Here is a 57,671-nt window from a genome sequence, read left to right as displayed (position 1 = left end):
AGACGGCTCCGGCGACGCCAGCATGCTGCGTGTGGAGGCTGACGCCGGCATCAAGCCCGGCGACTGCCAGATCGTGACCCAAACCGGAAATATTGACGTCGGTCTTGCCGCGCAAAGCCGTGCCCTGCGCAACGACTTGCAGCAACGGCTAAGCGCGATCGAGATCGCTGGCGCCAATTGGCAACGTGCCTCATGACGGAGGAACGGTTATCGATTCGCTTCGCGTCGCAATTGCCGCGGCTCCGTGACGCCGTCAAGCAGATCGACACGCGACCGATCAGGGGCCGCCTCACCAAGGCAGTCGGAACGCTTGTCCATGCGGTCGTACCAAACGTACGCATCGGGGAATTGTGCACCATCGCTGACGCACAGGCCGGGCATTCTATCACTGCCGAAGTCATTGGCTTCACCAGCACGGGCGCGCTGCTCACGCCAATCGGCGAATTGCATGGGCTGTCAATGCGCAGCGAGGTGATACCAACCGGCCGAAGCATGACGACCCCAGTAGGCGATGCACTCCTTGGACGCGTCATCGACAGCCTCGGGCGCGCGCTCGACGGCGGGACGCCGATCAATCGCCGCGAAAGTGCGCGTTCCCTGCATGGTCCCGCTCCCAATCCGCTGTCACGGCAGTTGATCGATCGTACGTTCCACGTCGGATTGCGCGCCATCGACGGTCTGCTCAGTTGTGGCGAAGGCCAACGGATCGGTATCTACGGCGAACCAGGAAGCGGCAAGTCCTGGCTGCTCGCCCAGATCGTCAAGAATGCGGATGCTGATGTCGTGGTCATCGGCTTGATCGGCGAACGTGGTCGCGAGGTGCGGGAGTTCATCACGCGGCAACTCGGCGACGACGGACTGAAGCGGGCGGTGCTCGTCGTCGCCACGTCGGACCGGTCCCCGATCGAACGGCTCAAGGCGGCCTATGCCGCGACCGCCATTGCCGAGCACTTCCGCGACAGCGGCCGTCGCGTTCTCTTATTGATCGACAGCCTCACGCGCTTTGCACGCGCGGCCCGCGAAATCGGCCTCGCCGCGGGCGAGCCGCCCGCCCGGCGCGGTTTCCCGCCATCGATCTTCGCCACCCTGCCGCAACTGATCGAACGCGCTGGCATGGGTGAGCGCGGCTCGATAACCGCCTTCTACACAGTCCTCGTCGAAGGCGACGGCACCGGCGACCCGATCGCGGAGGAGACGCGCGGTATTCTTGACGGCCACATTGTGTTGTCGCGTGCGCTCGCGAGTTCAGGCCATTTTCCCGCCATCGACATCCTCGCAAGCCGCAGCCGGCTGATGGAAGCAGTGATCTCCCGCCAACATGGCGTCGATGCCGGAAGGTTGCGTACGCTGCTCGCCCGCTACGCCGAGATCGAGTTTCTGATTCAGGTCGGCGAATACAAGCAAGGCGCGGACAAAATTGCCGATGAAGCCGTGGCCAAGATCAATGATATCAGATCCTTCCTGCGGCAGCCGGCCGACGAACGGACAAGCTTCGAGGAAACCAGACGGTGGATGACGCGCCTCGCCTCGTGAGCATGACCAACGTGAACGTGCTTTCGCGCATCCGTACGATTCGCGAACAGCATGCCTTCCGTCTCATGCAGGCCGATGCCGTGGCGCGCGATAGAGCGCGCAAGGCAGTTCAGGTGGCGGCAGCCTCGCTTGCTCGCGCGCAGGACGATCGGATCCGCGGCGAACAGCAATATTATCGCGATCTCGCATGCAACGCGAGCGTTGCAGTCGACGCGCTGTATCGCGGCCAGGATCAACTGGACCGACTGGCCGAAGCGGTGACGGATGCAAACCGTCTGGCTGAGGCGGCGAGCGCGACGCTTCTGCATTGCGAGCAGGCCCTGCTCCGATCCACCGCCGAGTATCGCGCGCGATCTCGCGAGGTAAGGAAATTACACCTGCTGCAGGAGAAGCTTGAGAACGCCATCCGCGCTCATTTCGAGTTGACTGACGAGCTGGATACGGAAGAACAGAGCAGCATCCGGTATTCGAACAAACCCAGCGCCTGGAGCGAACGGCAATGATGGACTCCCATGGCGCGCTTGCATTCCATCCCCAGCGCCTCCCCGATGTCACGCCATGGCAGCCGCGTATGTTGTGCGAACCGTCGGACTTGGCTGTGCTGAACGCGTGCTCGATCCGCCGTGCACCGTTTCACGGGTCGATCGACGGTCTGCCGGTCGAGATCGACCTTTCCCCCACCTACGTGATCGAGCCCCTGACCGCCAACCATGATTGGTTCGAAGTGAGCTGCAGTTGGGGCGACGCCCACGCGAGAGCGACGCTTGCCTGCGAGACGGTGCGCCGTCTCCTCGACCGCCTCCAACCCGGGCTTTCCGACGATCCGCCAGGCGAGCCAACCTTGTCTATGCTGCTCGAGCTTGCTTTCGCCTCCCTGTTGGAGAAGATCGAGACTGCGACCGGAATGTCACTGCGGATTCGGTCATGCCACCGCGCATCGTGCGATTTCGCGCCTGATCCGTCATGGCGCCGACTTCTCTTCCACGGAGTTCTGAACGGCGCTCCTTTCGAGCTTGGACTCGAACTGGACGGTCCTGCCCTCGAATACTTCGTGAAGCTGCTCCAGCAGGCGGCCCCGGCGCCATTGCCGCTTGCGAAGACGATCGTGCCGGTGGTGGCGGTCCTCTGCGCGGGTGCAGTGCGTCTACCGCTCCGCACACTGCAAGACCTGCACCATGGTGACGTGCTGCTACCCGATGAGTTTCCATTCGAGCGCGGTGAGGCCGCGCTCACGTTTGGGCATCGATATCGGGCGATCGCACGCCTGGACGAGACCGGGGCCTACGTACGATCCATGCTTCAGCACCACAACCCCGTTCAGGAGATCAATGCGATGGAGGGCAAGACTGCGCCCGGCGCCGTCGAGACGGACAGTCTTGGCGACCTTGAGATTCAGCTAACCTTCGAGCTAGGCCGTCAGACGGTCGAGCTTGAGCAACTCCGCACGATAGCGCCTGGCTATGTTTTTGCGCTCGGGCGATCGCCGAATGATCCTGTCGACATTGTCGCCAATGGGCGCCGCATTGGGCGTGGCGAGATCGTGCGTGTCGGCGACGGTCTCGGCGTTCGCCTCATTCGCCTGTTCGACCATGGCTGACATACAGCCCGGTATCCTCGCGCTCATCGCAATCACCTTCGGGCTCGGGTTGCTGGTGTTCGTCGTTGTCACGACGACCTCGTTCCTGAAGATATCAGTCGTGCTGTTCCTCGTCCGTAACGCGCTTGGCGTCCAGCAGGTACCTCCGAACATCGTTTTGTATGGCGCGGCGTTGATTCTTACCGTCTATATCAGCTCGCCAATCATCGAGCAGGTATACATACAACTCAATGATCCGACCCTGCAGTACAAAACCTTCGACGACTGGGGCATCGCGGTCAAGCGCGCCCAGGAGCCGGTGCGCGACTATCTGAAGCGCTTTACCAGGCCGGAGGAGCGGCAGTTCTTTCTTTCCGCAACTGAACGTGTATGGCCGGTGGATATGCGCAATCGCGCCACGGAGGATGAACTATCGATTCTTGCCCCGTCCTTTCTACTCGCCGAGCTCAAGCGAGCGTTCGAGATCGGCTTCCTGCTCTACCTTCCATTCATCACCATCGATCTCGTGGTAACGACCATCTTGATGGCGATGGGTATGTCGCTGGTCTCGCCGACAGTGATTTCGGTTCCGTTCAAGCTGTTTCTGTTCATCGCGATCGACGGCTGGTCGCGGCTGATACACGGGCTGGTCTTGAGTTACGCGCAATAGCCAAGGGACGCTATCCATGGAAGAAGCCGGCATTTTGACGCACATGAGCACGTCGCTCAGCCTGTTTCTCGTGCTGACGCTGCCGCCGCTGCTGGCAGCGCTGCTCGCCGGACTGATCGTCGGCATCCTGCAGGCCGCTACGCAAATTCAGGATCAGACGTTGCCGCAGACCGTCAAGCTCCTCGTCGTTGTTGCCGTTCTCGGCCTGCTTTCGCCGCTGCTCGCCGGCCCGCTGATCGATCATGCCCGGCGCCTGTTCACGGAATTCCCGGCACTTACCACCCGCTCGTGACGGACGGGTCGGCCGCGATGACCTCGCTGTTTTCATCGGCGGATTTTCAGCAATTCATCGATGGCGCGTTGGCTGCGTTGCTAGGGCTTGGTATCGCCGCCATGCGAACTCTCGGCGTCGCACTGGTGTTTCCCGTGTTCACCAAGGCGGAACTCGGCGGCATCCTTCGCATAGGCTTTGCGCTCGCCCTCGGCCTTCCCGTGATGTGGCACGCGACCGAGAGCATCGCCGCCCTCGGATCGCACCAGAGCGCCCGGCTCGTACTGATCGCAATGAAGGAGTTGATGGTTGGCAGCCTCATCGGCTTCTTGTTCGGCGTACCTTTCTGGGCCGTTCAGGCAGTGGGCGAACTGATTGACCAGCAGCGAGGCGTGACCAACGAGGACGCCACCGATCCTGCAACGCGCTCGCAGGCGTCGTCGCTGAGCGTTTTTCTCGGCATCAGCGCCATTGCCGTGTTCGTCGCTGCAGACGGCATGCGCATCCTGACCGGCACCCTCTATGACAGCTATGCCATCTGGCCGTTGATGAGCTTTATGCCGAAGCTCACCCTCGACAGCGCCCTGTCGATTGCCAAGACGCTTGATCACATCCTGTCATACGCCCTGCTGGTCGGGGGCCCGGTCATAGCGCTGTTCCTGCTACTGGATCTGTCGGTGATGCTGATCAGTCGCTCCGCCCCGCAACTGAACGCCTACGATCTGCCGCCTACCCTGAAAAACGTCGTGTTCGTGGTATTCATCGGTATCTATGCGACATACCTCATGGATTATATGCGCGGCGAGCTTGCAGGAGCGCACGGCATCAAAAGCCAGATCGAACGGTTCTTGCAATGAGCGATGATACCAGCGAGCAGAAATCGCTCCCGGCTTCGCCGAAGAAGCTTCAGGACGCGCGCGAGAAAGGCCAGATCTCCCACAGCCACGACTTCGTCAGCGCGGTAGGCGCCGTCGCCGCAATCGCATATTTGTGGTCATTTGCCGGTAATATCGTCGCCCTTTGGCGAGAAGCCCTGCTGCTCGCCATCGATGTGCAAAATCAACCGTTCCAGGTGGCGCTGCCGCAACTGGGCGCGGCACTGCTCGCGCTGTGGTGGCGCACGGTCCTGCCGCTGCTGGCAATCGCGGTCGCTGCGGCGATGCTCGCGAATCTCACCATCAATCGCGGATTTCTGTTCTCGCTTGCGCCGATGACCCCCAGTCTGGAACACATCAATCCCGTAGCCGGATTCAAGCGCATCTTCGGCCTCAAAAGCTGGATCGAGCTTGCGAAGACTATCGTGAAAGGCGTTTTGCTTGGATCTACCCTGATCATCGTCGTGGCGGGCACGCTGAACACGCTCGTTCGATTGCCGATCTGCGGCGAAGGCTGCATCGGCTTCGTGTTTGGCAGCATGGCCCAATTGCTGCTCGGCATCGGCATTGCTTTCCTCCTGGCGACCGGCCTGGTCGACATTGTGCTCCAGCGCTGGCTGTTCCTGCGCGAGATGCGCATGACGATTACCGAGAGCAAGCGCGAACGGCAGGATCAGGAAGGCAATCCGCTGGTGCGCAGCACGCGCCGGCGTCAACGGGAGGAGCAGGCTCGCGAACCTCCGATGGGTCCACGCCGTGCCACCCTGTTCGTGCGGGGCGGAGGCACGGTGGTCGGCCTTCGCTATATCAGGGGTGAAACGCCTGTGCCGATCGTGGTCAGCCGCGCAAGAGGCGCAGCCGCCCAATCGCTCCTGGATGTTGCAGCATCCGCCGGCATTCCCGTTGTTGCGGAAGCGGCGCTTGCTCGCAGCCTGCGGCGCAAACCGCGGCTTGGTAGCGCGATCGCAAGCCAACAGTTCGAACGAGTCGCGCGCGCCATGCTGGCCGCCGGTCTCGTCTAGCCCTCACTACTGGGCGGGCGCGGCGCCGGCGCCGCCCACCGGTGTCGCGGGATTGGAAGGCGGCACGCTGATCACCGTCGCTGCGCGCCCGCCCGCTTGTGGCGTGAGCGGGGCATTGCCGCTAAAGGCGCGATAGCGCGTCACCGGAATGGCCGCGCGCTCGCCGTCTGATGAAGGCACGGCTGTGCTGACGAGCAGATCCTTCGGGTCATTGACGGTGGCGGCCAGGTTCGCCAGATTCGAGCAGCCGAGCGTCGGCTCGAAGTGATTGTCGTTCGGCGAGGCCGTGATCTCCAGCGAAGGGCATCCCGGCGGAATGGCGGTGTAGCGCACCGCGACGACGCGGACCGCGAAACGGAAACGCTCGTCGGCCGGCTCGTTGATCTCCTTCACCTTGAACGGCGTGACCCCCATCCGCATCGCGCTCCGCGCCACAGCGTAGCGGGCGCGTGGATTGCTACCGATCACGTGCACGTGGATAGCGTCGAGCCGGCCATTGCTCGCGGTATAGATGAAGTCTTCCAGACGGCGCCTGTCCGCCGACGTCAATGCGCCGCCTGAGCCGCTGGAAAGCAGAAGCACATGCGGCGCGGGTTCGACCAGGGCAGCCGGCGGCGTTTCGACAAAGGCGTAACAGGCGCTAAGCAGCGGCGCGAACATGCCAACAGTCAGAAATGTGAGGGTCGCGCGCATCCGGGTTCCCTTTGTCATTCGAGAATGAATCCGTCTTGAAGTGGCCGCGTCACTTTCGCTTTGGGCGCCTGTCGCCCCGGCGGCGGCGACGCAACCCTGTTCAGAAGAACACGGTCGACGTCGCTGGGCGGCGCCACGCGATCGGTCGGCGCCTGCATTTGCGTCGTGCTTGCGGCCGGCCGCACGATGTAGGGCGTGACGATGATGACGAGCTCGGTCTCATCCTTCTGGAAATTGCTCGAGCGGAACAGCGCGCCGAGCACCGGGATGTCACCAAGCCATGGGAATGCCGAGATATTATTGCTGAAGCTCCTTCGGATCAGGCCGCCGATCGCAAAGCTCTGCCCGCTCGCAAGTTCAACGACCGTATCGGCCCGCCGCGTCGAAAGAGCCGGTATTGTGAAGCCATTGATCTGCACCTGGCCGTGGGTGGAAATGTCGCTCACTTCCGGTTTCACCCGCACGCTGATCATTTCGCCGGCGAGAACCGTCGGGATAAACTCGAGGCTGACGCCGAAACGCTTGAATTCGACACTGAAACGGTCCAGGCCCTGGGCGACTGGTATCGGAAATTCACCACCGGCGAGAAAGCTTGCGGGTTCGCCGGAAACCGCTGTGAGGTTTGGCTCCGCCAGAATGGAGACCAGGCCTTCGGCGGCGAGCGCGTCGAGCACAGCGGAGATGTTCGTGCCGCCCGCGTTAAATCCAACAAATGCGGAGCCGGCCCCGGTCGGCGATCGAATGACCTGTCCCGCCGGACCGATGGCGGATCGCCCGTTCACGAAACCGAAACGGAAACTTCCCGTCTCTGCCGTCGCATTGAGATTTAGGCCGAACTCCTTGGCGACGTTCCTTGCGACTTCCGCCACCCTGACCTTAAGATTCACCTGCAGTGCGCCGGCAACACGCAGCTTGTTGGTAATGATAGCGCCCGGGCCCAGGAACTGCGCCGTGATGGACTTTGCGCTTTCCGCCAGCGTGGCATTCGGCAACGTGCCGCTCAGTACAGCGCCGTTGGGCGTGTACGATACCTGGATCGCATAATCGCCGATCTCACTCCGAAGCATTTCGCGCAAATCCTTGATCGGCTGGGTGACAATGACTTCGTATTCGGCGATCGCCTGCTGATTGTCGTCGAGTGCGAAAAAGCTGGTTCGGCCGGCCTTCTTTCCAAAGACAAAGGCTGCATCGTTGGACGGTGCCTGAATATCGGCGATTGCGGGATCGGCAACGAACATCGTCTTGGCCGGCTGCGAAAGCCGTATCGTCTGCCCACGCGACACATCCAGACGAATCTGGCCGCGATCGGACACAGGAATCTGGCCGCGATCTGAGACCGGGGCGGCAGCTACGTCTTGCACCGCCGGCTTGCGTAACGGAACTATGCGCACGTTTGGCTGTTCGGCCGCTAACGTCTCGCTGCCGGAAGCGCCCAGAAGAACGAAGAGCGATAATGTCCAGGCTCTTGATGGTCGAAGACGCTTCAGCACTTGTCGCGGCCTTTTTGAGAATCACGCTTCACTAGGCGTTGTGAGCGCGACTGCAACTCCTGGTGCTCGGATGAGCTTCAGGTCCCAGCGTGCGTTCCGGAACTCCGATCTGAATGACTGAATACGGAATTTTGGATTGCACGTTCTGATCTTAATGACGCGTCGATGTGCCGTCATCACACGGCACGCTTCGGAAGCGCTAAACGGAACAACGTGTGGTCGACACAACACACGTTCATCAAACTGCCGCTCGACCGCCATGCTTCCGCCACCCGGACTAAACGATTCTGTTACATCAGGCGCGAGACACCTCAGAGCTTTTGTCGCTCGCAGGTTTGGCGTCGGCGACTGTCGATCGCACGAGTTCGAGAATGTAACCGATGCCGCGGTCCGTTCTGATCGAAACCGTTGCTCCCGATTTTGAAAGGTGGGTCCTGAGCCGGTAAATGCCGACTTCAAGCGCGTTGGATGATACTTCGTTGTCGTAGCTGAACAGGCTCTCTTCCAGCGCTGACTTTGGCACGACACGTCCGAACCGGCGCATCAGCACTTCGAGCAGGCAGATCTCGCGCCGGGGCACTTTCACCGATGTGCCGTTCACCCACACCTGCCGTCCTGCGGGATCGAACTCGACATTGCCCGCACGCATCACCGGCCCGAACGCGAGGGTGGGCCGCCGCAGCACAGCGCGCAATCGCGCGATCAGCTCCTCCATATTGACGGGCTTCAAAATGTAGTCGTCGGCACCTGCGTTCAGACCCTCGACGCGATCGTCGACGCTGTCCATTTCGGCCGTCAAGATCAGCGCAGGTACAAGCCATCCCGACCGCCGCCGGTGGCGGAGCCAATGCAGCCCATCGCCATCCGGCAATTTGCGATCCAACAGGATCGCATCATAGGTTACAACCGCGACGGACTCGGATGCATCCTCCAGGGTGCCGACCGAGTCCGGAGTGAAGCCATTGAATTTCAAGATATCGGAAATTACGGCGGCGACCTTCGGCTCATCCTCGACCAGGAGCACCCGCATCTCTCGCCCTCCCACCGCACCTGCGCGTCGCTTTCGATTCGACGACCAAGCACCCGGTTACATCTGAAACACGCCGGGCTTGGACTCCGGTGCGTATGTTGCTTTGTATGAGCTGGTTCCCGAGTGCACGGACACATCATTCAGGAGCGTTGAACCCTTTTTAGGTGACGCTCTAATGAAGACTTCTGGGCGAGGCCGGTTTGGCATGCTCGCACTGGGTGGCTGTCATGCGGACAGATCAAACAAATTATGATCTGCTTCTTGTGGAATCTCCAATTTCGCTCGCGGAAGATCGAGACAGATTCTGGTTCCGGTTCCGGGAATGCTTCGCGCGCTGACGTCGCCGCCTGACTGCCGGACAAAGTGTCTGACCATGCTAAGGCCCAAGCCAACTCCCCTGCTTGCGCTCTTTGTGGTGAAGAACGGCTCAAAGATGTGCTCCACGATCTCGGCCGACATACCGATACCCGTGTCACTCACGGTGATGCGCACGAACTCGCGCGGCGGCTGCGGAGGTTCGTGACCTTCTTGATCGGCCGTATGACGAATATTCTCCACACAAATGCCCAGCTGCCCTCCGTTAGGCATCGCATCGCGCGCATTGATCGCCAGATTGACAATCGCGGCCTCGAGCTGCGGCCGATCAACACAAACAGGCCAGCAGCCCTTGTCATAATCCGTGCGGATGCGAATATTGGCGCCGAGCGCGCATGTCAGCAGGTCCATGATCGATTCAACTGTTTCGACGACGTCAACGACGTCGGTCTCGATCGCGCGGCGGCGCGCGAAGGCAAGCAGGCGACTGGTCAGTTCGGCACAGGTCTGCGCCCCTTCGAGCGCAGAGTGGAGTCGGCGGCTTGCGCCGCTGTTATCGCGAATAAGTACATGTAGCAGATCGAGATTGCCGATCACCACGCTCAGCATGTTCCTGAAGTCGTGGACAATGCCTCCAGTCAGGCGTCCTACGGCCTCCAGCTTGCTCGCGTGGAGCAGATCTGTCTCAAGGGACTTCCTGTCGCTAACATCGAGCCAGAATCCAAAGAGCTCGCGGCGGCCATCGTTGTGAACCGCGCTCAGGACGGCATGGTCGAGGATATGCTTTTCCGTTCCGTCCGCGCAGCGCCAGCGGTACTCCACGCTCGCCGAGCCCGTATTCTCGATGTTCGCGAACGCCTGGATCACCCGCCCATGTTCTTCGGGATTGAGCCTGGCCTCCCACAGATTGGACTGTCTCCGGAAATCCGAGCTTGAGAAGCCCGATAGACGCCGGATACTATCGTCGGTGAAGCGCAGCCGTCGCAAGCCGGGGCCACCGCTTGCCGTGTAGAGCGCAATTGGCAACGACTGCAAAACGAGTGACTGATGCTCCTCGCGATGGCGCAGCCGTTGCTCGGCCGCTAGCTTTTCCTTCTGAATGCGCAAATTCTCCAAAAGTAGCCGCTTTCGCTGCTCGGCAAGCCGGCGAATTTCCTCGGTCTTCCGATAAAGATCGATGAGGATGTCGATCTTCGCGCGGAGGAGCTTCGGATTGATCGGCGTGAATATGTAATCGATGGCGCCCGCTGAACGGCTGCTCGCGATCTGCAATTCGTCGGCACCACAAGCCGCGATAAAGACGATCGGAACTTGCGAGGTGCGTTGATCTGCCCTCATGCGTGCGGTTATTTGCAGCGCTTCGAGATCAGAAGCCCGCATATAAAGAACAATAACCGCAAAATCATCCTGGCGCACATGGCTCAGCGCTTCCCATCCGGATCGCGCCTGAACGACCTCACGGTCCGGAGCCGCCAAGATGGCATCGAGCTCCATCAAATTGCGCAGATCATCGTCCGCAATCAGAATTTTTGGTCTCGCAGCCAGATCGCTTGCTTGACGCAAGATCTGCGGCGCTGAAGTTTCGATCAACATTCGGCGCAGCTCCCACCGGAAACAATGCAGATCCGCTCAGCCGAATGCGGGGTTGCGAAGACAGGATCGAATGTAAGTGCGGCGGTACGGACAATCACGATGACAGCAAACTTCAGAAAGCGACGTTGTCGCTCGAGCAATCTGTCTTTCAATCGTGGAGAGACTAAGATCATTCGTCGCCAGGCAAGTAAGTATTTTTAACGCTCAAGCCTGAGTTGCACGGGTGTGGAGTAATCGCGGGATACGTCCTTTGGTTCCCGCGTTTGATGCATTGGAGCGAGCGAATACGCGCCTGAAATTGTGTGACAAATGTATTTCGCGAGTCCCCGCATCATCGGGGCGGTTGGTCAGCTTCGCGTCATAAATGACTGGCAGTATCTCATGCTGGCCGACAGGCGACTTCTTCGTCTTTTGTCACAACACGAGAGCGGGAGTCTCGTTGCACAATCAGAGCGAGAATCACTTCAATACCGAGCAAAGTGCGGATGCCGAATTGAGCGTAGCAGCGTCGGCCGTGCGTTTTTGCTTTGCCGCCTCCGAAAATTACTTTAAGGCCGACAATTGATCAGTGCCTTGGAGCTAAGGCATTTTCATTGCGTTTCGAGCGCTTGGGCGCGTGGCACGTTTGGCCGCGACGATGTTTCGATCCGGCAGTAAGACATAGTTGCATCGGCTGGATTTAACGGGTGGCGCCTCCAGGCTGGCCTTCCCGCAAATGTGCGTTCTGCCGCATCGGCTACGTCGTCAGCGGCGGCGCCGGCCGCACCTCGACAGAATGCCCTCGCAATTCGGTCGTCGAGACGCGACGCTGCGGCGACATCATCGCTGTCCGGAAGCGCGACGGCGTTCGGCGATGACCTGTCTCGCTTCGTCTGCCGTCATCTCCCCCGCGCCCAGAACCTGATAGGCACTGTTCGGATCCTGGCTCCTCTGCTCGCTCGGTGCGCTACGCTCACGCGATTCATCCGGGTTGGCCGGCGTGTCGCCATCACCGCCGCCGAAGCCGAGCACTTCGACGATGATGACGGAGGGCCGCTCGGAGGTTCGCGATTGTGTGACGTCCTTCACGGCATCGGTCGCCGCCTTCTGGCTCGCGTCGCCCTCGAGCTTCAAGGGAGGCGCCGAACTCTCTTTCACCGGCAAACCTTTGACTTCACCAGAGACCTGGAAATTATTGGCGTTCAGCACAAAGAGAGCCGCAATATTGAGATTGCCGCTCACCCGCACGCCGGCATCGCCGGCATTCACCGTGCCCTCTGGCGCGATCAGATGGACGTCGCCCTCCTCCACGCCGGTGAAGCCAACGATGGTGCCGATGCCACTGCCGGAAATGTCGGCTTTCTCCAGAATGCGCGTCACCGCGTCGATATCGGTCTGGACCTCCGGCGCCGACGGCACGCGGGCGGTCTTGGCGCCGCGGCCGGCGTCGATATCACCCACCGTTGACCAGATGATCTCGTCGCCACCGCCAAAGGTGAGAATGCGCGAGCGGTTCACAACGACATTGTTACGGGCGAAGATATTGATGTCGCCATGGCCCAACGTCACCAGGCCGTAACCCGACGGGGCTTCCTTGCCCAACGCCGCCACCTGCAAGCCGCCGCCGGGGGTGAGCACTTCAACATTGCCCCCCGCCATGGTGCGGAACAGGGCGTTGCCGATCGCAACATCACCCTTCCAGTCATTGCCCGGGAACAACGTCCGGATCGCCGTGTAACCGCGATTGTAGCCGCCGTTGCGCGGCAGACCGTCCGTGCCCGCCTCGTTCTGATCCTTACCGGCTTCGCGTAACTCCTGCATGTAGACCTGCCGTACGAAGCGTTCACGGGTCAGCATTGGCAGGCTCTGGAACCTGGCCCAGGCATCCTGCGGCGTCAGGGTCTCGCCCGTCACGTCGTTGACGAAGGAGACAAGACCAGAGCGGATTTTATGCGACTGTCCGGACTTGCGGAGTTCGTAAGCGTCGGTGAAGTAGATTGGCACGATTGCGCCGTCCGCCAGGGTTGTCTTCAGATAGTCCGGCATCGCCGCGACGTTCGACGGATCGAGATAGGCCGCCAGAAACGCGTCATAGGACGGCTGTTTGCCTTTCAAACCCGCCATCACGGTTATGGCCGCGCTCTCATCTGGCAGACCGAAGATCTGAGAGAAATTCACCGGCCGGTTGTTCGTATCGTAGGCGCGATTGCCAACTGTCATGATATGCAATTCGGGCGCATAGACGTCGCGGCCGGCGCTCACCACAACGGCACCGGGCCCTTGCGCGTAAATCGAACCATAGATCGGCCCGCCGACGATGTCGTTACCGGCCTCGACGAGCGATACGTCGGTCGGATGGATGTTGCGCAAATTGTAATTGATGTTGCGGATGTCGGTGCCGGCGCGGAACCAGGTCTGCTCGTTCGCCGTAATGGCGGCCGTGGCGATCGAGACGCCCGAGCTATAGGTGGTGCCGATGATCGAGCCGTTTAAGGCATAGATGCGGCTTGGCTCGTAGTCGTTCTCGTTCGGCAGATGCGCGGGATTGCTCAGATTATAGAGGTGCAGAGCGTGCGGTGTGAAGCCCGGCCCTCCGATGGGATTCGTCAAAACGCTATGCATCCCGCTGAGGTTGACGTGCACGAGGGTGTTTCCGGCGACCGGCTCGAAAGGTGAAGGGATCATCGCGGGCGTGGCGCGGCTCATGAGGATCGAGCCAACAAGAACGTCGTCCGCGGCGACGATCCGCAGCTCCGGACTGCTGCCCGGCAGCGTGTAAAGCGTCGGCACCAAGCCCGTCGTCGTGTTGTACTGCGACTCGTTGATCACCGAGCCGTTCAACGCAGCGATACGCAGCTTCGACGGATAGATGTTGCCAGCGAAGTTGTTCAAGGCGATTAGAGCTGCAGAGCTGGTAGAATCCGCGTCCTTCGAGAGATAGGTTGTCTGGCCCACCAGACTGACGTCGCCGCCGGTCGAGGTGAGACTGAGCGCCGTGCGGTCGGTCTGACCGCTCATGAAGCTGAATTCGTATTCATCACCCCTGCCGACCATCAGCGGGTCGAGGAATGTCTGCAGCCGCAAATCGCCGGCGGTGCGCACGTCCAGCGTGGCATCGCCGAGCGAGAGGATCGGTGCGATCGGATAAGTCGTCACCTGCGCGCCGCCCCTCACCTTGACCTCGCGTCCGACCGCGAATTCGCCGGCCTCGATCGTGCCGGCACCGCGTCCGAGGTAGTAGTAGCCGGCGCGCACGGCACCACCCGCCCCGACCGTCATGGCGCCGCCGTTGCGCAGCTCGAGGATTTTCTGTTCGGTGGCGGTGCGTCCGCCGCGCACGCGGCCGTTGGTCGGCACCGCAACCGTCAGGTTGTTGAGATCGCCGCCGGCGCTGATGTCCACATTGCCGCCGCCCAGGGCGGCGACACCGCGCTGGAAGTTAGTATAGTCGATCCACCAGGAGCTTTGTTCGGGGGGACGATCCGGCAGGCCGCTCTGCCAGACCGGCCCGAAAAGGTAGGACGAATTGACCGTCCCCTGCCGCTTCAGCCACTCGGTATAGTGCTGCATCTGCGAGCGATTGGTCGGCAGGGTAACATCGATGTTGCCGCCCGCGGCGACGTGAACATGGCCACCGCCCACGCCGTAGCTGGCGGTTGCCGGCGCGGTCGTGAAATCGCTAAAGACCGTGAGATCGCGCCGGCCGGCGGTGTAGATCGACGCGCCGCCCTTCAATTGGATATCGCCGCTTGCCGCTATGTTGATGTCGCCCGTTCCTGTGCGCACCATGGTGGCAGCGCTGGCGGTCGTCTGGACCGGCGGGACAGGCGGCGTCGGCAGCGTGTACGTGGCGAGGATAGCGGTCAGATTGGGAACGATCTTCTGATTGTAGAATAACTTGAAGTTCGCCACCGACATGACGAAGCTGTAGCCGGTCGACGAGGATTGGATGATCTTGTAGCCCTTCGCCGGGTCCGACGAATTCCGCACCAGTGATTTCTCGGCGATAAACTCGGCGAAGAGCTGGTCAAGCAGCGCGCGCGCTGGGAACGCATCGAGCCTGCCGACCGCGACGACCGCAGTCGCATTGTCGTTTACCCCGCTATAGCTCGTGATCGGGGTCAACCAGTTTTCCGGAGTGGTTGTGCCGGAGCTGGTATTCGGCGCCGACGAGGGGCTGAAGCCGGTATTGAGATCGATCACCACCGAGTTACGAGTCTGCTGGGCGGGATTCGCTGTGTAGGTAAAGCTCGGCTGTTCCTGCAGCAGGATGCTGCCGGACGTGCCGGCCATGCGCTGCAGAGGATCGGCAGCCTGACCGGACGCCGTCGCGCCGGCGACCAGCGTGTAGGACCACGAGGCCGGCGCAACCGTCTGACCGCCGCCCTGGCTAACGCCCGGGAACAGGTCTGCGTACTTCACGGCATCGCCCGCCCCGCCTGCCATCGTTCCTTTGGCCGCTGCTGAGTTGGCAGCGGCGCTATAGGGCACGTGCAGCAACGAGGCGCGGATATCCTGCAAGACAGTCGGGATAAAGGCGGTCTGCGTCGAGCCGAAGCTCAAACCCAGATAGCGGGTGGGCAAAGCTGTCGTGCTGGTGTAAGCGCTCCAGCTCGTCAGGGCCGAGTTACCGCCGCCGCTGTTGAAGCCGCCGTTGAGCAACAGGTTGTAGTCGGCAATATAGGAATTGGCCTTCGCCACGTAATCGGCATCGAGCGGATCAGCGAAATTGAAGAAGCCGTCGCTGATGCTGCCATTGAGGACGAGATTGCCGCCGGCGCGCAAAGTCAGCACGCCCGGTTCGCCGAAGATGCTGCCGCCGGTGCGGTAGATCATCGTGGTGTGATTGGCCAACAGGTCGCCCTGGCGGCCTGCCACCACGTACGGCTTGTTGAGGATCGGATCGATGGCCATAACGCCGGCAGCGATCGCGCCAGCTTGGTCGACAACGCCCGCAGCCAAGTTCCAGCTCGACTTCAACACGATGTCGCCGGTGTGGTTCAATTCCATGCCAGCGCGGGCATGGAAATTGGCCTGTCCCGCCAGGCCGCCGAGTGCGCCGTAAGCAGCCGAGATGTCGAAGTCGCGCACGAACTCCACCAGCGTGCCGGCGCCGTAGTCCGCCAGGACGTTCAGCTTGCCCGCGGCCGTTGCGGCAAGATCAAGCTCGGCCTGACCGCTGCCGTTGATGATGACACCGACATAATTGGAATTGCCCGCGAGTTGAGCGAGATCGAAGCGCTTGTAGCCCTCGAGTACGATCTCGCGCGCGCCAGCGATCGTGCCTGTGAAGGAGACGTTGACGGTGTCGGCGCCATGCTGCTCGATCACCGGCGCGCGCAAGGTGACTTTGCCACCCTCACCGCCCGCGACGTCGATCACACCGCCCTGGATATTCAGCGCTCCGCCGGAAATGCCGAGCGTCACCCGGCCGGAGCCAAGATGATCCACCGTATCGGTCGCACCCGCCCGCAGCACGGCGGCGTTGGTCATAACGAGGCCTTGGCCGCCGTAGAGCGCGATCGTGCCGCCATAGCGCGCGCGGGCGTCGATCGTGCCGGCAAGGGTGACAATGCCCTGATCAGCGGAGAGCGAGAACTCTTCGACCACAGTTGTGCCATCGACGGTCACGTCACCGGAGCGCACGCGGAAGGCGCGTGATTTCGAAAAGCCCGACTCGTTCAAGCGCTGACTGAGCGCTGCAAAATTCGGCAACGTGGCTATGTCGAGCGAGAAGGATGCGCCGCGCTGGCCGGCGGCGGCCGTTGCCTTGATCGTGCCATCCAGAACCACTTGGCTGCCGTCCGATGCGAGCGCGAGCGTACCCGCCCCACCGCCAACCGGTCGCCCGTCGGCGTCGCGCGCCGAGCCGAGATCGAGCGTCGCGCCTGCATTGAGCAGCACCGAACCACCGACCGCGCTCAGAGAAATGCGCCCGGCATCGGCATATTCGGCGACGTCGAAGAACTGCTTGCCGAAGCCGCCGACATCGATAAGCGAGCCCCGCGCGAGAACGACGTCACCATTGGTGGAGGCAAGGTCCACCGCGCCGCCAAGCGCGTCAATGCGACCGTCAAAGGCGACGGAGCGGCCGGTCAAGCTCCAGCGCGCGCCGAGGCTGTCGAGGTCGCGCGGGCCGCTGGAACCGCTCGCCGCAACCGCGATCGCACCGGTCGTCGTCACAGATTGACTGGCGCCGCCGCGGCCAGTGAGCACCGGTGTCGAGAAGGTCAGCGTCGCTGCTCCCGCGTCGAGCCGACCGTTGCCCTCGCCAACGATGCGCGTCGTGCCTGTCAGCATGACAGTGTCGAAGCCGCGCAGCGCTTTCGCACCCTCGCCGAAGGCCAACTCCGCTGCCCTGAGACTTAGGGTACTGTGGCCGGCTCCGGCCGGCTCGCTGAACGCGGCAGCCGTATTCTCCAGGACGAGCCGGTTGCCGAGGACGGTGATCGGATTGCTGCCGTAGCCAACCAACGCGGCAGAATCGAACGTCACCGCGTTGAGGCCGGACAAATCGACGCCGCGATGGAAGTCGATGCTGGAATAGCTGCGCAGTGTCAGATGCTGCGTGTTGGCGAGCGCGGCCAGTGCGGCGGCATCGATCACTAGGCCAGTGCCGCCGCCGAATCCGATGCGGCCCGATGCGAGCGACAGGGCCGCGCCCGACAGCGTCGCCTGGGTGACGGCGGTGCTCCTGGTGGCATCGATCAGCAAAGCCTTGCCACCGTCTATCACGGCGCCGGCGCCGATGGTGACCTGCCCGCCGACAGTGGTGTCGACGTTGGTGCGGCGGACCAGCACGGCATCGCCGTTGGAGACGCGGATCAGGGCGCCCCAGTCCCGTGCCGGCACCACAAAGTCATCGCTCGTGTTGGACGTGCCATTATTGTTGATGGATTGCGGCACCTGCGGCGCCATCACGAGATCACCCGCGCCGGTCGGCGCATCGCCGCGCGCGGCGATGACGCTGCCGGCGCCGACCTCGATCGTCTCGCTTGCGGCCAGGATGATTTCCGATCCTGTTAACGCCGAGTCGCTGCTGTTGCGCACAATAATATTGTCGGCTGTCACATCCACTCGCAGGCCGCCGGTGTCACCGCTGCGGATGCCGCCGACGAGCAGGCTGCCCGCGCCAAAGCCGGACAGATTGACCGCATCGATAACCAGATAGCCGTCGGCACGCAGCGCGCCGGCGTCCTGCCCTGTGCCCAGAATCGCGATCTTCTGTGCGGCAATATCGACAAGGCCGCCGCGCCCGCCGGCTGCGGCCTGCGAGCGCAACTGGCCGTTCAAGATCAGATCCTGCGTCGCCTTGAACACCACCGAGCCGCCGTCGATCGGTAGGCGCGGGGTAACAATATTCTGGCCGGTGAGCCGATACTGAGTCAGCTTGAAGGCATCGGAGGCGAAGAATGTATTGGCAAAGGCTTCGTTGTACTCGCTGTACTTGCGGACGACATCGCCCGACATCACGCGCCAGGACGACGGCAACTGATCATGACTGCCGTCATGCGCATTGCCGCGATAGCCGGCCATGATCATGGAGCCGTCGGTCAAGCCAACAGCCCTCGGAATCGGCACGCCCTGTGAGCCGCTCACCATCTGCACGGCATAGGCGCCCGGCAGCAACGCGTAGCGTGCCGGCAGCAGCGTGTACCAGCCGGCGGGGATGCGACTGCCGCCATCGAGCCAGATACGATCGCCGCTGCGCAGCGTCGCATCCGGCACGCCGATTGAATCGTTCAGCGCCGGTACAATTGCATAGAGGCCCGGCCTCGACAGCACGTTGTGCGAACCTCCCGGCCCGGGCACGTGCTCCGAAGCGTGCAAGTCGCCGCCACCACGAATATCGACCACTGATCCGGCCGCGAGATCGACATTTGGCGCATCGAGGGTGATGCGTTTCTCGGGCAGGCTGGCAATGACCGTTGCCTGTCCTCCATCAGTTGTAACGATGGTCCAGTTCTCATTATTGCTGAGATTTCCATAGGGTAGAATGAGGCTATCGCCACTGACCGACGTGACGCTGCCGGCGCCGAGTGTCAGCTTCTGGCTGGCCTTGACTGTGATCTGCCCGAAAGGCGCGCGGAGGGTGCCGCCCTGCTCGATCACCGGCGCCTCGAGTGTCAAGGAGCCGCCGACCGACAAGGCGAGACCGGCCTCACCGTTCTGCTGGACAACGATCTTGTCGGAGGCTCTGATCGTCGCGCTGGTCTGCGAAGTCGGATAGACCTGCCCGGCTTTCAACACCAACGTGCCGTCGACGTCGAGCGATGCTCCAAGGCCGAGCCGGAGCGGCGTGAGCCGGATATCGGATGCCTCCAGCACCGACTGTTCGAAGCCGCGAACGGATGCGCTGTCGATGTCGATGAGCGAGGCGGCGAGCGTCAGCTTGCCCGCGCGCGTCGGGTCGCTCGATGACACACCGCGCCACGAAATGTATGGAGCCGATAAGCGTGAACTGGTGCCGTTGCCGTTGACCAGCGCGCCGAGGATCGAGATCGAGCTTCCGACCGTGAGGTCCACGCTCTCCAATCGAATAGTCGAAGAGGAAGAGAGAGTGAGGTCGGCGAATCCGGCAGATTGGAGAAGTGACGGACGCACGACCAATCCAGGCTGCGCCGCCGCCGTGTCGGACAAAATCAAGGACGCCGACAGCGTTCCCGAGGACAGCGTTAGGGCACCGCCGCGTGCACCGCTACCTCCGGCATGACCGCGCAAGGTCCCCTCCATCAGGCCCTGCCCTGACATCGAGATGCTGCCGCCATTGCTGGCGAGCGCGACCGACCTTGTTGCACGCGAACCAAACGTGCCGGAAACCGGCAGGTCGATTTCACCGCTGGCGCCCGAGACATCGATAAGCGAGCCGGCATGCAACGTAACGGCCCCGCCGACGTTTACCGAACCGCCGCCGAGCACGACGCCATCGCGCAGTCCGAAGGCACCCGTCTGGATAACCGGCACGCCATTTGCGACGAGTGCGCCGGTAGCGGTGACCGCAACGGCTCCTGCTGAAACGTTGATCGTCCCAGCGAGCGCCTGAAGCCTGCCCGAGATCTCGATCACGCCGCCAACGTTGGTCGACGCCGCCAATGTGATGCGGCCACCGATATCGGTTTGGACAATGGCCCCGGCACCGATCGAAATATTGTTGCCGGCGAGCGAGAGCGATGTCGGCTTGAGATCGACGCGCTGTGAGAGTGGCAGGACCACGAGCGGCCCCATCTCGGCAAGCTTCATGTCGGCGAGCTTTGTGCCCGAGCCGAAGCGGGCGGCGTCTGTCAGGTCCACACTGCGCGCGGGTTGAGAGACTGCGACCCCTGCCGGAACGATAATGCTGCCGCCCGCCCCGATCTGCAGGGAACTGAAGCCGCGCTCGGTGAACAGCGTCTCGGGCAGACGGAAGGTGTCGGCCGCCGCCGGCACATCGCCCCCGATCTGCAGGTTCCCGGTCGTCGAAAACGCCAGGGAGCCGCCGGAGCCGGCTGAATAGCCGCGCAGGTCAGCTTTGGCGAATTCAGCCATATCGATCGTGTTGAGCTGGATCGTGCCGCCGTCGCCGGCTTGCGTCTGCAGCTTGCGGTTCCGATTCTTCATCCAACCGCCGCCCGAGACATCGAGCACCGCGCCCACATCGAACCGCGCGTTCATGAGCGTGATGGTGCCGCCGTCGACCTGCGGCGCGAGTGCGGCCATGCCGTTGGTCAGTTCGTTGACCCAATGGCCGCTGACGTCAATGGCTCCGGTGGTGCCGAATTTCACGCTCTCCGCGTGGAGCAGGTTGACCGTGCCGCCGGCTGTGCGGATCGTGCCATCGATGTGGAAGTTCTGGCTGTAACTGTCGACTGAATTGGCGAGCACCGAGAACGTGCTGCGCGGCGTCAGATTGAGGGTCGTACCCCGCGTGAGAGTGAAATCGTCGGAGACATAAAGCTCGATGTTGCGTAGCTCGGATGCCGCCAACACACCGGAGTCGAGATACGTGGTGCGCTCCGGAAGGTAACTCGCGTTCGGAGGGGGAGCATACCAGGACGCATCGAGCGCCGTCGTCGCGGTGAAATCCTTCGGCAACATGACTGGATTGCCGGTGATGATGAGCTTGTCGAGTAGCCACTGCCTGTCGCTGTCGTCCTTGCCGCCGAAGGTCAGCGAGCCCGCCTTGGAGTATTCGCCCGTGGCGCCCTGGCGCTCGCCGACGACAACCCCACCCCAGTAGCTGCCTTCAAGCGCAATGCCTTCAGCGGCGTAGAACTGAATCGAGCCGGCATCGCGGCCCTCCGTGTAACCGCGCTCGTAGCGAGCGCCCGTCTTGCCGAGCAGGCTCGTCCAGGTCTCCGTGATGCCCCAGCGGTCGTGCGAGCGGGTGAAGCCGCCGGCGAAAGCCACATAGGCCTGATCGGGTCTGGCGTCTGCGATGTCGTAGATGCGCCCATCGGCGCCAATCAGCTTGGTGGTTTTGACCAAGCCATCTGCGTAACGCACCGACCCGCCCGACACATCGAGGATAGAACCGGCCCGTGTGATGATGGAGCCAGACGACGAGATGAAGATCGAACCGCCGACCGTCGACAATTCGCCCAAATCGGTCTTGCCGACGCCGATCCAGGCCGATACATCCGCCAGCGGCGTTCCGACCCATGAGCCCGCAGCACCTCCCCAGCTTACGCCAGCCATGGGACCATCGGTGAAAGCACCGCTTTCGCGCCGGTCGACCACGATCTTCTGACCACGCAGCCACGAGTCGCGATAAAGGACCGAGTCACGCAATTCATTGATGCGCAACTCGGCCTCGACGAAATTGCGATCCATTGCGATCGCGATGTCCTTCAAGCCGGCGACGCTGAGATAAGCCTCCTCGCCGATATAGATCCGGCTGCCATCACGAACCGGCGTTTCACCGCTGACGGGCTCATCGGAAAATTGCGCCGCACTGCTCGCGACCACACTGATTGTGCCGGCGGGAACGATGACGTTGGCCTGCGATTGGATGTCGATGAGATTGCCACGCAGTTCGACGCGGCCCGGCTTGTAACGCGTGGAAAGCGCCGACAGCTCGATTTCGCTCGCGTCCGAGAGGTCCGGCATGGCCGACGTGACGCTGCCGGGCATCAGGCGCACGTTGCCGGTCTGCCAATACAGAAGCGCCGGATCGAAGCTCCCGCTCGAGGCCATCATGCCGTTACTGTAGGCTAGCAGCCGGATGGAGCCGTCGCGGTTGTTGAGCGCCGTCGAGGCCGAGAGCAAGCCATTCTGGACAATGTCGCGCGCCATCACGGTAATGTTGCCGTGATTGGCTTCGACGATGCCGTTGTTCACGATCTGGTAGCCGACCGTCGCCGCGCGCTCATACATCCAGGGAAGTATGACGTCGCGAACGCTATCGCCGTAAGGCTGCTCCGAGTTGAGAGGCACTCGCTTAAGCGCACCCATTAGATGGTCGTAGTTGAACAGCCATGGCATGGGCGCTGTGACGGCGACGTCGAGACCGCGCACGGCGGCCGGGACATCGGACTGGGTGCTTACATTGGTTCTCAGATAGATCTGCTCGCCGGCGGCCATGATCACCTGGCCGTCCTGTGCGCTGACCAGCCCGCTATTGATGACCTTGGGCGCGAACAGCATCACCTTGCCGCCGCTCGCCGCCGCAACTTCGGCGCCGGCCTCAACGAGGACGCTGCCAGGCGCGCTAGCCGGCATGAAAGGTGCGGGCTGGCTAGGATCATTGGCTGGTTTGGTCGAATCGGCAAGGTTCGGGTTGTAATCTCCGAACTGCGGCAAATGCATGTAGCCGGCGAGACCCCTGCTGACAACGATGGACGTATTGATGCCGGCCAGGAACTGCTGGTTCGACAGGCTGAGCGAGGAAGCAACCAAGGTGTTGACGTTGACCTGGCTCGCGCCGCCGAAAATGATGCCATTCTGGTTGATCACGTAGACCTGTCCCTCGGCCTTGATGGAGCCGAGGATCTGGCTCGGTGCGGCGCCAGGATTCGTCACGCGGTTCAGCGCGATCCAGTTCTTGGCGTCAGCACCGCCGGCGCGCTGGTCGAAATAAAGATCGGTCTCGCGGCCGACGTTGAATTCCTTCCAGGTCAGGATCGCCTTCTGCTCGTTCTGCTTGACCGTGACCTGAGTGCGGCCGGCATTTGTGGACTCAGTCGGCAAATTGGCGCCCTGCCATAATCCTGCACCGCCGTTGGTCGCGCCTGGCGTCGCGCCCGGCATCACCACCAGACCACCCGGTCGCAAGCCGTTTTGCACCGTGCTTGGCGCGGTCAGTGCGAGATTACGAGCCGCCTGCTGCGCCGCCTGCATGGCCTGAATCGCCTGCGTCGCCCGCTTGAGTGAATTGCTCGCCTGCTGTGCCGCCCGCGAGGCCTCCTGCGACGCTGACTGCGCCGCCGAGATCGCGGCCTGCGATGGCGCAGCCCCTTGGCCACCCAGCGAACGTCCGTGGGCCACCGTATCAGCCATCAACAGCGCTGCCGCACTGACGCTCGCGAGCAAGGCGGCGTGACGGAAAAAGCCGGTGCGGGCGGAATGGACGGAAGAACGGCTATTGGACATCACGGGCTCTCGCGCGACAACGAAGGGGCTGTGATCGCCTTCACCGTTCTGGTGCCGCGATCTCTGCTTAGATGCTTCTCGAAGGCCGAGACCGAACAGGATTGCGAATTTTCTTTAGCCCCGGTGTGGCCGCCTTTTCCGCTACGAGAATTACCCGAGTAGCACGATGCCACCGGGCAGCGCGGTGACGGATGCGCCGAAGATCTGTTGAATCTGCGCAACCACGCCATCGACATTTGCGATCGGGAATCGCGCATTGAACAAACGGCGCCCGAGCGCGGCACTGGTCACGATGATCCGTCCGCGCCGGTAGCGATTGATTTCGGCGATCGCATCCGCGAGCGGCGTCAAGCGGAACACCAACATGCCGTCCTTCCACGCGGTTACAGCGGCAGCATCTATCTTCGCCACGACACCAAGATTGCCAGAGGCGTAGACGACCTGCTCCCCACGCCGGAGGTTGGCCGAGCGACCGCCGAACGCCACCACAATCTCGCCCGCCACACAGGTCGCGCAAACGACATCGCTCTCATAACGTATGTTGAAGGCCGCCGTAGTTGCCGTGACGCGGCAATCTCCGGCGATCACCTCGATCGCAGAGCGCACGTCGGATCGTGTGGCGATAGCCGCTTCGCCGCCGATCAGTTCGATACGTTCGATGCCATCATCCGCCGACCCCCTCACAGCAACGCTGGTGCGGGTATTCAGCTCAATCGACGGACCTCCTGCGAGCACAAATTTACGCTGCTCGCCGGGCGCGGTCCGATAGTCCGCGGCAAGCTCGGACAAGGACGGCCACAGTCCGAGCGGCGGCCGCGCGCCGGCGTAGATCGCGGCAGACAGCGACGCAGCGAGCGCACCGCCGACAAATGCACGGCGTCCAATGCGCGGCCTCTGCGCCGGCACTTGGGCGACCGCCATGCGCTTGCTCGCCGGTTCGACCGCTGCCCAGAGCCGGCAAGCTCGCGCAAAGGCCTCAGCATATCCGGCCTGCGCCGACCATGCCTTGAAGGCCTCGAGATCGGCGGGACCGGCGTTGCCGGCGGCGAAACGCACCAGCCAATCATGCGCTTCCCGGTCGACCCGCGTCAGGAAAGCCGCAGGATGTTCGGAAATACCTGCCGCCATCGCACGCCCGGTATCGGCCGGATCCAGCATCGAAGTGCCAGCCATCAGCCTGGATCCTCCTCTTCAGCCTGAGATCCCTGCGGTGACCGGGGACCGAATCTTTTGATGACATTTCGGTCGACACGCAATGCGCAATGGGCGAGTGCATGTTTGAGCTCGATCTCGACAAGGCGTTGCGAGACGCCGAGACGCTCGGCGATAGCCCAAAGCTGGATACCGTCCAGCCGCGAGGCAAGCAGGATTTCCCGTCGGCGCGGTGTCAGCTCCGATAACGCTTTTGCAAGCATCGCGACCTCGGAACTTGCGATCGCGGCGCACTCGGGATCAGGTGCATCATCGCTGATGCCGATCGCCATCTTGGCATCCGTGAGCGTGACGAAACTTCGCTCCACCTTCAAACGTTTCAGAGCGACATTTGCCGCCATTTGCAGCAGGTAGTTCCTTGGACTGCGCACGATGCCGGCCGGCACCGCGGTTTCGAGCCGCAACCAGGTTTCATGCAGCGCGTCGCTGGCCAGCTCGACGGATCCGAACCGGCGCGCTAGCCGCGCCCGCAAATCATCATAGCCCAGCACGAAGAAGCGCCGCAGCGTTGCGCGGTTCAAATCGCTCATCGGTGGCGCATCCTGCGCATCTAGCGCACCGCCGTTGCCGCGACGTCGACGCAGCCGGCCCGCTCGCCTTTGCTGCGCGCGAGCACCGCCATGACGACCGGTTGCGGCAGTTCCGCCGGCGGCACTATTCCAATCGAAATCCCGCGCAGCGCCGTCGCGAACGCGGCTTCCTCCTTGCCGGCATTTGGCGGATCGAGCAATTGCACGCGCTGTATCGCTCCCGTGGAGGCGACCCACAGCTGCAGCAGGAGGTCAACGTCGCCCGGCCTGGTTTCAGCGCGCGCACACAATACCTGCGACACCCTTCCCTGGATCGCCGCGAAATAGGTTTGGTGACGCGCGCTAGTGAGGCGCGGGGCAGGCTTGATGGTGAAGCTATTGGGACCGGTCGCGCGCGCCACCAGACCGCTGCCAGCCAGCAATTCCTGCAGTGCAACCTCCGGCGCAAGCCGCCCCTCGACAGCGCTGGAGCGACGGCCGACAGCGAGAGCGCCATCGTAGTAAAGTTCTAGACCGCTTGCGATGCTGAAGGTATCGAGCGCAGTCGCGAGCGGCTGGGCGGTAATTGCGAACTGTATCGGACTCCGTTCCTGTGAAGCTGCATCATGCGCCGGCAGCATTAGTCCGAGGCCTACTGCCAGCGTGCAACACAACCGAGCACTACGGCTTTGCGCGGCGACAACCGCATCCCGTGTCAAAGCACACCCTCATCTTCACAAGACTATCGAAGTCTCGATGAAAACCTTACGGAGCGTGTGTTACACTCACGTGTCAGGCGCTGGATATTGAACGCGGCTACGGAGGCTCTCCAAGCCAACACCATATTCGATCGCACTATCGGTTCGGTCCCAGCGGCGTATTGAACACCGGTGGCGGCGGTCGATACGGAGCAACCGAAACGCCGAAATTCCTGCCATATTGTTGCTGAACGCCTGGAATGTTCACGACCCCGACCTTGGTGTCCGGCGATCGCGCATCGATCGGCGGAAGGTTCATGGTCGGATTGACGCGGTCGACCTCGCGTCGCAGTTTCTGGTTGAGGCAATCCATCGACCGGCTTGCTCCGATCTCGACCTCGACGCATCTGTCGGCACTTTTCACCCCGCCGCCGATAACGATCTCCGGGAGTACCAGGACGCGCTCTTCGGCCGAGGCTGATGTGCCGAGAACTGCAGCGACAAGCGAAAGTATGATTGGCCGCATGGCGCTCGCCTCCTAACGCCCTGCTCTGGTCTGCACGACCAATGCGCTGAGGCGCGTGTTGAGTGCTGCAAGATTTACCGAACCCATGTGAGCACCCCCCAGGCATTTGCGGCCACAGCCACCGCCCCTCGCTGCCTCTCCGAACGTCGCAACGGGAACGTTTCCCGTCACGGGAAAGCCCCGCGCGGCCAGCTTTGCGCGCACCGCAAGACAATAGTTGACGGAGAGAACGGAGAACCGGGTTTCGCCATGGCCGGCTCGATATTTCATGGCGGCCGTGCAAAGATCGCCGCCGGCCAGACGCCACGCCTTTGCAAGATAGGTCACGCCATAACGGATATTGGTCTCAGGCACGGCGAGCTCGGCGAGCGAGCCTCTGAAGCCGAGCATGGCTGCCGTCGACGGTAATATCTGCATCAGACCGATTTCACCAACACCGCCGATGGCATGGGGGTTGTATCCGCTCTCCACCGCCATCACCGCCTCGGCAATTTCCGGCGGCAAGCCGGCTTGGGCGGCCTCTTTCTCGATCACGGCGCGATAGCGCGCACGCCCGTCGAGCACGCTCGAGGGCGTTCTGAGCTTTGCGATATCGCCGGCAATGTCCTTCGGCGGATCAGCCGCAGGCGTCAATTGCGGCCGCGGCAGCTGCGTCCGTTCGACAGCGGCAAAGCGATCATCAAATGACGTGGATGCAGAAACGGTGCTGTCCGCGCTCGCGACCCCTGGCAAGAAGATCATGAACAATCCCAGCGCGACAACAGCCGATGGCCGCGAGCTCGCCGCGCGCGAGGATCGAGGTTGCACGCCGATCACCATCCGCTATTTCCCCTCGCGCGCTCGATCTTTCGCGCGGAGCGAAAGACGCAGGTGCACGGGTTGGAGCATCGCCGGCGGCGGGGCGCCGATACTGCCATCCATCAACAACGCCCGCAGCTCGATGCGCATCATGGCGTCATCGATCCCGTCGACTTCAATGCGATCGACTCTGCCGTCGGCCAGAATCCAGGCGCGAAGCGCTACCTTCAATGCCGGCGCATCGGCCCCTCTGTCGCGGCGCGTCAGGTAGTCCTGGATACGACGCGCCCCCTCACTATCGCCGGCCAGTTGCTGTTCAAACCGCTGCTGCAACTGCCGTGCGAATACCTGCCACGCCTCCGGCACTGCCGTCGCGGATCGGTATTCACCGCTCTCCGGCGCGACAGGCGCTGCCTTCGCCTCAGCGCCGGCAAAAACCAACCCCGCCATCGCCGCGGCGGGACGGAAGATCTTCTTCCACCACGCCGGCCTGTTTCGTTCAGATTGCATGGAAAGCTTTCGCCCCGCTTCTTCGCTCAGCTGCGCGTCCTACTGCATCGTAGCCGATGCACCAGCCTCATTCGCGGCCTGCTGCGCGGATCCCTGCGATGCGGTCGGCGATACCGAACCGTTCCTTGCGGACAATTGGCGTAGCTCGTCCCGCAGATATGCAATCAGCTCCTGCACCAGGCGATCCCAGATTTCGATCTGTGCGCGCAAGTAGTCCGGCGCCACTCCGCCTGCCACCGAGACATCGAGGCAGAAAACGAGGAACGGGTGGCTGAGCTGCAAGCGTCCGAATCGGCGCGTCACGTTCCAGCGGTTGACCAGATCGAGCGGAAGCTCGCCCTGAACCTGAAGCACGGCGGTGAACGCGGCGTCGACGAAGCTTCCGTCTGAGTCGGGGAGCTGGTTTCCCGGGCGGATGTCGAAGGCAAGCCCGCCGGTCGCCGACCGCAGATACGATACGCCGGCAACCGGATCGGTCGCAGCCTCCACGCGATAGCCTACCTGTTGAAGACTGTCGCGAAGCCCGTCGAGGGTGAGTTTGGTGATGCTGGCGCCTGACATTTCATTCTCCGCGTGGGCTATTTCCGGACGCCATCGAGCAAGTTCGAAAGCGCGAGTTCATTGAGGATGGGCGGATGCTCCTTGAGCAGTTCCGCCAGATAGGCGCGCCGCATCATCGCCGCGCGCTCGCTGCGCATCTGCTGGACCAGTTGCTCGCGCACTTCCGGCAGCGTGCGGGTATAGGCCGCCTTGGTGTCGATCAGCTTGAGGATGTGCCAGCCATCGTCGAGGCGGATGGGATCGGACACGGCGTTCTTGGCAAGCCCGATGACCTGCGCCCTGATTTCCGGCCGGATCTGGTTTTCCGCGACCCAACCGAGATCGCCGCCGTCCTTTGTCTCGCCTTCGGCGCGCGCGATTGCGAGAAAGTCGGCATTCGGCGCCCTCAGCTTGCCCTGAACGTCGTCCAGCTTCTTCTTCGCCTTGTCTTCGGCCGCCTTGTCGGCATCTCTCGGGACGGCAATGAAAACCTGCGCAAGCTGAAACTGGCGCGGCACCAGCAATGCGCTTCGGTTAGCTTCATAGACTTTCTGCAGATCTTCCTCGCTCGGATAGTTAGCCGCCGGCGTCGAGACCGATTGTAGATACAGCTCCACCAACGCGCTGTCCCGCACGCGATCGAGCTGCGCCGCGATATTGGGCTGTTGGTCCCATTTCTTGGCGGCCACCTCCTGAAGCACCAGCCGATTGGCGAGCAGCATGCGGACGGTCTGGCTGAGCAGTGCGGGATCCTTCGCCAGTGCCGCCTGCTCGCGCGCGCCAAGCGCAGCAACATAGGCCCGAAGCTCATCCGCCGAGACGTTGGCGTTGCCGACCCGCGCGACCACATCGTCGCTGCCCGAGGGCTTGGCGGTAGCGACTTGCTGTGTAGCAGTCGCCTGCCCCGCCGGTCCCTGAGGTGCCGGCTTCGGCTTGGCCGGTGCGGGCGCCGTGGCCGTGCGCTGAGGCGCGGGTGCCGGCGCTGTCTGCGCAAGCGCCGCGACAGGCAGCGACAGGGTGGCAGCAGCAGCGGCCGCGATGATGCTCGGCTGCAATGTTCTGAAAACGCAGGGAATGCTCATGGTGTCGCCTTCTGATCGAGGAGCTTGTCGTTGTAATCCTGGACGAAATTCTGTGCGTCGACACGGCCAATTCCGGTCAGCGGCTCAGTCGCGACGAGCGCGCCGCCCAGCGTCAGTTTCTTGTACCGGTTCAGAATCTCCTTGCCCTCGTTGACGAGCTGCACATTCTTGGCCTGGCAGCTCTTGGTGCTTGCCTTGTAGGCCGTGGCTTCGCTTTCAAACTTTGCCCGCTCGGCATCCTTGGCACGTGCGACGTTGGCGGCCTCTTCGTAGGCGCCCTTCCATTTTTCCAGCGTCTCGTCCCGCTCAGTAAGGCGCTGGTTGAATTCTTCGACGGCCTCGCGATGCTGTTTCTCGAGCTTGCGGGTCTCCGCCTTGGCGGCATCGATCTGCGCCTTCAGGGCAGCCTTCTCCTTCTCGGCTTCGGCAAGCTTCGCCTGTGACGCAGCGCGCTGGTCCTCCAGTTGCCGGGCTTGAATGGTGGCGCTGCGCAACGCCTCGCGCAGGCGATCATGCTCGGCATCGCCGCGAGCTTCGCCGCCGTACACGGCCGCGGCGAGAAGTAGCACTAGACGTGGGATGCGGGTCTGCATGATCAGAACTTCGCGTTCAGGTCGACTTGCAGGACATCGACGGCGTACGGCACGCCGGCAATGTTGTTGGCGCTCATCCAGCGCAGGCTGGCCCACACGTTCTGGCTGAGCCCGACATTGCCGCCGACGAAGTAGCCCTTGAGATTGGTGCCGCCGAGCCCGAAATCGGAATCGACGAAAGCGTCGACGGTCGCATCGGATTCCAGATATTTGTAGCCGGCGTGCACGTTCCAGTCCCAAAGTTGCTTGATCTCCTTGTTGCCCACGGTGACGCGAGCAAGCCAGCCCTGATTGCCGCCGTTGTAAGGACCGATCGAGCCGTCCGGCGTCCCCGCTCGATTGTTGATCGTGGTACCGGCATTCATCAGCTTGCGATCGAACGCGCTATTCCAGATGTACTCGCCGTCGAGCACGATGTGCATCGGGTGAAAATGGCCGAGATCAAGCTGCGCGCTGGCAACGACCGGCCGGTACTGGCCGACCAGGCCAAAGTACTGGTACAGGTTGGTAGTCCCAAAGTTGTTCGCTGCTTCCGGAATGATGTCGCGCAGCGGCCTATAGGTATTGCCCTTCTGTGCGAATGACGGGCGAGTCAGGTCAGTGTCGCACAGATCTGACGCCGACCTCACGAAGCACGGACTGGAGAGCCGCCCCTGAACGTTATGGAAATCGTAGTATGCGACGGCAAATCGGAAGGCAGATTCCGGAGCGAATCGCGTGGCAACACCGGTCTGAGCGCCGAACAGCCATTTGTCGCGGCTCGAAAACTTGGCCACATTTCCTGTGGCTGGATCGAAATTCGTGCCGATGTTGAAGTCGGTGTTGTAGATCGGAAATGCGCCGGCCACCACAAACGGCGTGATGCCTTTCGCGACCTCATACTTGGCCTGCACCGCGAAACCATCGAATCCGATATCCCTATGCCAGGCCAGATCGGTCGGCGACCAGAACGGGTTGTCGAAGCGACCGACGGAAACCGCCACATCGTTGTTCCAGGCCTGGTACTTCAGATAGCCGCGATCGAGCCACAGCGCGTATTTGGAGAAATTGCCGCCGCCCGCGCCCAGCGTTTGATTGGTGGAAACGGGCGAACTGTTCTCTCCGGTCGCGATGCGCAGGCCGGCAGAAAACCCGTTGTAAATATCGGCTTCCATGCCAAGGCGGGCGCGAAGCCGCGCCTGGTGACGGTCCTTGGTAGCGTTGTAAGTCGGTGCGGGATTTGGATTGGAGATGTCGCTGACGTCGTAGGGCGATCCGGTGTTGATCGTGTTGAAATTGTAAGCGTTGAACTGGTCATTACCGGTCGGAAAGAAGCTGCCCTGATAGCGTGCACGCAAGTCGCCGTAGAAGCGGATGCGCTGGGCCCATTCCGGATAGGCACCCGGCGAGGCCCAGTTTTCCTTGTGTGCCTTGTCCATGACCTCCCGCTTAATCTCCTCACGTAACTGCCGTTTGACAATCTCGGGGACGTAGGTCACGTGCCGCGTGCCGGGCGGCGAGGTCGCCGCCGTCGCAGCGTTGGCAGCTTTCGCCGCTTCATCAGCCTTGACGCTTGCACCTCTCGCCGCTTCGCGCGCGAGATAGGCCTCGTCGTCGGCCTGCTTGATCAGCGCCTGCGCCTGTTCTTCCGTCAACACGCCCTGCTTTACCAGCAGGTTCACGAGATTGATCGTGGCGCTAGGCGACGTTGGCTTCGTCTGCAACACCGTCGGCCGCTTTGCGTCGGATTTCTTTGTCGACGCGCGCCCATCATCCGATGCGGTCTGGCCAAACGCCGGAGCGCCGCAAGAGAGCGCGCACAGCGATACGGCTAGCGGCATCAAGCGCCGACGTACGTCAGATTTCTTCTCAAACATCGGTTCCCCAGTCCTCTACTAGTCTTAATTCAGCGAAAATCGGCTGCAGCGCATCAGCTCGGTCGGCGCGCCGTGACGCGCGTCACCATCGGCATCGGCATGTCCCTGGGCGGCGGCTCGCGCAGCACGATGCTGCCCAGCACCTCGTTGCGGATCGCGGCGTCGAGCTCGGCGTCGCCGGTCGACGAGACGAGCTGAATGCGATTGACGCGACCCAAGCCGTCGGCCCACAGCCGGATCTGCACCTGCATGGTTGCATTGCGAGTCTTGGCGTTGGCACGCAGAGCGGCCTCGATCTGGGCCTGCACGATCGAGGCATACCAACCCCATCGGCTGCCACCGCCTCCGCCGCCGCCATAGGGATTTCCCCCGACCTTGCTGCCGAGATTGAAGAGATCGCCGGGGCCGGTTGCCTTTGCGTCGAGCGATAGCGGTCCCGGCGGCTCATCGTTCTTGGCGTCCTTGACTGGCTCGTCTTTTGGCTTGTCGAGCGGCTTCTCCTCCTTGAACTCCGGCTCGGCCATCTTCGGCTGCTCGATCATCTTCTGCTCGGGCATTTGCTGAGGTGGCGGCGGCGGAGGCGGAGGCGGCGGCACGATGTTGACGACGGTCAGCTCCCGCACCAGACGCGGTGGCGGCATATCGTCGTGGCCACGGAGGAAGAACACGGCGACACCAACGAACGCGACGATGGCCAACAGCGTTGCACCGTAGCGAAACAACGCGGTGTTCTTTCCAACCGGACGATATGCGGTGGAGCCGTGCCCATTTGCGTCCGGCGGCGCGGAGACCTGATCGTTCACGGGAACGCTCATGACGCGGCCTCCAGCAACACCTTCTCCGAAAGCCGCTCGGCGACATACTGCACGATGAATTTCACGACAGTGTCGAAGTCGGTCGTTTCCACTGTGACTTTCGTGTCGGGCTGCGCCTCGATCGCTACGTGATACATGCACCGATCAGCCAGAAACTCGACATAGGCCGACCGATCTATCGACAGTCGCGAGCCGGGGCATCGCGAGATCAGGAGGAACAGCGGGTCGCGCTCGAGCGCGTGATCGGCGATGCGGCTTCGCAGGAGGTCCGCGAGTCTGACGAGCAACGCCTCGCCGCGGACAGGAAACTGCAGCACGACGCCGCCTTGTGCGGCATGATGGTGTCCGACGACCGGCGATACAGGCTGCCGCACACTGCCTGCGACGGCCGGCGGGGCGATCACTCCATCCGAACAGATCGGGTTTTCGTTGGCATACTGGCCAATCGTCCATGACGCGTCGTGCAGCCAGGACCATAACTTCCTGAGACCATTCTTCGCGGCGTTGCGCGTGTCCATGGCTGTGCCCATCCTCGCCGTCACTTCACGAGCGGCTTGGTGGCAAGGCCGACCTGCGTCAGGCCGATACGCCCCAGGAGGTCAAGCACGTCCATGACGCTTTGATATTGGGCCTGCGCATCGCCGCGCAGCACGACCGGAAACTCCGGTGTCAGCGCCTTCTGCTGCACCAGGCGCTGCTCGAGCTCGGGCAGCGTCACCGGTATGGTGTCGAGAAATATCTTGTCGTCGTTTGCGACCGTGATCGCCTTCGTCGTCTGTGTCGCAAGGCTCGGCGCGGCCGACGCCTTCGGCAAATTGACCTTCTGGCCCTGCACGGTCGCCGTCGTCATGATGATGAAGATCACCAGCAACACATAGGCGAGGTCCAACATCGGCGTGATGTTGATGTCGTCGTAGGGTTTACCGCTGTCCTGAACCTGCATCGCCGTTACTCCGCGGCGATCCGGCGTTCGATCCGATCGGCCGAGTAGAATTCGGCCATCTTCGTCACGAACTCATCGATGAAGACCTGCATGTCATTGGTCAGGTCCTTGATGCGGGAGATCAGGTAGTTGTAGCCGAACAGTGCCGGGATCGCGACGCCGAGACCGGCAACGGTTGCGACCAGCGCCGCCGCAATGCCCGGCGCGATGGCGTTGACGTTGACGTCTCCACTCGCCGCGATGGCGGCAAACGTGATCATGACGCCGACGACGGTGCCGAGCAGGCCGAGGAACGGTCCGCCGGAGATCGCGATGGTGAGCACCACCATCAACCGGTTGAGCCGCTGGGTCTCCTTGACATAGCCGCTGTCGAGCGCCGCACGGATCGCCGCGATCGATGCCGCTGAGAGAACTGGCAGGCGTTGGCCGTTCTGGGCGAAGCGGTGGCGGATTTCCGAGGCGCCGAGATGATAGATGCGGTACAGGGACGAAGCCCGCATCATCTTGGCGTCGGCTTCGCTCATGCGGCCGCCGAGGCTTGCTACATCTTCCGCCTCGCCGCTGTCGAGCACCGTGAGATCGGCTGCGATCTCGCGAAAGCTTTTCATGAAGCGGGCGTTGGCCTTGGCCTGCTTGTTCAGATAGGAGGCGCGATCGTACATCACGACCCAACTGACGGCCGCCATGATCACGAGGATGCCGATGACGATCCAGCCGTCGAGTGTCACTGATTTGAGGATCACCGCGAAATAGCCCGAGAGCCAGCTTCCGGTTTCCTCATCCACGCTGAACGCGACGAGCTTGGCGTGCTCCGGCCCCTGCCCCATCGCGGCAAACTTGATGAAGCCGGCAGGGCGGGCAATCTTCGCGATCTGCAGTTCGTCGATATCGCCGACAAAGCCGGCCATTGCGGCGGCGGGAGCTGAAGCTGGCGCCGCCTCGGATGCGGGGGAAGCGGCATCCGGCGCCGTGCCGCCATCCGCAGCCGGCACAGACGGGGCTGGAGGCTGTGCGGCTGCGGATGGTACCGCCGTGGGAGCGGCGGCAACGGCACCTGACGTCTCGCCGCCAACCAGCGCGATCGCGTTAAGTGCCGGCAAGGTCGCGGCAAGGGACGCGTAAGGCGCGCCGTCGAGATAGAGTGCGATCTGACCACCATTGGCCACTACCGCGACATGATGCCAGCCACCGGGCGCGACCGACGCGCCGGCGGCGCTACGTTGCGCAGTCCCCGCATTGGTGACTTCGGCGAACAGAATACCGTTATCCAGTCCGATAACGAGACCATTGGCGCCGTCACGGCGGCTATAAAGAGCCGCGTTGGGCTGCATTGCGCTCGGCTTGATCCAGGCCGACCAGGTCAGCGCGGCGTTGTCAGTTAGTGCAAGCGATGGAGACGCCGGCAGTGTCAGCGGCGCGCGGCCATCGAGACGCAAGCCCGTACCGATCAGGGACCCATCCGCCGGCTGGCCGACGGTTTGCGCATTATTAGCCCAGACGGACGAGTCCAGCGCCGGCGTCCCGCGCTCATTGAAATGATAGATCAGCTGTGTGTCGGGATCGTAGGTGCCCTTCGGATCGCTGGTCGCAATCGCTTTCTTGTTGCCGGAATAGAGCCAGATATCGGTCTTTGCGCCGGGTTGAAGGTTGGGCACGGCGACCCAGACCAGCGCCTCGCCAAGCAGCGAGTCATACTTCTCGATGTGATGCTTCAGCGGCGTCTTGTCGTCGCCGGCGACGAAGCGCAGATCGCTGCCGTCATCCTTGGCCTGGCTGAAACGAAAATTGCCGACATGCAGCCGAACCAGAACCGGCGTGGTGCCGATCGGATCGGTGATATTGGCGCCGGACGCGCTGGCGTCGATGGTGATCTTCTTGCGCAGCTGCCATTCGTCGTTCCACCACGCGTTGGCCGGCGACGGCGCGAGCGTCAGCACCGCGGTGAACGAGAGCAGCAAGCCTGCCAGAATTTTCGCGGCCATCCCACGGTGGGCGAATTGATCCGCGCAGCCTCGTTGATCCCATCCCCTGATCATCAGAATTCACCCCAGATTCGGAAATTCACGCGCGGGTTTCGCGCCTCGGTGTAGGCTTGACTCACCATCGGCACGGAATAGACGAGCGTGCCGTTGAGATAGTCGAACATCTTGAAGCGGGCACCGACGCCGTAACTCCAAACGTCGAACTTCGATTGCTGATCTGGCAGCGGATGCAGCACGGTGACCGTGCCTGCGTCGGTAAACCCAAAGAAGCGCCAGTCGTTGAAAACGGTGAAGGGCGCCTGGCCCTGCCCGGTCTCGTTCTTCATCTGCTTCTGCAGCAGCTCGCCGATATTGGGGCTGCGCAGCTCGAGATTGCCGATGACACCATTGTCACCGAGCGTCTCGGATTCCAGATAACCACGCACGGTATCGAGGCCGCCGGCGCTGATCTGCTCGCTTGATACCAGCGGCCCGTCGGCGACCTGCCCCTGGATCTTGCCGTAGAGCTGAAAGCCCTCGGGCAATTCCTGGGTATGCGATACGTCGACGTTGAAATGGGTGAAGCTGGGAGAGGCCTGGTAACGCTTGGTGTCAAATGCCACCCAGTCATCGCTCAGCGGCCGCAGATTGTAGGTGACGGCGGCGTTGAACTGCGTCGTGAATTTCTCGGCCTGGAACGTAGCCCCATAGCTCGCAACCACCGGATAGTAGGTGACCGGCGAGGAGAAACCATCGCCGCCGAGCTTCACAGTCTGGTCGAAGTGCTTGTAGTCAACACCAGCCGAAAGGGTGTGGAACAGGCCCTCTCGCGTCGGCAAGGTCATCACGGCGCGGCTGCCGAGAATCTGCCCGGGCCCAATTACGTTGGTGCCGCCGACCGTTGCAACATTGCTGCTCGATTTCACCGCGTAGACCAGGACGCTGAGCCAGTCGACGTCCTGCAACCGTGCAAGATAGGACCCGGAAAACACTTCCGCGTCGCCCGGTCGCTGCGGCGCCACCTGGTAGGTGAAACTCAGGGAGTGACCGAGTTGCCAGAGATTGTCGTAGTGCACGGTGCTGCTCAGGCGCAGCGCCGTGGTGTTGGGCGACTGCCTGTTATTCAGCTCGACGCTGGCATGAACCGGTACCTTGTCCTCGACATTCAGATCGACGTCGACGGTGCCTGGTGTGACACCGGCCCGTAGCGCGGGCGTCACACGCCGGTCGGGCCACTGGTTCAGCGCGACGATGTCCTTGGTGACTTCATTGAAGTTTGGGACCGTGCCCTCCTTGAGAGAGCCGGCCTTGTTCGTGATCTTCGCGAGGTCGAAATAGCGCGAGTTCTTGACCCGAAGTCGGCCGACCTTCATTTCCGTTACTTTGAGCGTGATCATCCTGCTCAAAGCGTTCTGCTGCGGGACGGAGACGCTGACCGTCTGATAGCCCTTGTCGTGATAGGCCTTCTCGAGCGCCGCCCGCGCCTTTTCGACGTCGTCTGCGGTCTTGTTGGGCCCCAGGAAGGGGTAAATAGCTTCCTCGATTTCGATCTGCGGGAGCGTATCGGCACCCTGGACGGCGAAGTCGTCGATATCGAAACGCTGTGTTGCAGCTGGCTTTTGCGGCGAAGCCCGCTCTGGCGATGACGACGCAGGAGGCGAACTCGGCGCACGCCCCGCCGACTCAGCCTTGGCGGCTCTGGCCGGATCTGCCGCAATCAACCCGCCTGCGAGGGTCGCCGCACCTGCCGTCAGGCAAAACAATGCCCTTCCCGCCGACATCCGCCGGCGCGGCTCATCATCAATTCCACTTTGCACGGTTGCCCGCTCGCCTCCTCAAACGAGTATCGCGACCGCGCCAAACGCCGCGATCACGCCCCCTCGCTCTAGAGACGACTGACCGAAGCCTAACCCGCAAACTTTGCGGCGCTCCGGAGAAAAATTAACGGCTTTTTTGCAAACGGCTTTTCACGCGCCTCACCACCGCTGATTCGCGGGTTGCAAGTTCGGCCTGGCCGAGGCGACGGCGGACGAGCGGAAATAGAGATTGCGAGCTGCGGCTCGACTGGATCAGCCGAGCAATACGACCCCGCCCGGCAGCGAGCGCGCCTGAGCCCCGAACAACTGCTGAACCTGGAGCACAAAGTCAGCGAGTTTGTTGATCTGAAACGTGCCGTTGACGACCCGCTGCTTCAGATCCGCGTTCGTGATGATGATCTTGCCGGATCGATAGCGATTAACTTCTTCCACCACGTCCGCAAGGGTCTGATCGCGAAAAATCAATAGCCCGCTTTGCCACGCCGTCACCTGCGCTGGGTCGACCGGGACCGAGACCTCGATTCCGCCGGGCGTATAGGCGACCTGCTCGGCCTTGTGAAGGTGCACGACGCGGCTGCCCTGGGCGACATCCACCGCGCCGTTCAGACATGTCACCCGCACCATGCCATCAAGGCAGCGCGCCACGAAATCCGCCTGCTTCGCGGTGATCCGCCCGTTCGCAGCCAGCATGACGAATGGCTTCGGCGAAGGGCGCATCGCAGCCACCGAGGCCTCACCGGAAATCAACTCGATCTGCGTTTCGTCGGTCGCTGAGCGTAACGCGATGCTGGTTTGGGTGTTCAGCTCCAGCGATACATCCGGCGTGACCGCGATCTTGCGCTGCTCGCCCTTTCCGGTGCGATAATCCGCCGACAACTCCTGCAGCGACGGCCACAGGCCGAGCGGCGGACGGACAACCATGTAGCCCGCGGCGGTAGCAGCGATCGCACCGCCCAAAAAGGCACGTCGGACGAGGATTTTCGCCGGCAGCCTTCGCGGGGCCGGCACCACGCCTGTGGCCTCCGGACGATCGTCCAGTTCGCGCGCTGCGATACCTGCGTCGCGGAACAGCCGCGCAGCCTTCTTGAAAGCCTTCTCGTGAGCGGGGCTTTGTTCGCGCCAGCGCTGCAATGCATCGATATCCGCTCTGGTCGGAGCACCGGTCTTGAGCCGGACGACCCAGTCAAGGGCCTCGTCCAAGAGCGCATCGCGTTCGGGTGTATCGCTCGCTGCGGTCACGATTTGTCGTCCATCTGCCGCGCTCGCCAAACCAATGTGCTTAATTGATGGGGCCAATGCCGTCCGACCTCGATATATAGCCAATTCCTGTCAATTTCGAGCATCTTGTGGGCTTCGTGACCGGGCCGGCTCGAGGGAATTGCAAGAGACCTCGCTGCAACGGCCGCGTCATTTCCTCGGAAACCTCCCATCCAACTTGTGGCTGTGCCGTTACACGGCATCTATTCGATAGACGACTGGGCAGCTTCTATCCCGAAGAAAAACTGCGACGAAGCAACCCAATTACGCAAAATCTATTCGCCGCTTGTTATTCTGCGCCATCCCAACTCGCTTCGGGAAGCGTAGAGTTCGCAGCCTCTCAGCCCGGTTCGGTCATGATCGGGGACGCGGGCCGCCAAGGCGGCGCTGCAAGGTGTGATCAAGACTGTCGGCACAGTGGCCAAGCGCCAGCCTGAGATCGCTTTCGACCGTGCGGATGCTCACCTGAAGTCGGGTCGCGACCTCGCGCGCCGACTGGCCTTCAATGGAAATACTGCGGAGCACCTCGCGAGGCCGCGGCGGCAATTCAGCCAGCGCCCGCTTGAAAGCTTCGATTTCCGAGCGTGCTTCGACTATCCTCGCCGGATCGGGTTCGTCGTCGCAAACGTCCAGCAGCGCATCGATTTCCGACGAGCTTACGCGATAGTTTTGCGCCCTTTGCCGATCCTTTGCGATGTTGATGGCGGTGCGGAATATGTAATCGGTCGGACTGCGCACCGACACCGCGTCAGTCACGCGATCCAGCCGCAAAAATGTCTCGTGGAGGGCGTCGTGAGCAAAATCAGATGAGCCTAAGCGACGCGTCAACTTTCTAATGAGCCCGTCGTAGTTCTCGACCAACTCTCCGCGCAGCCGAATTCGATTGCTGTCAGCCACGTTCCGCAGGCCCCAAACACGTTACCATTGTCTGCTCGCCCCCCGACGATCAGCAGGTCGTAGCGGTGCTGAACTACACATTTATGACGAAAGGAAATACGACCTACGAGAGAACACTGGTCGCCAGTTCGCGCCATCAACGGTGGTGTCGGCAGTGGATAGCTCAACCCTACCTACCGAGAGTTGGTTAGGACGGATCGAACACCAGTTGCACGTGAATGTTCAATCGGTCGGGCAATTCGGGAGGAATCGACGGCAGCGGCTGCGCCCGGCGAATCGTCTCCATCGCCTCCTTGTCGAGCACGGTCTGGCCCGAGCTCGTTCTGACCCAGACGCCGAGAAGTTTGCCGTCGCGGCTCATCGAAAACTGCGTATCGACCCTTCCCTGAAGGCGTAACGCACGGGCAGCGTGCGGATATCGCTGGTAATGTGCGACATGCCGCAGCAGCACCTGCTGAAATCTTGCCGCAGCGCTGTCCGCGGGCCCACTTACCGCCGATGGCGCGGACAGAATGGCCGACGGTGGCGCTTCTGCAGGCGAGAAGGCTCGCGGAACGGATACGGCTTCATCGGAAGTCGAGGGGCTCGGCTCTCTCGATGACGTATCGGTTCGGCTGGTGATCTCAGGCGCGGTCGAATGCGAAGTCGAAGCCGTGACGATCGGAGCAGGGTCAGGCCGCGGCAGCAGGTGAACCTGAACGACCGAGGCTTGTTGCTGTCCCATCGAACCTGACGGCGTTTGCAGCTTGATCCAGTACACCCCGCCGACAAGCAGCAGAGTTGCCAGTCCGGGCACCATGAAAAGCCGCAAGACTTCGCCCGACGACCATGTTCCAGACTCATCCTCGTAGGATAGCAACGGGCCCGGCGCCAGCGACGCCGGGCCGTTCTGGTTTCGTCGCTGGGGCTCGTCAAAACTCATTGCAGTGATCTTACAACGATGACGACGCGCACCGGCTGCGGCGTGTTTGCCGGCGTCGGCCGGCTCACCATCAGCCCGCGCAGCGCCGCCGCAACGGCCGCGTCCCGGTCGCGGTCGCCGGTCGACCGAAGCAGTTCTGTTCGCTCGATCATCCGCGCAGGATCGATCCAGAGATCAAGCACCGCGCGGTAGCTACCGTCCCGCGTTTTCGGGTTCTTTCGAAGGGCATTCTGAATGTCCATTTGCAGCCTCTGGCTGAAATCCTGCAGCCCGGCTGGCTCGTCGTTTGTCCCGCGCACCCGTAACGTTCCGAGCGACAGGCTTGAAGATGTCAGCGCGGTCGCTGGCGGCGCATAACTAACACCCTCTGCAGATGGAAGGGAGAGTGTGATCGCGTCCGGACGAATGTAGCGCACCTTTAGATCGGTTTCGGCCAGCAGCAGGTTCAGCGCGGCATGCGCCGTGAGCTTTCCTTCGACCGCGACCGACGTCCGGCCGACGGCCGAGTTGCTTTCATAGAGCACCTGAATGCCGGTCGCCTGCCCGTAGGCTTGCAGCGCTCCGGCAAGCGATTGGCGCGGGATATCGAATGCGATCAGTTCGCCCGTTTTCGCGGCCTGGCGATCCTCGGCTTCGGCAGCATAGATGCCGGCCGCTAACAATGCCGCATATGCCACGAGAAGGAATTTCCGGTTTCTCCGGTGACCGCTAGCAGCGATTGCGCTTCCATATCGCGCCAAACGCCGTCCCAGATGGCGGAATTTTGCAATGTGGCCACCGTCGAGACGAGAAAATGAACTCGCCTCCCTTGCCTTCACAGATACAATTGCCTGCATAACGCTGCTTTAATCGGCCGCTACCCGTACCAAACCCGTCCCGCCTGCCCGATCGATGGCTCGCGACGTTTCGTCGACATAGCTGGCTCCTTGACGGCAGGGGTTCAGGCGACAGCGTCCTTTATATCGTTTATGTGACAGATATCTCATCGCGCTAACGGCGGCCTATCTAACCGAGACGGCTTCGCGTCTTCGCGGCAACCCGGGCCACGCCTCGCAATAGCGATTGCCTGCTTACGCCGGCCGAGAAGTCTCGGGAGCAAAAACCGGCGGGTTGCTCCATCAGCCTCGCAAAGCAGCTATGCCTTGTTCAAGGCCTGCGCAATGTCTGCGATCAGGTCAGACGGATGCTCGATGCCGATCGACAGTCGAATCGTGGAGTCGAGGACACCTATCTTCTGACGGATTTCAACCGGCACGCCGGAGTGGGTCATGCTTGCGGGCAAGCTGGCAAGCGACTCCGTGCCGCCCAGGCTCACCGCCAGCTTGAAGATTTGCAGCGCGTTCAAAAATCGGGACGCCGCCGCCTGCCCGCCGGCGATGTCGAACGAAAACGTTGAACCCGCGCCCAGGCATTGTCGCGCGAACAAGCGGCCGGCGTCCGAAGCTTCGTCGTGGTGAGCAAGGTAGTGAACCCTCTTCACCTTGTCGTGGTCGCGTAGATAATCCGCCACGAGACGCGCATTCTGGTTGGCCTTTTCCATGCGTAAGTTCAGCGTCTCGAGCGAGCGGCCCAGCATCCAGCAGGAATGAGGATCCAGCTGGGTGCCGATCGCGCCTCGCAGCGCCTTGATGTCCTTCATGAGGTCTTTTGAGCCGAGCGCAGCGCCAGCGATCAGGTCGGAATGACCACCGACATATTTGGTCAGCGAATACAGCGAAAGATCGGCGCCATGTTCGATCGGCCGCTGGAAAACCGGGCCTAGCAGCGTATTGTCGCATGCAACGATTGGCGTGTAGTCCTGTGCCTTGCCGATGTTGTCGGCAATGCGGCGAACCATCGCGATATCGACTAGGCCGTTGGTCGGATTTGCCGGGGTTTCAATGAGAATCATCGCAACCCGCCCCTTTTGCATTGCATCGTCAGCCGCCAGCTCGACAGCGTCCTCGTCGATACCGTCGGCAAAGCCCACTGCGCGGATCGAGAAGTTGGCCAGCGTCTTCGCAAGTAGCGTTTCCGTTCCCCCGTAGAGCGGCTGCGAATGCAGGATCACGTCGCCCGGCCGCGCGAAGGCCAAGATTGTGGTCGCAATCGCCGACATGCCGGACGAAAACAGCGCGCAGGATTCCGCGCGCTCGTAGACGGCAAGCCGGTCTTCCACGATCTCGCTGTTGGGATGATTGAACCGCGAATAGACCAGGCCCGCGCCCATCCCTTCCGGGGGCTCGCGCCTGCCCGCAACGTAGTCGAAGAAGTCCTTTCCGTCTTCTGCGGTCCTGAAGACAAAGGTCGAGGTCAGGAAAACCGGTGGTTTGACGGCTCCTTCCGACAGCTGCGGATCGTAGCCGTAGTTCAGCATCAGCGTTTCGGGATGCAGCACGTGGTTGCCGATGTGGGTTTTCGACGGAAACGGTTTCACCATGGCCTACCTCGCTGTCTTGAGAGAACATCGAGCCCGGCGTACACATCGGCAGCATCAATTCTCCGGTGCGCTACAACGCCAGGCTGGGCAGATCGAGTCCGTTGGCACGGGCACATGCAATCGCGCTTTCATAGCCCGCGTCGGCATGGCGCATGACCCCACTCGCCGGATCGTTCCAAAGCACGCGCTCGATGCGGCGCGCAGCTTCTGGCGTCCCGTCGGCGACAATCACCATGCCGGCGTGCTGCGAATAACCTATGCCGACGCCGCCGCCATGGTGCAGCGAAACCCACGTGGCCCCGCTGGCACAGTTGAGCAGCGCATTTAGCAGCGGCCAGTCGGACACTGCATCCGAGCCGTCGCGCATCGCTTCGGTTTCGCGGTTCGGGCTCGCAACCGAGCCGCTGTCGAGATGATCGCGGCCGATGACGATCGGCGCCTTGAGCTCGCCGCGCGCCACCATTTCATTGAATGCCATGCCCAGGCGATGGCGATCGCCAAGACCGACCCAACAAATCCGCGCCGGCAATCCCTGGAACTTGATCCGCGCCTTCGCCATGCCGAGCCAATTGTGCAGATGCTTATCTTCCGGCATCAGCTCCTTAACCTTGGCGTCGGTGCGGAAGATATCTTCGGGATCCCCTGATAGCGCGGCCCACCGGAACGGGCCGATGCCGCGGCAGAACAACGGTCGGATGTAGGCCGGAACGAAACCGGGGAAATCGAACGCATTCTTCAGCCCCATATCCTTCGCCATCTGGCGGATGTTGTTGCCATAGTCGAGTGTTGGAATGCCCTGAGCGTGGAAGTCCAGCATAGCCTGGACATGGCCGACCATCGAGGTCTTCGCCGCGACTTCGACCGCTTTCGGATCAACCGCACGTCGGGACTCCCATTCCGCGAGCGTCCACCCCTTCGGCAGGTAACCATTGATCGGATCGTGCGCGCTGGTCTGGTCGGTGACAATATCGGGCCTCACGCCGCGGCGCACCAACTCGGGAAAAATATCTGCGGCATTACCGAGCAGGCCGACGGAGACCGGCTTCTTGCTCTGCGCTGCCTCTGCCATGGCCGCGAGCGCCTCGTCCAGCGTGCTTGCCTGCCGATCGAGGTAACCCGTGCGCAAGCGCATCTCGATGCGGCTCGGCTGGCACTCGATCGCAAGCATCGACGCGCCGGCCATCGTCGCAGCAAGGGGTTGTGCGCCGCCCATACCGCCGAGACCCGCGGTCAGGATCCACTTGCCCGCAAGGTTGCCGCCGTAATGGCGCCGCCCCACTTCGACAAACGTTTCATACGTTCCCTGCACGATACCCTGGCTGCCGATGTAGATCCACGATCCGGCCGTCATCTGCCCGAACATCATCAGGCCCTGCCTGTCTAGGTCATTGAAGTGGTCGAGCGTCGCCCAGTGCGGCACCAGGTTCGAATTCGCAATCAGCACCCGCGGCGCATCGGCATGAGTGCGGAAAATTCCGACCGGCTTGCCTGACTGAACCACCAGCGTCTGGTCGCCCTCGAGCTTGCGCAGCGAGGCGACGATGCGATCGAAGCTTTCCCAGTCGCGCGCGGCGCGGCCTATACCGCCATAGACGACGAGCTCACTCGGCCGTTCGGCGACGTCGGGATCGAGGTTATTCATCAGCATTCGAAGCGGTGCTTCCGTCAGCCAACTCTTGGCGCTGATCTCAGGCCCGCGGGGCGAGCGGATCACGCGGTCGTTGTCCAGTCGGCGGTTCATGACAGATGACCTCTCTCGGCAAGGTTTGGAAACGGGTTATTCTCAAGCACGGAAATCGCAGCGGCCGGCAATGCGCCGGCTTCGACCAGCGCCGCAGCCTTCTTGAGATCGTCGGCCATGTAGCGATCATGACCAAGCGGTGGCACCTGCTCCCGCAACACGGCAATGACCGCGGCAAGCGCAGGGCTGGTGGTATGCGGGGCGCGCAGGCCGATGCCTTGCGCCGCAACCAATAGCTCGATGCCCAGAATGGTGGCGAGATTATCAGCCATGTCAGATAACCGGCGCGCCGCGTGCGCGGCCATCGACACATGATCTTCCTGGTTGGCGCTGGTCGGCGTCGAATCGATCGAACAGGCCGCGGCGCGTTGCTTGTTTTCGGCATAGAGCGCAGCCGCCGTCACTTCGGCGATCATGAAGCCGGAGTTGATGCCGGGATCAGGGGTCAGGAACGGCGGCAGGCCGAAGTTCAGCGCTGGATCGACCAGTGTGGCGATGCGGCGCTCGCTGATCGCACCGATCTCGGACAAGGCCAGCGCAATCTGATCGGCCGCAAATGCGACCGGCTCCGCGTGAAAATTTCCGCCCGAAACGATCTCTCCGGTATCAACCAGCACCAGCGGGTTGTCCGTGACGGCGTTGGCCTCAATCGTCAACGTGCGAGCGGCTTGTGTCAAAATATCGAGCGCGGCGCCGGCTACCTGCGGCTGACAGCGCAGGCAATAGGGATCCTGTACGCGCTCGTCGCCTTCGAGATGCGACATGCGGATGTCGCTGCCCTCTAGCAGTGCTGTCAAGGCGGCGCCGGCGGCGACTTGTCCGTCATGCCCCCGCAGCCGCTGAATCTCCGGGCGGAACGGGGCCGTCGAGGCCATGGCCGCATCGACCGACAGAGCGCCTGTCACCAGCGCGGCACAGGCCAGACCGTGGCCGCGCAACAGCCCGGAAATGGCATAGGCGCTCGAAAACTGCGTACCGTTGATCAGCGCAAGACCTTCCTTCGGCCCGAGCGTGATCGGCGCAAGATCGGCTGCCGCCAGCGCATCGCGGCCCGCCACAATTTTTCCACCAACAAGCGCCTGCCCCTCTCCGATCATGACGGCGGTCATGTGCGCCAGCGGCGCCAGATCACCGGATGCCCCGACCGATCCCTGCTGCGGCACCAGCGGACAAATGCCCCGCGCGAGCATCGCCTGGAGTTGCTCGATGACCTCGCGGCGCACGCCCGAAGCGCCGCGCCCCAGCGAGACGACCTTGAGCGCCATCATCAGGCGGACAATTGGTTCGGGCGTGGGCTGTCCTACCCCGCAGCAATGCGACACGATGAGGTTGCGTTGCAGCAGCGTCGTCTGATCCGACGGAATGCGCCGCGACGCGAGTTTTCCAAAGCCAGTGTTGATGCCGTAAGCTGGCACGTCGGAGTGCGCGGCCTTCGCCACAATGGCCGATGCAGCCTCCACGCGTGGCCAAAATGACGGATCGAGCACCACAGATGCGCCCGCAAGCACCTGCTGCAGATCACTGAGGCTGACCCTTCCGGGCGAAACGACAATGGAAGCGTCGCGCTCGCTCATTGTCCCCTCCACACCCGGCGGTGCAGCGGATTGAAACCCATCCGGTAGATGAGCTCGGCAGGCCGGTCGATGTCCCAGATCGCGAGATCGCACCATTTGCCGGGCTCGAGAGTGCCGGTCTCAGTGAGAGCGCCAAGCGCGCGCGCTCCTTCCCGCGTCACGCCGGCGAGGCATTCGGCCACCGTCATCCGGAACAGGGTCGCGCCCATATTCATCGCCAGCAGAAGCGACGTGAGCGGCGAGCTGCCAGGATTGCAGTCGGTAGCGAGCGCCATCTTCACGCCGTGGGCACGGAACAACTCGACCGGCGGCTTCTTCGTCTCGCGAATGAAATAGAACGCGCCCGGCAGAAGCACCGCGACCGTGCCTGCCCTCGCCATAGCCGCCACACCGGCCTCGTCCGTGTGCTCCAGATGATCTGCGGACAAAGCCGAGAATTCCGCAGCAAGTGCGGCCCCGCCGAGATTCAACAACTGATCCGCGTGCAGCTTGACCGGTAGTCCAAGCGACTTTGCCGCACGGAACACCCGCGCCGTTTGATCGCCCGAGAACGCGATACCTTCCATGAAGGCATCGACTGCATCGGCTAATCCGGCCTGCGCCACCGCTGGCAACATCTCCCGGCAAACAAGATCGATATATCGATCTTTGTCGCCATTGGCTTCCGGCGGCAGCGCGTGCGCGCCAAGAAACGATGTGCGGATGGTGATCGGCCGGGTGCTTTCCAGCGCACGCGCCGCTGATAGCTGACGCATCTCGGTTTCAGTATTGAGCCCATAGCCGGATTTGATCTCCAGCGTCGTCACGCCTTCGCCGATCAGGGCATCGAGCCTTGGCATTGCGCCGGCGACAAGTTCAGCCTCGCTAGACGCGCGGGTAGCCGCGACGGTCGAGACGATGCCGCCACCCGCGCGCGCAATCTCTTCGTAGCTAGCCCCCTGCAGCCGCAGCTCAAACTCGTGCGCGCGGTTTCCGCCAAAAACCAGATGAGTGTGACAATCCACCAGCCCGGGCGTAATCCACCGTCCCGCGCAATCGATCCGCTCGACGGCATCGGCATTTGACGGGAAATCGGAACGGCTGCCCGCGAAGATGATGCGGCCGTCGCGCGAGGCGATCAGGCCGTCCTCGATCTCACCGAGCCCGGGCATATCCTCGCGGACCGTGGCGAGCCGGGCATTGAGCCAGATTCGATCGAAGCGCTCGGCCATGCAGCTCTCCTCAGCGATAGGAGCTTGACGCGTCTATATGTCTATACATAAAATCACCCGCATGTTCTGTCCAGCCGGTTTGGAAACATGTCGACACTGCATTTCGCATCGGCACTACTGCCCTCCGGCTGGGCCGATGACGTGCAGGTGGTGGTGACGGATCACACCATCACGAAGGTTACGGCCGGCGTGGCTCCTAGCCCCCATGACGAACGCCACAAGCTGGCAATTCCCGGAATAACGAGCCTGCATAGCCACGCGTTCCAGCGTGGCATGGCAGGGCTCGCCGAAACGCGCGGTAATTCTGCGGATACGTTCTGGACATGGCGTGAGACGATGTATCGCTTCGCGCTCGAGATGACGCCTGAAGACACCGAAGCCGTCGCGACGCTGCTCTATGCCGAGATGCTCGAGCAGGGCTTCACTCGCGTCGGGGAATTCCACTATCTCCACCACGACCACGACGGCGCGCCCTACACCAATCCTGCCGAGATGGCGGCGCGAATTGCGCGAGCCGCCGAGATCACCGGCATAGGGCTGACACTGCTGCCGAGTTTCTACGCGCACAGCTCGTTTGGCGGAGCCGCACCGCATGCCGGCCAACGCCGGTTCATCTGCTCGATCGACCAGTTTGCCAAGCTGATCGACGCCACACGGATGGCCGTACGCAAACTGCCCGGCGCCAATATCGGCATCGCTCCGCACAGCCTGCGCGCGGTGACGCCGGACGAACTGGCAGCCATCCTGCCCCTGGCTGAAGCCGGACCGGTGCATATCCATGCCGCCGAACAGGTCAAGGAAGTCGAGGAGTGCGTCGCCTGGTCGGGCCGGCGGCCGGTCGAGTGGCTGCTCGAACATGCAGCCGTAGATCAGCGCTGGTGCCTGATCCATGCGACCCACATGACCGAGACCGAAACCGCCGCACTTGCAAGCAACGGTGCAGTCGCGGGTCTCTGCCCGGTGACCGAAGCGAGCCTTGGCGACGGCATTTTTCCAGCTTGCGAATTCCTCGAAGCCCGCGGCCGGTTCGGCATCGGTACGGACTCCAACGTGCTGGTCGGCGTCGCCGACGAACTGCGTCAACTTGAGTATGGTCAACGCTTGAAACGCCGCGAGCGTAATGTGTTATCCGGCGGTCCCGGCATTTCAACCGGCCGAACGCTGTTCGACGCTGCGCTGACTGGCGGCGCCCAAGCGACTGTGCAGCCGGTCGTCGGTATCCAGCCAGGTGCACGTGCTGATATCGTGACCCTCGACACCACGCATCCCTCGCTCGCCGGGCGTCGCGGCGATGCCATCCTCGACGGCTGGATTTTCGCAGCGGGCTCGGGTGCCGTCGCATGCGTATGGGCGGGTGGAAACAAAGTTGTCGAGGGTGGACGCCACCGGCTCCGCCAAAAGGCGCGCGACGCATTCAACGCAACCGTCCGGAGGCTCGTGGCATGAGCCTCTCGATCGACCGCGACAAATTTCAGGCAGCCGACAAGCCGACGCTGTACAAGCAGATCAGGCTCGATATCGAGCGCCGCATTCTGACCGGTGAATGGCCGCCGGGTCACCGCATCCCGTTCGAGCACCAGCTGATGACGCGCTATGGCTGCTCACGAATGACGGTGAACAAGGCGCTGTCGGAGCTGGCGCAAGCCGATCTCATCGAGCGGCGCCGGCGAGCGGGTACGTTTGTGCGCCGTCCCAAATTCCTGTCTGCAGTCCTGACGATTCCCGATATCCGCGCAGAGATCACCTCGCTCGGCCGCAGCTACGGCTATCAGCTGATCCGGTCCTCGCGCCGAGCGGCCAACGCTGCCGACCGCATCCGTCTTGGGATATCGAAAACCGGCAAAGTGGTCGCGATCTCATGCCGCCACAGTGCCGATGGCGTGCCGTTCGCGATCGAGGACAGGCTGATCGACCTAGACGCGGTGCCTGAAGCGGCCACGGCAGATTTTGCGATCGAACCACCTGGCACCTGGCTGCTCCACCATGTCCCGTGGACGGAGGCCGAACATTCGATCAGCGCGATCGCAGCTGACGAGCAGATCGCAGCAGCACTGGACATTACAATCGGCGCCCCCTGCCTAGTGATCGACCGGCACACCTGGCGCAGCGCGCGAACGCTGACCGCCGTGCGCCTCGTCTATCCAGGCGAATCCCACAAATTGGTTGCCCGCTTCAAGGGCGGCTAAGGCGAGGATATCGACAAGCGTGAAAACGGCACAATTTATGCAACTGCTTTTGCAATTGGCCGCACAGGTTTGAAATGACGAACAGCAAGCAATCCATGAAACAACCAAGAGGATATAGCCATGCGTAATCTCGGAGTATTTGCAGCAACCGCCGCTTTTCTGGTGTCCGCGCCAGCGTTCGCCCAGGATGTGAAGGTCGGTATCGGAATCTCGGGCTGGACCGGATTTGCGCCGCTCACGCTTGCAAGCCAGGCGGGCATCTTCAAGAAGAACGGTCTCGATGTGACCATCAAGAAGATTCCGCAGAAGGACCGGCACCTGGCTATTGCCTCCGGTGACATCCAGTGCGCGGCAACCACGGTCGAAACTTGGATAGTCTGGAATGCCAATGGTGTTGCAACCAAGCAGATCTTCCAGCTCGACAAAAGCTACGGCGCCGACGGCCTGGCCGTGCGGAACGATGTCGCTTCGATCAAGGATCTGAAGGGCAAGACGGTCGCCGCGTCCGCTCCCGGCACGGCTCCCTATTTCACCCTGGCCTGGATGCTCAAGAAGAACGGCCTCTCGGTCAAGGACGTCACGGTCGTGAACCTGGAGCCAGCCGCGGCAGCGCAGGCATTCGTGTCCGGCCAGAACGATGCAGCCATGACCTATGAGCCTTATTTGTCGACCGTGCGCGCCGCACCGGATAAGGGCAAGATCATCGCAACGACGCTCGACTACCCGATGATCATGGACACGTTCGGCTGCACGCCGAAATTCCTGACCGACAATCCCAAAGCCGCGAAGGCGCTGGCCGACAGCTATTTCGAGGCCGTGGCTATGATCGAAACGAACCAGGCCAAGTCCTACGAGATCATGGGCGCCGATGTGAAGCAAACCGGCGAACAGTTCGGCAATTCGGCAAAGTATCTGCGCTGGCAGGACAAGGCCGCGAACCAGAAATTCTTCGCGGGCGAGTGGCAGGCCTTCACCAAGGAGGCTGCAGACCTGTTGCTCGAAATCGGCATCATCAAATCGGTTCCGAAGATCGACGATCTCGTCGACACAAGCTTCATCAAGTAACTCTCCGCGCGCGGTGGTCCCGCTTCCCCATGGGGTAGCGGGACTTGCTGCGATCAGCGAGCCGCTTTCAAGGAATTTGCCGTGTGATGCGTCCCCTCGCCCCTGTGACATCGAAGCAGCGCGCAGCGTATGGCTTCGCGTTCTTTGTGCTGTTCGTGGCCCTGTGGGCATGGGCAACCTTCGGCGGTCACGTTTCTAAGACGTTCCTCGCCAACCCGCTGACCATGTTGCAGGAAGGCTGGGAGCTCTTGACCAAGCATGGCTTCCTGTTCGACATCGCCATGACAATCTGGCGGGTCGTCGGCGGCTTTGTGCTGGCGGCGATCATCGCAGTACCTACAGGCGTTCTGATGGGCGCCTACAAACCGATCGAGGCTTTCCTGGAGCCGTTCGTTTCGTTTGCGCGTTATCTGCCCGCGTCGGCCTTCATCCCATTGTTGATCCTGTGGGCGGGCATCGGCGAGCTACAGAAGCTGCTGGTTATTTTCATCGGTTCTGTCTTTCAGATCATCCTGATGGTCGCAGTAACCGTCGGCAGCACACGGCGCGACCTTGTTGAGGCGGCATATACGCTGGGAGCCAGTGACCGCGGCATCATCGGCCGCGTGCTGCTGCCCTCTTCCGCTCCCGAGATCGCAGAAATCCTTCGGCTCGTTCTCGGTTGGGCGTGGACCTACGTCATCGTCGCCGAGCTCATTGGCTCATCGTCGGGCATCGGCCACATGATCACCGACAGCCAGGCGCTGCTCAATACCGGTCAGATCATCTTCGGCATCATTGTCATCGGGCTGATCGGCCTCGTATCGGACTTCCTGTTCAAGGCTTTCAATGCCTGGCTGTTTCCGTGGAAACTCGCATGACCATGCTGAAGATCGATCAGGTGTCCCGTACCTTTCCCGCGCGACACGGCCATGCGCCGACGCGGGCACTGGAGCCGACCGACCTCAGCGTCGGCAATAACGACTTCGTCACCATCCTCGGGCCGTCGGGCTGCGGAAAATCCACACTGCTGCGCATCATCGCCGGGCTCGATCAGCCGACGAGCGGCCGCGTCACGTTGGATGGGCTTGAGGTGACGGGACCCGGCGCGGATCGCGGCATGGTGTTTCAGTCCTATACGCTATTCCCGTGGCTGACCGTGCGCGAAAACATCGCGTTCGGTCTGCGTGAGCGCGGAGTTTCCGAAGCGGATCGCGGCAAGATCGCCGACGGATTCATTCATCGGGTCGGTCTAACCGGCTTTGAGAATCATTGGCCAAAGCAGCTCTCCGGCGGCATGCAGCAACGTACGGCAATCGCCCGCGCCCTCGCCAACGATCCCAAGATCCTATTGCTCGACGAGCCCTTCGGCGCGCTGGATAATCAGACCCGCATGCTGATGCAGGAAATGCTGCTCGGCATCTGGGAACGCGACCAGAAAACCGTGCTGTTCGTCACCCATGATATCGAGGAGGCGATTTTTCTCGGCAATCGCGTCATCGTCATGAGCGCCCGTCCCGGGCGCATCAAGGCCGAAATCGTGATCGATCTGCCCCATCCGCGATCCTACAAGATCAAAACCGCGCCTGAATTCGTCAGGCTGAAGGAACGGCTCGTCGAGGAAATCCGGACCGAGGCATTGAAGGTTGCGGCTCACGCCTGACTCAGCGTGGGGAAGCCAATGGCCTCCCCATAGGGCGACATGCGGTGCGTATGGAAGAACAGCTCGACCAGCCGCCCTCGTTTACCGGCGAGGGAAAAGATGTATTCGGGCGACTCCGCTTCCATCTCGGCAACCAGGACTTTCGCAATGCGGTCAACGCGGCTCGAGCCGTGCTCCCAGCCGAAGCCGACGCCGAGCTTGTTGGCGACCGCCTCCAGCATGCCTTCCCGCGTACTGACGACGATCGCAGGAATCGGGCGCAGCCCCGCCAGCCGGAAAGCTTTATCCACCGTGCGCTGCGCCGAGGAATCCCGGGAGCGAAACACCAGCGGATGCTCCGTCAGGCTAGCGATCGCAACCGGCGTCTGGCCGGCCAGCGCGCAGCCCGGATGACACATCGCCACCACGCGCTGCTGGATGCAGGCTTCGCGGCGGAAACGGCTGTCGTCGGGAACTTCGGGCAACACGGCAACGTCGACCCGCTGGTCGACCACCGCGGCGACGATCGTCGACCAGCTGCCGATCTCGATGCTAATCTGGACCTTCGGGAACAGCTTTCGAAAGGTCGCGATCAGCAACATGCCGGGCATGGCGTTGCCGAGCCCGATGCGCAACTCGCCACCCGATAGTTCATCACGCTGCTGCAGGATGGCGAGCGCCTCAGCCTCGATCGACTGCACCTTGTTGGTTGCTGCATAAAGCCTGCGACAAAGCGTCGTCGCGATCAGCGTGTGTCCGTGGCGGTCGAACAACGCCACCTCGTACTCGGCCTCGAGCTCGCGCACGAGCTGGGCCACGGCCGGCTGCGAAACTCCCAGCCGGCGTGCAGCGGCAGCAAATGTGCCGGTTTCGAACACCGCATTCACCGCGCGAACGCGCGACCATGTCAACGCCACAGCGCATTCCCAGGTTGCGGCCGGTACTCCCGACCTTTCGAACACCGCCGAAAGGACTTCTTGGGTCCAGCATAAGACTGGCCTTTGAACGTTATGTGACTGTCAGACCGCCCGCCTAACCCTGTGTGCAAGGCAATGCAGCCCGGCGCACGGGGACAGGTACGGGGAAATGGCACGGATTGAACTCAAGGGTATCCGAAAGTCCTTCGATGCCACCGAAGTGCTGGGGGGTGTCGACCTCACCATCGAAAACGGTGAATTCCTCTCGCTGGTCGGCCCATCAGGCTGTGGCAAGTCGACCCTGCTGCGCGTCATCGCCGGGCTCGAGCCACAGAGCGCGGGCGAGGTGACGATCGATGGCAGTGTGGTGGATGGCATCCGTCCCAGCGCGCGCAATCTGGCAATGGTGTTTCAGTCCTACGCGCTCTATCCGCATTTGAGCGCTTTCGACAACATGGCGGTGCCACTGCGCATGCGTCGCCTCTCGACCATCGAACGCCTGCCGCTACTCGGCACGATACTGCCAAGCCGGCGCCGCGAGGAGCGGACTATCCGCGCCGATATCGAGAAGATCGCGGCCCAGCTCGAAATTTCCCACCTCTTGCAGCGCAAGCCCGCGCAATTATCGGGCGGCCAACGCCAGCGGGTGGCGGTCGGGCGTGCCATGGTGCGCCAGCCCGTAGCGTTCCTGTTCGACGAACCGTTGTCCAATCTCGACGCCAAGCTGCGCGTCCACATGCGCGCCGAGCTGGCGGAGTTGCATCGCAGCCTGAGAAGCACCTTTATTTACGTTACGCATGATCAGGCCGAAGCGATGACCATGTCGAGCCGACTTGCCGTGATGATCGCCGGCGAGTTGGTCCAGGTCGGCAGGCCCGCCGAGATCTACGATAATCCGCGCGACGCCAGGGTCGCCGAATTCGTCGGCAGCCCGAAGATCAACATGATGCCGGGCCGGATCCGCGACGACGGCCGCATCGAAGTCTTCGGTCATGTCCTGCGGCTGACGAGCTCTCAGCCATCGGGAAATTGCCGCATCGGCATCCGCCCGGAACGGATCGAGCTCGGCGGCGGCCCCTTCTCAGGCGCCGTGGTCCATGTTGAGAACATGGGCGCTGAGGCTTTCGTGCATCTCGGCCTGAACGGCGCCGATGCACGGCTGGTGGCGCGCGTCAACGACGTCAGGCGGCTGCCAGATATCGGAAGCCACCTCTCCTTCAACTTCGCTGCCGACGCGGTGCGCGCCTTCAACAGCGCGGGCAAACGCATCGACGTGACGGCGGAGCAGGCCGAGCGGATCAGGGAGCGCGCCATTGTCTGATAACGCGGCCACCATCGGCGGCCTGGCTGTACCCATTTCCATTCCGAAGCGGGCGGCGCAGCGTCGCAACCCCCTATTGTTGACGCCCTATGGGCTCGTGGCACCGGCGCTGACGCTGATGCTGATGATGCTGCTCGGTCCGCTGGCCGGCGTGATCGCGCTATCGTTCACCGACTATCAGCTCGGCGCGCCGAGCCTGTCCTGGATCGGGCTTGCCAATTACCACGAGATGTTCGGCGACAGGGTGTTCTGGACCGCGCTGCGCAATACGCTTGTCTATGTCGGCATCGTGGTGCCTGGCGCGGTCAGTGCGGGCCTTGCTATAGCTCTGCTGATCCAAAGCGGCACCAGCCTGCGCAGCCTCTATCGCACTATCTACTTCCTTCCTGTCATGGCGACGTTGATCGCGATGGCCGTCGTGTGGGAATTCATGCTGCACCCGCAGTTCGGGCTCGTGAACGGAGTGTTGCGCGAGTTCGGCATTGCCGGCCCAAGTTGGCTGCAGGACCGCAGCACCGCGCTCTATGCACTGTGCGCGATCGGCATCTGGCAGGCGGCGGGCTTCAATATGGTGCTGTTCCTGGCCGGCCTCGTCTCGATCCCGAAACAGCTCTATGAGGCCGCCGAGATCGACGGCGCTTCCAGCGCCTGGGCGCGCTTTCGGCTGGTGACTTGGCCGTTATTACGGCCGGTCACGACCTTCGTGGTCGTGATATCGGGCATCCGCTCCTTCCAGGTATTCGACACTGTGCACGTGCTGACCAAGGGCGGGCCGTCGAAATCCACCGAGGTTCTAATCCACAGCATGTACACGGAAGGATTCGAGTTCTTCCGCTCCGGCTATGGGGCCGCGCTCACCGTAGTGTTCCTGGGCTTCATCCTGCTCCTTACGCTCATCAAGTCGAGGCTCGCCGATCGCGGCGCACAATACGCATGACGGCGCTAACGAAAATCTCGATCTGGTCGATGATCCGCCACGTCTTACTGATCGCGGGCGCGATTGTGATGCTGCTGCCATTTGTCTGGATGATTTCCACGGCGTCGAAGCCGCCATCGGAAGTGTTCTCCAGCGAGTTGCATCTCATCCCCCGGCATTTCGCGCTCTGGGAGAATTTGCAGATGGCCTTTGCGAAGGCCAATCTCTGGCGCTTCCTGCTCAATGGCGTGATCGTCACGGTTTCGATCTTCGTGCTGCAGGTGCTGGTCGCGTTGCCGGCGGCCTATGCACTGGCAAAACTGCGTTTCATCGGACGCAACGCGCTGTTTGCGCTGGTGCTGTTCGGCATTCTGATCCCGCCGCAGGCTACCGCGATTCCGGTGTTCCTGCTCCTGCACAGGCTCGGCGTGCTCGACGGCTACGCCGCTTTGGTGCTGCCCTTTACCATTTCAGTGTTCGGCATCTTCCTGATGCGCCAGTTCTTCCGCAACGTGCCCGACGATCTCATCGATGCGGCGCGGATGGACGGCATTTCCGAGTTTGGCATCGTCTGGCGGGTGATGCTGCCGGCCGCCATTCCCGCCGTGACCGCCTTCGGCATTTTCTCCGTGGTGGCGCACTGGAACGACTATTTCTGGCCGCTGATCGTGCTCAACAGCGAGCATCTGCGTACCCCGCCGCTGGCGGTCGCGCATTTCCGCAACGCCGAAGCCGGCACCAATTACGGGGCGCTGATGGCGGCTGCGATGGTGATCATCGCGCCGCTCTTGGTCGCTTTCCTGCTCGCCCAGCGCCGCTTCGTCGAGGGCATCGCGCTCACCGGAATCAAGTAACGCGTCATCTCAAACAGAGGGGAAGTTTTCAATGCTGAAATCGTGGATCGCGGCAGCCGCGCTGTCGCTAGTGGCGACTGCGTCGCTGGCGCAGACGCAGACCGAAATCGTCATGCAATATCCCTATCCGGAGCTGTTCACCGAGACCCACAAGAAGATCTCGGAGGAATTTGCAAAGGTTCAGCCGAACATCAAGGTGACGATGCGCGCGCCGTATGAGTCATACGAGGATGGAACGCAGAAGGTGCTCCGCGAGGCGGTCACTAACCAGATGCCCGATGTCAGCTTCCAGGGCCTCAACCGCATCCGCGTTCTCGTCGACAAGAACATCCCGGCCCAGCTCGACGATTACATCGCGGCCGAGAAGGATTTTGACAAGCAGGGCTTCCACCAGGCGATGTTCGACATCGGCACGGCGAGCGGCAAGGTCTATGCCCTGCCCTTCGCGATCTCGCTGCCGATCGTCTATGTCAATCTCGATCTGGTGAAGCAGGCCGGCGGCGATCCCGCCAATCTGCCGAAAACCTGGGATGAGCTGATCGTGCTGGCCAAGAAGATCAAGGCGCTCGGTAACGACATCAACGCGTCACCTACGCCTGGGACATCACCGGCAATTGGCTGTGGCAAGCGCCGGTGTTCTCGCGCGGCGGCACTATGCTCAACACCGATGAAACCCGCGTTGCGTTCAATGGACCGGAGGGCCAGTTCGCCATCCGCATGCTTGCCCGTCTGGTGACCGAGGGCGGCATGCCCAATCTCGACCAGCCCGCGATGCGCGCCGCCTTCGCTGCCGGTAAGACCGGCTTCCACGTCACTTCGACCTCCGACCTCAACAAGGTCACCCAGATGGTCGCCGGCAAGTTCGCGCTGAAGACCCACACCTTCCCCGACGTGGTGTCGCCGAACGGCCGTCTTCCGGCGGGCGGCAATGTCGTGCTGATCCTCTCCAAGGATAAAGCCAAGCGCGACGCCGCCTGGGAAGTGGTGAAGTTCTGGACAGGGCCGAAAGGCGCGGCCATCATGGCCGAGACCACCGGCTACATGCCGCCGAATAAGGTCGCCAACGAGGTCTATCTCAAGGACTTCTACGTCAAGAATCCGAACAACTACACCGCCGTCAGCCAGCTCGCGCTGCTGACCAAGTGGTATGCCTTCCCTGGTGACAACGGGCTGAAAATCACCGATGTGATCAAGGATCACCTCAATTCGATCGTATCAGGCGCGCGGGCGAAGGAGCCGGATGCCGTGCTGACCGACATGGCGGCCGACGTGCAAAAGTTGCTACCGAAGACTACC

47 protein-coding genes (2 of these 47 running past the window's edge) are annotated in these 57,671 nt (G+C 62.2%); 18 read left to right on the top strand and 29 right to left on the bottom strand.

From position 1 onward, the window contains the following. The 8 genes in view from sctL to J6524_RS16520 are tightly spaced (at most 17 nt apart) and all read left to right on the top strand, a layout consistent with a single transcriptional unit that may run on beyond the window. Window positions 1–196 carry the 3' end of a type III secretion system stator protein SctL gene (gene sctL / locus J6524_RS16555; protein ID WP_225672322.1) on the top strand. It extends 443 nt beyond the left edge of the window, so the window shows 196 of its 639 coding nt (coding positions 444–639); its start codon lies off the left edge, out of view; the stop codon is at window positions 194–196. After that, a complete protein-coding gene (sctN, locus tag J6524_RS16550; protein WP_225672320.1) occupies window positions 193–1,533 on the top strand; it encodes a type III secretion system ATPase SctN in 1,341 nt (446 codons plus the stop codon). The genes sctL and sctN overlap by 4 nt, the downstream gene beginning before the upstream one ends. Continuing rightward, a complete protein-coding gene (locus J6524_RS16545; protein ID WP_225672318.1) occupies window positions 1,509–2,036 on the top strand; it encodes a YscO family type III secretion system apparatus protein in 528 nt (175 codons plus the stop codon). The genes sctN and J6524_RS16545 overlap by 25 nt, the downstream gene beginning before the upstream one ends. Next, on the top strand, window positions 2,036–3,130 hold the full coding sequence (sctQ, locus tag J6524_RS16540; protein ID WP_225672316.1) for a type III secretion system cytoplasmic ring protein SctQ: 1,095 nt from the start codon (window positions 2,036–2,038) through the stop codon (window positions 3,128–3,130). The genes J6524_RS16545 and sctQ overlap by 1 nt, the downstream gene beginning before the upstream one ends. Beyond that, window positions 3,123–3,779 carry a type III secretion system export apparatus subunit SctR gene (gene sctR / locus J6524_RS16535; protein WP_225672314.1) on the top strand — a complete coding sequence of 219 codons (657 nt, stop codon included), beginning with the start codon at window positions 3,123–3,125 and terminating at the stop codon, window positions 3,777–3,779. Before sctQ ends, sctR begins: the two co-directional genes overlap by 8 nt. A gap of 16 nt (window positions 3,780–3,795) precedes the next feature. After that, window positions 3,796–4,071 (top strand): flagellar biosynthetic protein FliQ, encoded by a 276-nt coding sequence (locus J6524_RS16530; RefSeq protein WP_225672312.1) that lies wholly within the window; start codon window positions 3,796–3,798, stop codon window positions 4,069–4,071. Between the two features lie 17 nt (window positions 4,072–4,088). Continuing rightward, window positions 4,089–4,907 carry a type III secretion system export apparatus subunit SctT gene (sctT, locus tag J6524_RS16525; protein ID WP_225672310.1) on the top strand — a complete coding sequence of 273 codons (819 nt, stop codon included), beginning with the start codon at window positions 4,089–4,091 and terminating at the stop codon, window positions 4,905–4,907. Next, a complete protein-coding gene (locus J6524_RS16520) occupies window positions 4,904–5,947 on the top strand; it encodes an EscU/YscU/HrcU family type III secretion system export apparatus switch protein (RefSeq protein ID WP_225672308.1) in 1,044 nt (347 codons plus the stop codon). Before sctT ends, J6524_RS16520 begins: the two co-directional genes overlap by 4 nt. A gap of 6 nt (window positions 5,948–5,953) precedes the next feature. Here the strand turns inward: J6524_RS16520 and J6524_RS16515 are convergent, their stop codons facing one another. The 28 genes from J6524_RS16515 to hutI all read right to left on the bottom strand — a co-directional run bounded on the left by J6524_RS16515 (window position 5,954) and on the right by hutI (window position 47,495). Next, window positions 5,954–6,658 (bottom strand): CpaD family pilus assembly lipoprotein, encoded by a 705-nt coding sequence (locus J6524_RS16515; protein ID WP_225672306.1) that lies wholly within the window; start codon window positions 6,656–6,658, stop codon window positions 5,954–5,956. Then, complete coding sequence (locus tag J6524_RS16510) at window positions 6,655–8,001, bottom strand: type II and III secretion system protein family protein (RefSeq protein ID WP_376712029.1); 1,347 nt, start codon at window positions 7,999–8,001, stop codon at window positions 6,655–6,657. The genes J6524_RS16515 and J6524_RS16510 overlap by 4 nt, the downstream gene beginning before the upstream one ends. 424 nt (window positions 8,002–8,425) lie before the next feature. After that, window positions 8,426–9,160, bottom strand: a complete 735-nt coding sequence (locus tag J6524_RS16505; RefSeq protein ID WP_225672304.1) for a response regulator transcription factor — start codon at window positions 9,158–9,160, stop codon at window positions 8,426–8,428. Window positions 9,161–9,385: 225 nt separating this feature from the next. Beyond that, the gene (locus tag J6524_RS16500; RefSeq protein ID WP_225672302.1) at window positions 9,386–11,068 is read right to left on the bottom strand and encodes a PAS domain-containing hybrid sensor histidine kinase/response regulator; all 1,683 of its coding nucleotides are present in this window, start codon (window positions 11,066–11,068) and stop codon (window positions 9,386–9,388) included. 819 nt (window positions 11,069–11,887) lie between these two features. Continuing rightward, window positions 11,888–23,614: a filamentous hemagglutinin family protein gene (locus J6524_RS16495; RefSeq protein WP_225672300.1), complete on the bottom strand. Its 11,727-nt coding sequence runs from the start codon at window positions 23,612–23,614 to the stop codon at window positions 11,888–11,890. Between the two features lie 150 nt (window positions 23,615–23,764). Further along, window positions 23,765–24,787, bottom strand: a complete 1,023-nt coding sequence (locus J6524_RS16490; protein ID WP_225672298.1) for a FecR family protein — start codon at window positions 24,785–24,787, stop codon at window positions 23,765–23,767. Beyond that, complete coding sequence (locus J6524_RS16485; protein WP_225672295.1) at window positions 24,787–25,356, bottom strand: RNA polymerase sigma factor; 570 nt, start codon at window positions 25,354–25,356, stop codon at window positions 24,787–24,789. Before J6524_RS16485 ends, J6524_RS16490 begins: the two co-directional genes overlap by 1 nt. Before the next feature lie 20 nt (window positions 25,357–25,376). Further along, window positions 25,377–25,976, bottom strand: a complete 600-nt coding sequence (locus J6524_RS16480; RefSeq protein ID WP_225672293.1) for an STN domain-containing protein — start codon at window positions 25,974–25,976, stop codon at window positions 25,377–25,379. A 214-nt stretch (window positions 25,977–26,190) separates the two neighbouring features. Then, window positions 26,191–26,559 (bottom strand): hypothetical protein, encoded by a 369-nt coding sequence (locus tag J6524_RS16475; protein ID WP_225672291.1) that lies wholly within the window; start codon window positions 26,557–26,559, stop codon window positions 26,191–26,193. A gap of 12 nt (window positions 26,560–26,571) precedes the next feature. Next, entirely contained in the window at window positions 26,572–27,300 is a 729-nt protein-coding gene (locus J6524_RS16470) for a lytic transglycosylase domain-containing protein (RefSeq protein ID WP_225672289.1), read from the bottom strand. 81 nt (window positions 27,301–27,381) lie between these two features. Further along, the gene (locus J6524_RS16465) at window positions 27,382–27,798 is read right to left on the bottom strand and encodes a hypothetical protein (protein WP_225672288.1); all 417 of its coding nucleotides are present in this window, start codon (window positions 27,796–27,798) and stop codon (window positions 27,382–27,384) included. A gap of 108 nt (window positions 27,799–27,906) precedes the next feature. Further along, window positions 27,907–28,428, bottom strand: a complete 522-nt coding sequence (locus tag J6524_RS16460) for a YbjN domain-containing protein (protein WP_225672286.1) — start codon at window positions 28,426–28,428, stop codon at window positions 27,907–27,909. 17 nt (window positions 28,429–28,445) lie between these two features. Then, window positions 28,446–29,489, bottom strand: a complete 1,044-nt coding sequence (locus tag J6524_RS16455; protein ID WP_225672284.1) for a peptidylprolyl isomerase — start codon at window positions 29,487–29,489, stop codon at window positions 28,446–28,448. Beyond that, entirely contained in the window at window positions 29,486–30,082 is a 597-nt protein-coding gene (locus tag J6524_RS16450; RefSeq protein WP_225672282.1) for a DUF4407 domain-containing protein, read from the bottom strand. The genes J6524_RS16455 and J6524_RS16450 overlap by 4 nt, the downstream gene beginning before the upstream one ends. 2 nt (window positions 30,083–30,084) lie before the next feature. Beyond that, on the bottom strand, window positions 30,085–31,938 hold the full coding sequence (locus J6524_RS16445) for a putative porin (protein WP_225672280.1): 1,854 nt from the start codon (window positions 31,936–31,938) through the stop codon (window positions 30,085–30,087). A 53-nt stretch (window positions 31,939–31,991) separates the two neighbouring features. Continuing rightward, entirely contained in the window at window positions 31,992–32,753 is a 762-nt protein-coding gene (locus tag J6524_RS16440) for a TonB C-terminal domain-containing protein (protein ID WP_225672278.1), read from the bottom strand. Beyond that, window positions 32,750–33,271, bottom strand: coding sequence for a hypothetical protein (locus J6524_RS16435; protein WP_225672276.1), 522 nt, complete (start codon window positions 33,269–33,271; stop codon window positions 32,750–32,752). The genes J6524_RS16440 and J6524_RS16435 overlap by 4 nt, the downstream gene beginning before the upstream one ends. Window positions 33,272–33,291: 20 nt before the next feature. Then, window positions 33,292–33,696: an ExbD/TolR family protein gene (locus tag J6524_RS16430; protein ID WP_225672275.1), complete on the bottom strand. Its 405-nt coding sequence runs from the start codon at window positions 33,694–33,696 to the stop codon at window positions 33,292–33,294. A 5-nt stretch (window positions 33,697–33,701) separates the two neighbouring features. Then, the gene (locus J6524_RS16425) at window positions 33,702–35,678 is read right to left on the bottom strand and encodes a DUF2341 domain-containing protein (RefSeq protein WP_225672273.1); all 1,977 of its coding nucleotides are present in this window, start codon (window positions 35,676–35,678) and stop codon (window positions 33,702–33,704) included. A gap of 53 nt (window positions 35,679–35,731) precedes the next feature. After that, window positions 35,732–37,438, bottom strand: coding sequence for a ShlB/FhaC/HecB family hemolysin secretion/activation protein (locus tag J6524_RS16420; RefSeq protein WP_225672580.1), 1,707 nt, complete (start codon window positions 37,436–37,438; stop codon window positions 35,732–35,734). A 288-nt stretch (window positions 37,439–37,726) separates the two neighbouring features. Then, on the bottom strand, window positions 37,727–38,713 hold the full coding sequence (locus J6524_RS16415) for a FecR family protein (protein ID WP_225672271.1): 987 nt from the start codon (window positions 38,711–38,713) through the stop codon (window positions 37,727–37,729). Window positions 38,714–39,085: 372 nt separating this feature from the next. Beyond that, on the bottom strand, window positions 39,086–39,628 hold the full coding sequence (locus tag J6524_RS16410; RefSeq protein ID WP_225672269.1) for an RNA polymerase sigma factor: 543 nt from the start codon (window positions 39,626–39,628) through the stop codon (window positions 39,086–39,088). A 187-nt stretch (window positions 39,629–39,815) separates the two neighbouring features. Further along, window positions 39,816–40,550 carry an energy transducer TonB family protein gene (locus tag J6524_RS16405; RefSeq protein ID WP_225672267.1) on the bottom strand — a complete coding sequence of 245 codons (735 nt, stop codon included), beginning with the start codon at window positions 40,548–40,550 and terminating at the stop codon, window positions 39,816–39,818. Continuing rightward, window positions 40,547–41,227, bottom strand: coding sequence for a secretin and TonB N-terminal domain-containing protein (locus J6524_RS16400; RefSeq protein WP_225672265.1), 681 nt, complete (start codon window positions 41,225–41,227; stop codon window positions 40,547–40,549). Before J6524_RS16400 ends, J6524_RS16405 begins: the two co-directional genes overlap by 4 nt. A gap of 458 nt (window positions 41,228–41,685) precedes the next feature. Then, window positions 41,686–42,969 carry a cystathionine gamma-synthase family protein gene (locus J6524_RS16395; protein WP_225672263.1) on the bottom strand — a complete coding sequence of 428 codons (1,284 nt, stop codon included), beginning with the start codon at window positions 42,967–42,969 and terminating at the stop codon, window positions 41,686–41,688. A gap of 70 nt (window positions 42,970–43,039) precedes the next feature. Next, window positions 43,040–44,710, bottom strand: a complete 1,671-nt coding sequence (gene hutU / locus J6524_RS16390) for a urocanate hydratase (protein WP_225672262.1) — start codon at window positions 44,708–44,710, stop codon at window positions 43,040–43,042. Then, window positions 44,707–46,284 carry a histidine ammonia-lyase gene (gene hutH / locus J6524_RS16385; RefSeq protein ID WP_225672260.1) on the bottom strand — a complete coding sequence of 526 codons (1,578 nt, stop codon included), beginning with the start codon at window positions 46,282–46,284 and terminating at the stop codon, window positions 44,707–44,709. The genes hutU and hutH overlap by 4 nt, the downstream gene beginning before the upstream one ends. After that, window positions 46,281–47,495 carry an imidazolonepropionase gene (hutI, locus tag J6524_RS16380; RefSeq protein ID WP_225672258.1) on the bottom strand — a complete coding sequence of 405 codons (1,215 nt, stop codon included), beginning with the start codon at window positions 47,493–47,495 and terminating at the stop codon, window positions 46,281–46,283. Before hutI ends, hutH begins: the two co-directional genes overlap by 4 nt. An 87-nt stretch (window positions 47,496–47,582) precedes the next feature. On the opposite strand from hutI, the gene J6524_RS16375 reads away from it, so the two are divergent. The 5 genes from J6524_RS16375 to J6524_RS16355 all read left to right on the top strand — a co-directional run bounded on the left by J6524_RS16375 (window position 47,583) and on the right by J6524_RS16355 (window position 52,388). Then, complete coding sequence (locus tag J6524_RS16375) at window positions 47,583–48,941, top strand: formimidoylglutamate deiminase (protein ID WP_225672256.1); 1,359 nt, start codon at window positions 47,583–47,585, stop codon at window positions 48,939–48,941. Continuing rightward, entirely contained in the window at window positions 48,938–49,681 is a 744-nt protein-coding gene (gene hutC / locus J6524_RS16370; protein WP_225672254.1) for a histidine utilization transcriptional repressor HutC, read from the top strand. Before J6524_RS16375 ends, hutC begins: the two co-directional genes overlap by 4 nt. Before the next feature lie 120 nt (window positions 49,682–49,801). Continuing rightward, the gene (locus tag J6524_RS16365; protein ID WP_225672252.1) at window positions 49,802–50,746 is read left to right on the top strand and encodes an ABC transporter substrate-binding protein; all 945 of its coding nucleotides are present in this window, start codon (window positions 49,802–49,804) and stop codon (window positions 50,744–50,746) included. An 86-nt stretch (window positions 50,747–50,832) separates the two neighbouring features. Beyond that, complete coding sequence (locus J6524_RS16360; protein WP_225672250.1) at window positions 50,833–51,606, top strand: ABC transporter permease; 774 nt, start codon at window positions 50,833–50,835, stop codon at window positions 51,604–51,606. Beyond that, window positions 51,603–52,388, top strand: a complete 786-nt coding sequence (locus J6524_RS16355) for an ABC transporter ATP-binding protein (RefSeq protein WP_225672248.1) — start codon at window positions 51,603–51,605, stop codon at window positions 52,386–52,388. Before J6524_RS16360 ends, J6524_RS16355 begins: the two co-directional genes overlap by 4 nt. On the opposite strand, the gene J6524_RS16350 is transcribed toward J6524_RS16355, so the two are convergent. Next, complete coding sequence (locus J6524_RS16350; protein ID WP_225672246.1) at window positions 52,379–53,284, bottom strand: LysR family transcriptional regulator; 906 nt, start codon at window positions 53,282–53,284, stop codon at window positions 52,379–52,381. The two genes, J6524_RS16355 and J6524_RS16350, sit on opposite strands and share 10 nt — an antisense overlap. Window positions 53,285–53,453: 169 nt before the next feature. On the opposite strand from J6524_RS16350, the gene J6524_RS16345 reads away from it, so the two are divergent. The 5 genes in view from J6524_RS16345 to J6524_RS37370 are tightly spaced (at most 31 nt apart) and all read left to right on the top strand, a layout consistent with a single transcriptional unit that may run on beyond the window. Continuing rightward, window positions 53,454–54,605, top strand: coding sequence for an ABC transporter ATP-binding protein (locus tag J6524_RS16345; protein ID WP_225672245.1), 1,152 nt, complete (start codon window positions 53,454–53,456; stop codon window positions 54,603–54,605). Next, complete coding sequence (locus tag J6524_RS16340; RefSeq protein ID WP_225672243.1) at window positions 54,598–55,542, top strand: carbohydrate ABC transporter permease; 945 nt, start codon at window positions 54,598–54,600, stop codon at window positions 55,540–55,542. The genes J6524_RS16345 and J6524_RS16340 overlap by 8 nt, the downstream gene beginning before the upstream one ends. Continuing rightward, entirely contained in the window at window positions 55,539–56,375 is an 837-nt protein-coding gene (locus J6524_RS16335; protein WP_225672241.1) for a carbohydrate ABC transporter permease, read from the top strand. The genes J6524_RS16340 and J6524_RS16335 overlap by 4 nt, the downstream gene beginning before the upstream one ends. A gap of 31 nt (window positions 56,376–56,406) precedes the next feature. Next, window positions 56,407–57,111: an extracellular solute-binding protein gene (locus J6524_RS37375; protein WP_283843314.1), complete on the top strand. Its 705-nt coding sequence runs from the start codon at window positions 56,407–56,409 to the stop codon at window positions 57,109–57,111. Next, window positions 57,030–57,671 carry the 5' portion of an extracellular solute-binding protein gene (locus tag J6524_RS37370; protein ID WP_376712028.1) on the top strand. Its footprint extends 15 nt past the window's final position, so 642 of the gene's 657 nt are visible here — the first part of the coding sequence; the start codon lies at window positions 57,030–57,032; its stop codon lies beyond the right edge, outside the window. The genes J6524_RS37375 and J6524_RS37370 overlap by 82 nt, the downstream gene beginning before the upstream one ends.

Origin of the sequence: Bradyrhizobium hereditatis, from assembly GCF_020329435.1 — a bacterium.
Lineage (GTDB): Bacteria > Pseudomonadota > Alphaproteobacteria > Rhizobiales > Xanthobacteraceae > Bradyrhizobium > Bradyrhizobium hereditatis.
Note: the sequence above shows the minus strand (reverse complement) of the source record. Positions and strands in the feature narration are given on the sequence as shown.

Coding starts and splice junctions, on each gene's coding strand:
- J6524_RS16420 (WP_225672580.1), bottom strand. CDS start 37,438: ATGTCGGCGGGAAGGGCATTGTTTTGCCTGACGGCAGGTGCGGCGACC.
- hutH (WP_225672260.1), bottom strand. CDS start 46,284: ATGAGCGAGCGCGACGCTTCCATTGTCGTTTCGCCCGGAAGGGTCAGC.
- J6524_RS16520 (WP_225672308.1), top strand. CDS start 4,904: ATGAGCGATGATACCAGCGAGCAGAAATCGCTCCCGGCTTCGCCGAAG.
- J6524_RS37375 (WP_283843314.1), top strand. CDS start 56,407: ATGCTGAAATCGTGGATCGCGGCAGCCGCGCTGTCGCTAGTGGCGACT.
- J6524_RS16515 (WP_225672306.1), bottom strand. CDS start 6,658: ATGACAAAGGGAACCCGGATGCGCGCGACCCTCACATTTCTGACTGTT.
- J6524_RS16435 (WP_225672276.1), bottom strand. CDS start 33,271: ATGGACACGCGCAACGCCGCGAAGAATGGTCTCAGGAAGTTATGGTCC.
- sctN (WP_225672320.1), top strand. CDS start 193: ATGACGGAGGAACGGTTATCGATTCGCTTCGCGTCGCAATTGCCGCGG.
- J6524_RS16405 (WP_225672267.1), bottom strand. CDS start 40,550: ATGAGTTTTGACGAGCCCCAGCGACGAAACCAGAACGGCCCGGCGTCG.
- J6524_RS16475 (WP_225672291.1), bottom strand. CDS start 26,559: ATGCGGCCAATCATACTTTCGCTTGTCGCTGCAGTTCTCGGCACATCA.
- sctQ (WP_225672316.1), top strand. CDS start 2,036: ATGGACTCCCATGGCGCGCTTGCATTCCATCCCCAGCGCCTCCCCGAT.
- hutC (WP_225672254.1), top strand. CDS start 48,938: ATGAGCCTCTCGATCGACCGCGACAAATTTCAGGCAGCCGACAAGCCG.
- sctT (WP_225672310.1), top strand. CDS start 4,089: ATGACCTCGCTGTTTTCATCGGCGGATTTTCAGCAATTCATCGATGGC.
- hutI (WP_225672258.1), bottom strand. CDS start 47,495: ATGGCCGAGCGCTTCGATCGAATCTGGCTCAATGCCCGGCTCGCCACG.
- J6524_RS16455 (WP_225672284.1), bottom strand. CDS start 29,489: ATGAGCATTCCCTGCGTTTTCAGAACATTGCAGCCGAGCATCATCGCG.
- J6524_RS16440 (WP_225672278.1), bottom strand. CDS start 32,753: ATGAGCGTTCCCGTGAACGATCAGGTCTCCGCGCCGCCGGACGCAAAT.
- J6524_RS16395 (WP_225672263.1), bottom strand. CDS start 42,969: ATGGTGAAACCGTTTCCGTCGAAAACCCACATCGGCAACCACGTGCTG.
- J6524_RS16485 (WP_225672295.1), bottom strand. CDS start 25,356: ATGAGCGATTTGAACCGCGCAACGCTGCGGCGCTTCTTCGTGCTGGGC.
- J6524_RS16375 (WP_225672256.1), top strand. CDS start 47,583: ATGTCGACACTGCATTTCGCATCGGCACTACTGCCCTCCGGCTGGGCC.
- J6524_RS16335 (WP_225672241.1), top strand. CDS start 55,539: ATGACGGCGCTAACGAAAATCTCGATCTGGTCGATGATCCGCCACGTC.
- J6524_RS16490 (WP_225672298.1), bottom strand. CDS start 24,787: ATGGCTGGCACTTCGATGCTGGATCCGGCCGATACCGGGCGTGCGATG.
- J6524_RS16345 (WP_225672245.1), top strand. CDS start 53,454: ATGGCACGGATTGAACTCAAGGGTATCCGAAAGTCCTTCGATGCCACC.
- J6524_RS16360 (WP_225672250.1), top strand. CDS start 50,833: ATGCGTCCCCTCGCCCCTGTGACATCGAAGCAGCGCGCAGCGTATGGC.
- hutU (WP_225672262.1), bottom strand. CDS start 44,710: ATGAACCGCCGACTGGACAACGACCGCGTGATCCGCTCGCCCCGCGGG.
- J6524_RS16365 (WP_225672252.1), top strand. CDS start 49,802: ATGCGTAATCTCGGAGTATTTGCAGCAACCGCCGCTTTTCTGGTGTCC.
- J6524_RS16505 (WP_225672304.1), bottom strand. CDS start 9,160: ATGCGGGTGCTCCTGGTCGAGGATGAGCCGAAGGTCGCCGCCGTAATT.
- J6524_RS16500 (WP_225672302.1), bottom strand. CDS start 11,068: ATGTTGATCGAAACTTCAGCGCCGCAGATCTTGCGTCAAGCAAGCGAT.
- J6524_RS16430 (WP_225672275.1), bottom strand. CDS start 33,696: ATGCAGGTTCAGGACAGCGGTAAACCCTACGACGACATCAACATCACG.
- J6524_RS16480 (WP_225672293.1), bottom strand. CDS start 25,976: ATGCTGCCGGCGCATGATGCAGCTTCACAGGAACGGAGTCCGATACAG.
- J6524_RS16470 (WP_225672289.1), bottom strand. CDS start 27,300: ATGATCTTCTTGCCAGGGGTCGCGAGCGCGGACAGCACCGTTTCTGCA.
- sctR (WP_225672314.1), top strand. CDS start 3,123: ATGGCTGACATACAGCCCGGTATCCTCGCGCTCATCGCAATCACCTTC.
- J6524_RS16445 (WP_225672280.1), bottom strand. CDS start 31,938: ATGTTTGAGAAGAAATCTGACGTACGTCGGCGCTTGATGCCGCTAGCC.
- J6524_RS16460 (WP_225672286.1), bottom strand. CDS start 28,428: ATGTCAGGCGCCAGCATCACCAAACTCACCCTCGACGGGCTTCGCGAC.
- J6524_RS16450 (WP_225672282.1), bottom strand. CDS start 30,082: ATGCAGACCCGCATCCCACGTCTAGTGCTACTTCTCGCCGCGGCCGTG.
- J6524_RS16530 (WP_225672312.1), top strand. CDS start 3,796: ATGGAAGAAGCCGGCATTTTGACGCACATGAGCACGTCGCTCAGCCTG.
- J6524_RS16425 (WP_225672273.1), bottom strand. CDS start 35,678: ATGGCCGCGAAAATTCTGGCAGGCTTGCTGCTCTCGTTCACCGCGGTG.
- J6524_RS16355 (WP_225672248.1), top strand. CDS start 51,603: ATGACCATGCTGAAGATCGATCAGGTGTCCCGTACCTTTCCCGCGCGA.
- J6524_RS16495 (WP_225672300.1), bottom strand. CDS start 23,614: ATGTCCAATAGCCGTTCTTCCGTCCATTCCGCCCGCACCGGCTTTTTC.